Raw genomic sequence first — 57,671 nt, forward strand, 5'->3', positions numbered from 1 at the left:
GTTCCTGCCTTTTGGCATCCTGCAGGTTTCGTACAGATGCCGTGGCAGCCCGCGCCTGTTCCAGTAAAAGTTGTATAGACATGTTTGTTGTTTCGGGAGGCGCTACAGCAGTACGATATCGTCTGCATGGGCAATCTCCAGGTTTTGCACTGTACGGTCTACCGCATCGGAGGCCACTTTGGCCCTGCCTACTGCTACCACCGCGTTTTCTTCGTTCACAATTTCAATTACTTCACCGCATTCAAATTTCTCTAATACGGCTTTTACTCCCACTGCCAGCAGGCTATGCCTTCTTTCCAGTGCCTTTTGCGCACCGCTGTCGATCTGGATTTTCCCGGTTACCAGGCTACCGCTGGCCAGCCATTTACGGCGGGCAGGCATGCTACAGGGTTGCGGCAGACAAAGCGTACCGGTTTTACCTGCTATGGCTTCAAGAATACCGTCGGGCGTACTGATCCCGAAAATCACCACTTTAATACCCATATTAGTAGCCAGGCGTGCAAAGGTGAGTTTAGACACCATGCCGCCCAGTCCCAGGGTCGATTTCTTTGTATCTGCCAGTGAAAGCGCGTCTTTATCAATTACATCGATCTGCGGAACGATCTTTCCTTCTTTATCCAACACGCCCGCTACGGATGTACTGAACAGCAGCAGCGAGGCGCCAAAACCCACAGCTATCAGCGTGGCCAGTTCATCGTTGTCCGAAAACTTAAGTTCGAGGCTGCTGACTACGTCGTTTTCGTTCGCAATGGGAATAATACCGCTGGCCCATAACTCTTCGTACGTTTTGTTAAGTTGCAGGAACTGGTCGCGGTTCGAAAAGTGCTGCCTCTCGCAAAGGCTTTGTGCTATGGAAATACCGTACGGTTCGAAGTATTTGGAGTATTTGTTCAGCAATATAGGATTACCCACGGAAGCTGCGGCCTTACGCTCGCTAATGGTGCCCCCGTAGTCTTTAATGTACCGCTTACCCGCAGCTACTGCCCCGGACGATACCAGCACCACATTGTACTCCGTATGAATAGCGGCCACCTGCCGGGCGACCTCCGCTATCACGGATTCGTCCAGCTCACCGTTACTCCTCGTAATAGAAGCGGTACCAAACTTGATTACTACTATTGGCTTGTTCAAAGTTCACATTCATTTTGAGCCGACAAAATATTGAAAAAGCATGGTTTTTCTTAGCCTTCCCTCATCTTTAAAAATTCCTTATCTTTCTTATCTGCTAAAATCCCCCAGTTATGGACCAGAACATCATCAATCTTTTCGACGAATATACACACAAGCCCCTGCGCCGCGACGAGTTCCTGCGCAGGCTCGCCCAGCTCACCGGAAGTGTGGCCGCAGCCATGACGGTACTGCCGCTGCTGGAATCCAATTACGCCAATGCCGCCACGGTGCCGGTGCATGTGGAAGGTATCAGCGCTGAGGATATTACCTATCCGGGCGACAATACCACCATGAAAGGGTATCTCGTAAAACCCGATAACATTAAAGCCGGCGAAAAACGCGGCGCTGTGATCGTGATCCACGAAAATCGCGGTCTTAATCCACACATCCGCGACGTAACGCGCCGTGTGGCCCAGGCAGGTTACATAGCACTGGCGCCCGATGCCTTGTCGGTAGCCGGTGGCACACCATCTAACGAAGATGAAGCACGCGCCCTGTTCGGAAAACTGGATGCGAAACAAAACCTCAACAACTTTTTAAAAGGCTTCGATTACCTGAAAAGTTTGCCGGAAAGCAATGGCAAAACCGCCGCAGTAGGCTTTTGCTGGGGAGGTGCGCTCACCAACCAGCTGGCAGTAAACGATCCTACACTGGATGCTGCCGTAGCGTTTTACGGTATGCAGGCCGCTGCCGCAGATGTTCCTAAAATCAAAGCCCGTGTATTACTGCATTATGGTGAAAAGGACGAACGTGTGAATGCCGGTATCCCTGCATACGAAGAGGCCTTAAAAGCGGCCGGTACCAAATATGAATTATTCGTGTACGAAGGCGCACAACACGCTTTTCATAACGACACGTCTGGCCCGCGGTACAATAAAGAAGCCGCTGAAAAAGCCTGGGCACGTACGCTACAGCTGTTTAAAGAAACGATCGCATAAAGATAGCAGGTGGCGGGAGGCAGATGTTTCCCGCTACTTGTCTTATATTCGCGTATCGTAAACCCCATTTGTTTATGTCACCGAAACGCTTATTACGTATCACCATATGGGTGATAGTACTTGGAATGATCGCCGAAACGGCTTTCTTCCTTATCCTGCAGAGCAGCGACAGGATTATTCCAAAAGCTATGTATGTAGCCGATTTCGCCAATAAAATCACCTGGACCTACATCGTTTGTGTGGCTATCAGTATGGCTAAATCACTCACTAAAGATAATGTACCCGCTACCGGGTTGGCAGGACTCCTATCCATACCACCCGGATTGTATTTCGCGGGTGTAGTCCAAAAGGCAGTAACAGAAGCGATGGGCATGGATGCTTCGCAGACAGGCATCGTGTTGTTCATCCCCCTTGTTATTAAAACCATAGAATACGGATTGCTGGCCATTGTGCTGGCTTCCATGGCTAAAAAGGTACGACCGGTAGGCGCATTCATCCGCATCGGTCTTTTATTCGGTGTACTCGCTGCCGTAGCCCAAAGCTGGTACAAGATCGCCACCGATCCGGACATCACTTTTATGGCCATTATCATATTAGTGGTAAATGAATTGATCATTCCTGCGGGTTGCGCCGCCATCATTTACACCAGCGATGTGATCGTGAAAAAGATAGAAAAATAGATCATATAAGAGCCGCTACCACAGCGTGTTTCCTTTAACAAAACTTTAAGAACACATTAACATTACCCCAATAAACTTTGAGTAACATTCAGGTATCTAAAGCGTTTGAAAAGAGGACCATGCTAAGGAACTTTTAAAAACGCCTGATATATGAAAAGAGTCATTATGTTTATGAGTGTGGCGGCAATGGCAACGGTGCTGCTGGGCAGTTGCAGAAAACAACCGCTCGACAATCTCACGGAAGAAGAATCAAGAATTTACGTTACCAACTACGATGATAAAGCAGCCTTTAACAGCTATGCAACGTTCAGCATCGTGGATTCGGTAGCCGTTATCAGCAACGGCGCCAGTGCGAGAGAATTAACCAGTTACGATCAGCAACTGATCGCTTCCATCAAAAGCTCACTGGAAGCAAGAGGGTACGTGGCCGTGGCTAAAGAAGCCAAACCCGATTTAGCGGTAAACGTTAGCCGCATCGACAATACTTCTTATTCTGCCGCTTATAACCCTGGCTACTGGAGCAGCTGGCCTGGTTACTGGGATACCGGCTACTGGGGCTATCCCGGATATGGCTACTACTGGCCATCTTCCTACACGGTGTTCCGCACCCGCGAACGTTCTGTAAGTATCGACCTGCTCGATCTTAAAAATCCATCTAAAGAAGGTAATAACCAGCTTACCGCTGTGTGGAACGCAGTGTTGCGCGGCAGTGGCGTATGGAGCAGTAACAACATCGGCAGTATGGTAAAAGCAGTGTTCGACCAGAGCACTTACCTGACGACGAACAAATAATGTGTTTAACTAAACCGGATTGAAGATGAAAAGCATTAAAATATTAATTCTGTGTATACTGGCCGGCCTTGGCGCACACACTGCCTCCGCGCAGAGCAGGTCGCCCCTGTCCGTGAATTTTAACTATTCCGGCGCACAGCCCCTGGGCTCACTGAGCGACTATGCCTCTAAAGCCAGCTTCCGCGGTTGGAAAGCAGGCATCAATTATGGCATAAACGACCGCTGGTCGGTAGGTTTAGGCTTCGGCTTCAACGATTTCTATGAAAAAACCGACCGTATGGTGTATCCGGATAAGAATTCGGATATATCTGCCGTACAGCAGCGCACCCTCCAGGTATTACCTATACAGGCCGTGGCTAGCTACAATTTCGCCAAAGCCGATGCTAAGGTGATACCCTACGGAAGCCTGGGCATTGGTACTGCCAACATGAACTACGAGAAGTACTGGGGTGAGTTCGTAGAGAAAGAAAACAAATGGGCCTTCCTGGTAAGCCCCGAACTGGGTATTAATGTGCCTTTTGGCAAATACTCCCCGGTGATGTTTAATGCCAGCGTACAATACAACTATGCGCCCTACACCATGAACGAGATCAGCAGTTTCAATTCATTGCAGGGTAACATCGGTATAAAGTTTCATATCCATTAAAAACCAGGAGACTACATTTCAGTGGTGAAGTGTGAGAATGGCGGAAGGCCGTCCCTACCATGGGGCGGCCTCTTTTTTATCCCAGGGAAGGGGCAGGCAAAGGGCAGTTAGAGGGCAGGTAAAGGGCATGGTATAAGCGCAGCAAGGATTTCAGAGGATAAATTCTCCGAGATGCCTATTCCCACTGTGGTTTTCGGGTGGTTGAAAATACCGGTTGCCGATCCGGATTAGTTAACCTTTAGCGTGGATGCGCTGGTTAAAAGCGCCCATCCGGCAATAAATTACCCTACCTAGTATGGTTTGTAAAGAACCCCGGTGTATACACCTCCTTCGTTCGCCCCTTTTTATCGGTGTAGATGTAACAGGCTTCCAAATTATATTCAGGATGCTGTTTGATGAACTTCAGTCCCTTTTCCGGGCCCCAGAGGATAAGGGCATTATCGAAGGCATCGGCGGTAATGGTATCATCGGCGATAACGGTAACGCTGATCACCCGGCTGTGCAGTGCGATACCGGTTTTAGGGTTGATGGTATGGGCATAACGGGTTTTGCCTTCGTCAAAGAAGCGGCGGTAATTGCCGCTGGTGGCGATAGCCTTGTTCTTCAGGTATAAGAGCGATTGTTTTGGAAGATCAGCATTACCGGAGGGGCGCTCTATACCTACGCTCCAGGGTTGCCCCTTAGCGTTCACGCCGCTGGCGCGCAGTTCGCCCCCAACATCTACCAGGTAATTGCGGATGCCCCGGGCTTCCAGGAGGCGCGCCACACAATCGGTGGTGTAACCCTGGGCCACACCGTTACAGTCGATCTGTACACCAGGCTTCGCTTTTATCAGCGAATCGCCTTTTATCTCCAAAAGCCTATACCCTACCTGTTTTAAGGCGAGCTTAATACTGTCGGAAGTGGGTTTTACACTGTGCCTTACCACGCCAAAACCCCAGAGGTCGACCAGCGGCTTTACGGTAATATCGAATGCGCCGCGTGTGTAAACGCTTACCGCCCGCGACTTCTCCAGCACGTAACGCATATGTTCATCCATCTTTACCCCATCTTCCCCGTTATTAAACCGGTTGATGAGGGAGCCGGGCACCCATAACGACAGCGACTGGTCAATAGCTTCAAAAACTGCTTCTACCTGAGGTTGCAGTGAACTAGTATCGGCGGAGGTGTATTTAACGATGTAATAAGTGCCCTGGGTTTTACCCTGGAACGAAACAAGTTGTTGGCTGCTGGCAGTAATAACGTGGCAAAGCAGGATAACGGACAGTAAAAAACGCTGCATCTGGATTATTTAAAAGCATTGAGGCCGGTAATGTCCATACCGGTAATGAGTAAGTGGATTTCGTGCGTACCCTCGTAGGTGATGACGCTTTCGAGGTTCATCATATGGCGCATTACGGGATAATCGCCCGTGATGCCGATGGCACCGAGTATCTGGCGGGCATCGTGTATTATCTTAATAGCCGTTTCGCAGGCATTGCGTTTTGCCATGGAAATTTGTTCAGCCGTAGCACGGTCTTCATTTTTGAGTACCCCCAGGCGCCAGTTCATCAACTGTGCCTTGGTAATTTCGGTCACCATTTCGGCCAGCTTCTTCTGCACCAGCTGAAACCCGCCAATAGGACGATCGAACTGCACCCGCTCCTTCGAATAGCGCAGGGCTGCGTCGTAACAGTCCATAGCCGCTCCAATAGCGCCCCAGGCAATGCCATAACGGGCAGAGGAAAGGCAGGTAAGCGGCGCCTTTAACCCGACAGCATCGGGCAATATGTTCGATTTGGGAATACGTACGTTATCCAGTACCAGTTCACCGGTAGCACTGGCCCGCAGGCTCCATTTACCTTTGGTTTCAGGAGTAGAGAAGCCTTCCATGCCCCGTTCTACTATCACACCGCGTACTTTGCGGTCGGGATCGCGCGCCCATATGATGGCAATGTCGGCAAAGGGAGCATTAGATATCCACATTTTGGCACCGTTCAGGATGATATGGTCGCCATCGTCGTCGAAGTAGGTAAGCAGGCCGGCGGGATTTGAGCCAAAATCGGGCTCTGTAAGGCCGAAGCAGCCCATTAATTCGCCGGTAGCCAATTTGGGCAGGAAACGGCGTTTCTGCTCTTCGCTGCCAAAGCGGTAAATCGGGTACATCACGAGCGAACCTTGTACCGAGGCTGTGGAACGTATACCACTATCCCCCCGCTCCAGCTCCTGCATCATCAGGCCGTAGGAGATATAATCCAGGCCACCGCCGCCGTATTCAGCGGGAATGGTCGGGCCAAAACAGCCCAGGCTGCCCAGGCTTTTAATTACCTGCGTAGGGAATTCCGCCTTTTGACAGGCATCTTCAATTATCGGGCTCACGTCCTGCTTCACCCACTGCCTTACTGCTTCGCGCACCATTTTCTGTTCCTCCGTCAGCAAATCATCCAGTAAATAGTAATCGGGCGATTGAAACAGGTCTTGTCGCATACATTTAGTTTATTTATATATTCGGGCTATAAACGGCTACAGTAAATAATTACAGCATAAATGCCTAAGCAGCAATATACTAAATTATGCCGCAACCCTCCCCATATCCGGCTAACTTGTTTAACTTAGGCCCGCGGAACCAAAAGTCAATCTATGCTAAAACTGCTACCAGCACTTTTCTTATTTGCATTTATGGTACTGATCATGGCAATCGTACCCCCCCGTACCTCAGTAGCAATTCACGCTTCGGGCCACCCTAATAAGGCAGCCGCTGCGCAAAACCCCGGCGTTAAACAATACTGGATGGTTTTGCTGAAAGAAGGACCTAATCAGTCGCTCTCGCAGGAACAAACCGAAGGGATACTTGCCATTCATGCTCAGAATATTCAACACCTTACCGCCAGCGGTAAAATGCTCGTTGCAGGTCCCTTTAACGACCAAAGTGCCGGACTGAAAAGCGTTTATATCCTCGATTGCAAAGACAGCCTCGAAGCTACCCGGTTACTTCAGTCTGATACAGCTATTGCCAGCGGTCTTTTCAGCTACGAGCTGAAATCCTGGAAAACTACGAAGAGCGACCTCTTCAAATAACATGCTCTTTTTCGGTGTATACACCGTCCGTTTCTCCTGCTATTCTGTAATTACATCAACAAAAAGCACTCTTACGTGCCTTATGGATGCTGCTGCTAACTGGCAGCCGGAGTGCCGCGTATCGATGCCGGCAACACCCCATCGTCGTGTATACACCACCACACCTTACCCGGTGCGGGTACATAACAAAAAAAGCGCCCCCTTACGGAAGCGCTTCTCTCAAAAATATCCTTTATTCGGCTATACAACTGCCACAGCGAGGTACTCCGCCATTTCCGACTGGTATTGCTGCGCTGCCACACGTGCATCTTCAGCAAAACGCTCGTCATTACCAGCATAAATAATGGCGCGGCTGGCGTTTACAAGCAAACCAACATCCTTATTCAACCCCTTCTCTGAAATATCTTTTAAACTACCGCCCTGAGCCCCTACACCCGGCACCAGGAAAAAGTGATCGGGCAATAGCCGGCGGATAGCTGCTATCGATTCGGCCTGCGTAGCACCTACCACGAACATCATGTTGTCGGGAGTGCCCCAACTGGCGGTGGTTTTCATTACCCGCTCATACAAAAACTCATCGCCCACCTTCAGTTGCTGGAAGTCCTGGCTGCCCTCGTTGGAGGTAAGTCCCAGCACAATGGCCCATTTCTCTGAAAAACCCAGGAAAGGTGTTACACTGTCGCGGCCCATATAAGGCGCAACTGTCACGGAATCAAACTGGTAAGTATCAAAAAATGTTTTAGCGTAATAGGAAGAGGTATTGCCAATATCGCCACGTTTGGCATCAGCGATGGTAAAAATGCCTTTAGGAATGTACTCTACGGTACGCTGCAGACTCTCCCAGCCACGTATACCCTGGCACTCATAAAAGGCCGTATTGATCTTGTAAGACACGCACAGGTCCTTTGTAGCATCGATAATCGCCTTGTTAAAGGCAAACATCGGATCGGGATGGCTCAGTAAATGTTTGGGAATCTTCTGCATATCGGTATCAAGACCAACGCACAAATACGATTTCCGTTCCCGGATGAGGTTCACCAGTTCCTGTCTGTTCATAAATTTGATATTAGGGGCGCAAAGTTAATGAAATAGTATGATGGTATGGATTCGGTTGATAAATAACGTTCTTTTAAAGTTCTGCCATTTTTTTCAAACCTGGCATTTTGATTTACCGATTTAAGTTCTTAATTTTTGCTTTTCTACGTTATCTAAAACATTTCCTCTTCAAATGAAACAGCTATTCGGTCTACTACTCTTAATACTATTGTGCCACAGCGTGCAATCGAATGCACAAAAGCTGCCTGTCAAGATAGGTTTAAATACTTCTTACGATAACGATAGTCTCGGTTTCGCTAACGGGTACGATTATATTGAAGAAAACACCCGGAAACTGTTTTATGTGCCGGACAGTGTGTTCCAGAAACACCTGGCCAATTTGCGTAAAACCAAACTGCCTGTCAATACTACCAATGTATTTCTTCCCAATACCATCAAACTGATTGGTCCGGATGTAAACGTAAAATGGACAGTTGGGTATGTAGATACCATTTTCAAAAGAGCGCAGCAGGCCGGGGTGAACATCATTGTGCTGGGCAGTTCTGGCTCACGCAGACTACCAGAGGGTTACAGCCGCAACAAGGCCATATCGGAGTTCGTATACATCGGCCGTAAAATGGCAGAAGTGGCGAAAAAATATAAGATCACCATCGCGATGGAGAGCCTGAACCGCACCGAAGATAATTTCATTACCACGCTTGAATTTGCCAACGAGCTGGTAAACCTCATTAACCACCCGAACTTCAAGCTCACTGCGGATATTTACCATATGCTGATGGAGTACGAACCGGCAGATGTGATCATTAAAGCGGGTAAAAACCTGGTTCACTGCCATATTGCCGAACGCGAGAAACGTGCGGCACCGGGCACCTACAATGAGAACTTTCTTCCTTATTTCCAGGCACTGAAAAAGATCAATTATAAAGGCAGGATCAGCCTCGAATGCCGCTGGGACAATATGACCCAACAGGCTCCCTCGGCGCTGGCATACCTTAAAACACAATTAAACCAGGCTTACAATATAAAACCTTGATTCATATGACGCAATCGAATAAATCACGTCGTGCATTTCTGAAACAGTCGTTTATGGGCGGAGCAGGTGTTGCTATTACCGCAATGGGCCTCCCGGCCAGCAGTTACGCCAGGATTATGGGCGCCAATGATCGTGTAAACGTAGGGGTGGTAGGATTTTCCGACCGCTTCCGCGAAGCGCTGATGCCTACTTTCCTCGCCAACAACAAGGAACTTAATTTCGACATTATCGGTGTTTCCGACATCTGGAACCGCCGCCGCGAAGAAGGTAAACGCATTTTATCGGGCAAAGTTGGCCACGATGTTACGGCGTACGTGAACAATGACGAATTGTACCGCAATAAAGACATCGATGCGGTAATTATTGCCACTGCCGATTTCCAGCACGCTTTTCACACGGTAGAAGCTGTTACCAACAACTGCGATGTGTACTGCGAAAAACCTTTCGCCGAAACCATGGTGGATGCACGTAATGCGCTGAAAGCAGTGAAAGCATCTAAAAAGATATTCCAGGTAGGCACACAACGCCGTAGCGGCGAAAGCTACCACGCTGCTGCCAACTTCATTAAAGAAGGAAAGTTTGGAAATATTACGATGGTGGAAATGACCTGGAACGTAAACCAGCCAGGTCGTTGGAGACGCCCGGCGTTAACCAGCACGATCAAAGAATCGGATGTGGACTGGAAACGCTTCCTGGCAAACAGGCCTGCCGATAAGTGGGACCCGCGTAAATACCTGGAGTATCGCCTGTTCTGGCCTTATTCGTCTGGCATTTTCGGTCAGTGGATGACACACCAGATCGATACCGTACACTGGTTCAGCGGTCTTAAACACCCGCGCAGTGCAGTGGCAAATGGAGGTATTTACCAATGGAAAGATGGTCGTACAAACCCCGACACACTTACGGCGGTATTTGATTATGGCCCGGCCAACGATCCTACCAACGGCTTCCAGGTAATGTACAGCTCACGTTTCCATAACTCTGCAGGTGGTACTAAGGAATTGTATTACTCTAATGGTGGTATGATCGACATGAGTACGAACAAAATTACGCCAACAGGTGGCATGACCGAGAATGAAGGGAAAGCGATGGGATTGAAAGCCAATCTGCTGCCAACAATGACGCTGGCCGATGCAGGCGGTGGCGTTGCAACTTCTGCCAATACTGGTGGTGATCCTACCACCTTTGCCCATATGCGTAACTGGATGGAATGTGTACGGTCCCGCAAAGAGACGAATGCACCCATCGAAGCCGCTTATTCCCATTCTATTGCACTGATCATGGGTAATGCCGCGTACCGCACGGGTATGAAGGCTACGTTTGATGAAGCGAAGCAAGATGTAATGGTGGGCGGAAAAGTCTTTACTATGTAAAGCCACGATCCTTGTAAAACTGAAAAAAAGGGCTGCTCGTTACGATGCAGCCCTTTTCTATTATATGGACTTCGCCCGCCGCTTCTCCATCTCTTCCGCGATCTTACGCGAAGCATCGTCCCCCTTTTCTTTCAGGTGATGGATGACAGAAAAATAATCGGCGTCGTGGCGGTTCTGGCTTAGTTTAAAGGTGCTTTGTACTTCGTCCACCTTCATTTCAAAACCCACGATTCCTTTCATATTCTTATGTAATTCATCGGTTGTTATGTCTGAAATATGCACGGGGCAGCGCGATGCGGCTTCGTAAGTGTCCATCAGCCGACCCAGTGAGGCTTCCAACTGTTCATCAGTTTGGATTTGCAGTTGGCCGTAGATATGCACGGAGATGTAATTCCAGGTAGGTATCTTCTCTTCCACATACCACGATGATGAAATATAGCTGTGCGGGGCGGTAAATACGGCTAAAAACCGCTGGTTGCTGCCGAGGGTGAGCTTTTGCTTATTAGCGGCTGAAATATGCCCTTCCAGCACGAATTCGCCGGGTGCCTTTTCACGCAGTTCCAGGGGCAGGTGAGTACCAACGGGCTCACCGTCCTGCACACTGATGAGCAGACCAAAACTGTTTTCGCGTACAAAACCGGAAATGATGTTCCAGTCGGTTTCCTGGTATTTTTTCGGTGTGTGCATTTGTATGGCTTTTTGTTGCTGCTGAAGGGAGTGACACAACGGCGGCTGGGTTTTATTCCAAAGCTGGTACCTGCAAAATTAAAAAAGAAAAAGGTGTATACACCGCTGTTATCATCGAACGGTATATACACCTGTATAAAGTGTTGATATTATTAAACCAGCTTTAGCTCGCTGACCAGGGCCGCCGTTGTGTCACTCCCTTCAGCGGCAGTAAGGCTGTTACACCATGATCTCTACGATCTTCGTAGGGGCCATGTTAGCATTACGCATGGCTATACCACGGGCGGTAGCGCCTGCCAGATCGATAAATGCCTTCTTGGTAATCTCGTCGTCGCCCGTCATTACCGGCTGGCCGTAGTCGCCACCCTCACGGATGCCCTGTACCAGCGGAATCTGGCCGAGGAAAGGAATATCCATTTCGCTGGCCAGGCGTTTGCCGCCTTCTTTACCAAAAATATAATACTTGTTATCTGGCAGTTCCTTCGGGGTAAAGTAGGCCATGTTCTCCACGAGGCCAATAATAGGCACATTGATCTGCGGACTGCTGAACATCGCGATACCTTTCTTCGCATCCAGCAACGCTACGTCCTGCGGAGTGGTGACCATTACAGCACCGGTTACTGGTACGGTTTGTACGAGTGTTAACTGCACGTCGCCTGTACCTGGAGGCATATCGATGATCAGGTAATCGAGGTCGCCCCAGTACACATCGGTTACAAACTGGCGCAAAGCACTGCTCACCATGGGGCCGCGCCATACGATGGCCTGCTTCTCATCTACCAGCAAACCGATAGACATGAATTTAATACCGAACTTTTCCAGGGGAGAAATCATCGCTTTACCGTCTACCGACACCATCATCGGGCGTTCGCCACGGGCACCGAACATAATGGGAACAGAAGGACCGTATACGTCGGCGTCCATCAATCCTACCGCTGCCCCACCCTGTCCCAGGGAAATGGCCAGGTTGGCTGCTACGGTGCTTTTGCCCACACCACCTTTACCGGAGGCTACCATGATCACGTTCCTTACGCCAGGTAAGGCGCCCTTATTGTCTTTACGGTTTGAATTAACATTTGCGGTCATATTAACCGTTACCACCGCTTCCTTATTCACAAAGTGTTTTACTGCATTGATACAGGCGTTACGGATCAGGTCCTTTAACGGACAGGCAGGCGTGGTGAGCACTACCGTGAAACTTACTTTATTTTCGCCATCTATCTCTATGTCCTTCACCATGTTAAGCGTCACCAGGTCCTTACCCAGATCAGGCTCCTCAACATGGCTAAGGGCGTGAATTATCTGCTCTTTCGTCATCATAAATTGTTGTTAAAAATGAGTTCCGTGCTGCAAAGTTAACCTAATTGATCTTTAATTTGATTCTGTTTATCTTCGTCGGACGCATGAATAAAAAAATCTACATACTTGTCGCACTGCTATGCCTGCCATTTTTTCTGAAAGCTCAGCTAACTGCGTTCAAAGACAGTGTCATTCAATTCTCTGGTATCACCATGACGGCCGATAGCCTTCGTGCCATTCCGGCAGTTAGTATTTTGGTAAAAGGCCAGAACAGGGGTACCATTTCCAACAGTCAGGGTATATTTTCCATTGTGGCATTTAAAGGCGATACCCTTAGTTTCAGTGCCGTAGGTTTCCGTAAAAAAGAATACCGCATTCCACCGACCCTGCAGGGAAATAACTTTTCCATGATCCAGTTGCTGGTAGAAGACACCACCTACCTGCCGGTTACGATCATCAAACCTTATCCTACAAGAGAGGAGTTTGAGAAGATGTTCGTAAGCATGGATATTCCCAACGACCAATACGAAATTGCCCGTAAGAATACTGAAAAAGACCATATGCGCGCCCTGCAGCGTGTAACACCAACGGATGCCGGTGAGGCCTATAACTCTTACATGCGTAAGCAACAACAATCCTTGTACTACGCCGGGCAGGTACCTCCGCAAAACATTTTCAACCCGCTGGCCTGGGCCCAATTCATTCAATCCTGGAAACGGGGCGACTTCAAGAATAAAGATTAGGGCTTGTTTCGCATATTTCTTTAAATTGCCTGATCCACCCCTGCGAGGGCGGTTCACCAAAAACAACCACGAAATATGCAACAAGTAGCCATCATTGGCGCCGGCACCATGGGTAACGGCATTGCCCACGTTTTTGCCCAGAGCGGCTTTAAAGTAAACCTCATCGACATTTCGGGCCCGGCGCTGGAAAAAGCGCTGGCCACTATCACCAAAAACCTCGACAGGCAACTGGCTAAAGAAAGCATTACCGCCGACGTCAAAGCACAAACACTGGCCAACCTCAGTACCCATACCGATATGGCCGAAGGGGTAAAGAACGCAGGTTTGATAATAGAGGCCGCAACTGAAAACATCCAACTGAAACTCAAAATATTCGCAGAACTGGATAAACTCGCACCCGCAGAAGCTATCCTGGCCACCAACACTTCTTCCATCTCCATCACACAAATAGCGGCGGCCACCAAAAGGCCCACCCAGGTAATAGGTATGCACTTCATGAACCCGGTGCCCGTCATGAAACTGGTAGAAATTATCAATGGTTACGCCACCGGCAAGGCCGTTACGGAACAAATCACTGCTTTATCGCGCCAGCTGGGCAAAGTACCCTGCGTGGTGAACGACTATCCCGGCTTTATTGCCAACCGTATACTGATGCCGATGATCAACGAAGCGATCATCAGCCTGTACGAAGGGGTTGCCGGCGTGGAAGAAATAGATACGGTAATGAAACTTGGTATGGCACACCCTATGGGGCCGTTACAGCTGGCCGATTTCATCGGACTGGACGTATGCCTGTACATCATGCGCGTGCTGCACGAAGGACTCGGCAATCCTAAATACGCGCCTTGTCCGTTGCTAGTGAACATGGTGAATGCAGGCTTCCTCGGTGCTAAGAGTGGCGAAGGGTTTTATAAGTATGAGGCGGGGAGTAAGGATTTGAAAGTGAGTACACGTTTTAAGGTGTAACGGAAAGGCATATAAAAGAAACGGGCATTGTGACGACGTGTTACATCACCGTTTCAGACAACGGCTTCAACACAAAAAGAAGAATCCCGGCTGCCGAGGCAACCGGGATTCTTCTTTTTGACAATTAATGCCTGTTTCCACTAATATTTGATATTAGGAAAATCGGTTTTAGCCTTTACCAGCTGAGGCCCCCACGCTGCTCCGTTCCTGTCATTAGGACCAAACGCAGTTGTTGCCAATTCAGCCAGGTCATGCTTTGCAGCTCCGCTCCAGAAGTGAATAAATTCACCCATATTCATTCGCCTTGTATATTCCAGTCCGTAGGCGTGCGCCTTCGTGGGAAAATGTTCGGCGAGCAAAGTAAAGAAGCTGTTCAGTACTGCGGTTTCACCATACTGGCTATAAATAGGGTAAAACCAATCCTTGAACCAGCGCGTACCTGGCCTTGGGAAGTTATCGGAAGCAGTTTCCATGTCTTTCATAACACGTTCTGCTTCTTTATCCCATCCGAGCTTTTTGTAAACGTCGTAGTTATAAATCTCCATCCATTTACTGTCGCCCCAGATCAGGAACGCGGGCGATTCTTTAACACCTTTGAAGCCACCTTCTACAATATGTCCGATTTCGTGTGTCAGTACATCCAGGTTCCAGTTTGAGCTGTCTCTCCAGGAGTTGTTTGACCCGATGTCGATACCGGTACGATTATCATGACCATCGTCGAAATACGTATAAGGATGTCCTCCTCCATATTTACCATAGTGTAGCACTACATACAACCGTTTATCGGTTCCCTTAAAAGGGGCGTATGCTACTTTGGTATACTTCCAGATTTCCTCCGCTTTTCTAAGTGGCCAGGTAATATCACGCGGCATATCATCATCATAGTACAGCGCCACTTCTTTCGTGTATGCTACGTTTTTTACTACCTGAACATGTTCGAACCAATGTTCCCGCCATGTGGCAGCGGGAGCATTTGGATCGGTTTCTGGCACATTCAGTCGGATCTTTTCAGTTCCCTTTTTGCAACCAGCGCTTAGCAATAACAGCAGCGCAAAATTTGCGAATATTGTTCTCATCGGATAGTATCGGGTTTGGTGAATATTACCAATTCGGGTTCTGCACCAGGTTGGTGTTCAACAGCGTTTCGTTCTGCGGAATTGGCATCAGGTAATCGCGTTCTTTTCTGAACACTCTTACGCCTACCTGCGTTTTATCGTAGAAACCGTTACCGTTTACGAACATGTTCATACCATAGATAGGCCCGTTGTTGGTAGTTTCAGCGATTTTCCAGCGGCGGGTATCGAAGAACCTCCAGTTTTCGAATGCCAGTTCAACCCTTCTTTCTGCACGGATTGCCTCACGCATTGCCTCCTGGCTAGCAGGGATAGCAATTTGTCCTGCACCAGCGCCATAAGTCGGGATACCAGCCCTGGTACGGATCAGGTTCAGGTAAACAAGTACATCAGCATTGCCATAGTCACCTTCATTCAGTGCTTCAGCATAATCGAGATAAATGTTTGCTACACGAATGAAAAGAGATCCACGGGTGTTTTCAACTCTTGGAATAGCTTTCCTTACGATATAACCGGTTGAAGAAACATCGGAAGTACTTTGCGTTCTTCCTGAGTTACCGCTAAATTCCATGTTGGTGATGATCGTGCTACCACTCTCCTGGAACAGCCAGTAGCTGTTGTTATAAGTGATGTCCGCATAGAACCTTGGTTCACGGTTAATCCATTGATTATACGTGTTTCTGCCCGCAGCGACATCGTAAGGAGCCCTGAACAGAGAGAAACCTGTAGTCTGATAACCAGAGGCTGGATCAGTAATTGGCAACCCGTTTCTCATGAAGTATGCATCAACCTGTGTTTGCGTAGCACCAAGCGCACCAGCGCCCTGTTGGCTGGCAGGTAGTCCTACGTGCTTAGGCGTTCTATCGTAGCGCAGATAACTGCCGGATTTTGAACGGGCATAAATCCATTCAGCATTCCATTCAACTGTTTGTACGTTACGAACAGAAAGGTATGCGGCCATGAAAGGATCAGCATTGGTTTCTGTATACAGCCTGTAACGGCCGGTTGTTACAAATTGATCGATGAAAGACTTAGCAGCGGCCGCAGCTCTTTGCCATTTAGTGATATCGAAAGTTTGATTGGTAAGCGCAGAACCATCCTTATTAACGAAGGTTGCATAGTCAGGATTACCATTCCACAGCGGGCTGGCCGCCAGCATAAGGGCCTGTATTTTAAACGCCTGCGCAGCACCTCTTGTTACGCGGCCAATTTCATTGGCGAAAGGCGCATTTTCCTCATCAAGATCTGCAGTAGCAATATCCAATTCCCTTACGATATAGTTAACACAGCTGTCGATCGAATGCCTTGGAAACTGTAAATCAGAAAGTGGAGCGTTCAGGTCAAGCGGCTGCTCGCCCAGAATCATCACCGGACCGTATTGACGAACCAGGAAGTAGTAGAATATAGCACGTAATGCACGGGCTTCTGCTTTATAAGCCTTTTTTACACCAGCGTTAACCTCGATAGCATTAGCTTCATCGATATGCTGTATAAAGTAAGAGGCATCGCGAATCCCTCTGTAGTATCCCTGCCAGTAAGCATTAATGGTACCATCGGTATTACTCCATGTGCTGGCGTTTACTACCGTACTGTATGGGAAATCCCATGTATAACGAGCTTCATCGGATGCACCAGTGAAAAATCCTGAACGGTTCGTATTGGTATAACGCTCCTGAATTTCATTTGGCAGATTCGAGTATACGTTAGCCAAATACTTATCTGTATTAGCTCTTGACTTAAAGATATCCTCGATAACGATTACGTCATCCGGTACCTGGTCCAGGTACTTTGAGCAGGATGATAAACCCAGGGACAAAGCAGCTGTGAATATTAAAGCAATTTTTTTCATTTTCTTTTGTTTAACAGTTCTTAGAACAACACACTTTCATGCAAATCAGGACTTCATTAGAAGTTAGCCTGAACACCAAGGCTGAAAGTTCTTACGTTCGGATAAGCAGTACCGTTGCCTGTGTTCAGCTCAGGATCCCACAGTTTGAACTTGCTCCAGTAGAATAAGTTAACGCCCTGGAAGTAAACCCTTGCGTTCTTCATCTTCAGTGTTTTAGCTATAGTTTTAGGCAGATTATAACCTAAGTCAACTGTTTTCAAACGAAGGAAGCTGATGTCTTTAACCCACCATGTTGATGCTACAGCGTTGTTCTTGTTAGGAGCATTACCGTAAGCTAAACGTGGATAGAACGCATTGGGGTTAGGATTTTCTTCTGTCCACCTGTCTTCAGCGGCCCAGAACAGGTTACTCCTTTCAGGACCAGTGCTGTTGTTGAAAGGGATGATACCATCACCACCCAACAGGCGCTCTGCGCCATAAACACCCTGGAAGAATGCACCAGCGTAGAACTGTTTCCAGGTTACGTTGAAACCAAAGCCGTATACTGTAGTAGGAACGTCGCCATTACCGATACGGGTAACATCCAGTGCGTCGATCTTACCGTCGTCGTTCAGATCTTTATATTTGATGTCGCCAGGACGAACATCACCAAGTGCTGTCTGAGTTGGGCTTCTGTTAATTTCAGCCTGATCGTCGAACAGTTTCTCCGCTACATAACCAAATGATGAAAGATAGTTTTTACCTCTTCTTTCCATGTACTTATATGGCTGTTTCGGCATATCGTTCTCAATTACTTTATCTCTGTTGAAAGAGAACGTACCGCGGAAGTCGATAGTAGTATTTTTAGCGATCTCGATCGGGTTCAGTGTGATAGTACCATCTACACCTCTGTTTTCGATGATACCCAGGTTACCCCAAGGTGAACTGTTCAGACCCACGTAAGCAGGAAGCGATGCCCTTTGCAGGAATACGCCTTCACGCCTTTCTTTAAATACGTCTGCCACAACAGTCAGTTTATCACGCAGCAGGTTAAATTCCAAACCTAAGTCCTGCTTGTGAGATTTAGACCAGATAACGTCTGTACCATAGCTGGAGATGTTAGTACCACCGTAGCCAAAGTTATCAGTACCAGAACCGAATGTATAACCGGTTGCACCAGTGTTAACGATCGTAAGGAACCCGAAACGACGGCCACCTACGCTTGCATCACCCACCCAACCATCAGAGTAGCGGATTTTCAGGAACGATACGATGTCTTTTGCGGGAGCAAAGAACTCTTCGTTAGACACTACCCAGCCTGCGCCGAATGATGGGAAGAAACCGTATTTCTTACCAGGAACGAAGTTTTCAGAACCGTTATAACCAAAGTTCACCTCAGCAAAATAACGGTCTTTGAAAGAGTACGTAGCCCTACCAGCCACACCTCTGTTACGGGATGGGATAGAAGCATTCAGGTTATCAGCAAACGAGTTTGACACTTCGCGCTGGTTGAACAACACCATTGCCGTGAGGTCGTGATGCTGACCAAAATTTTTAGTATAGTTCAGGGCACCTTCGAAGTAGATAGACCTGTTACCACCATTAGATCTGCTGTAAGCCAGGTCGTCGCTGCCATTAGCGATCAGCCTCAGGTTCAGTGAACCGTCGTCCAGGTAAGGAATGATCCTGTTCAGCAGGTAAGTGCTACGTGTACGGGTACGGTTGATGGTGTTAGAGTTGAACGCATCAAAAGAGTACATTACAGTTGCAGATAAACCTGGCACCCAGAATTTCAGGTCCTGCGTCAAACGCGCGTTAGAATATATCTGGTTAGCAAAACGGTTACGGTAACCGCTCTGTGTTAAGTCTGCATATGGGTTAGACTGTGCACGCGCAGAGCTTACACCTGGTACATAACCGCCTGGGTACATAATTGGGTACAACACAGGGTTGGTTTGCATTACGCTTTGGAAAGCCGCATTAGGATCAACACCTGGCAAGTTGGTGTTAGTTACATAACCCTGAACACCCAAATCGAATTTGGTGGTAGATGTCCAGTTCATGCTAACGTTATTCGTGAAGTTTATACGCTTGAATTTGGTGCTTGCATCATATGCAACATTATCACCGGTTTTCAGCAAACTTTCTTCTTCGTAGTAGCTTACTGCAGTGTAGTAAGTAGCGAAATCAGAACCGCCTCTTGCGCTAAAGTTAGCGCGCCTGTTCATAGCGGTCTTGTTAAACAAGGCATCCATCCAGTTAACATCCGGGAACAGATAGGGATCTTCTTTCAGGATCGTAGAGTTGATCGTGTTATTACTATACTCTGGTGTTAAACCTGAGGCACGCTGTGCCTCGTTACGCAGCATCATATAAGTAACACCATCTACTAATTCAGGCCTTTGTGTAAAGGCAGTGATACCCTGGTTGTAATTAAACATCAGGTTAGGTTTACCGGATACACCTTTTTTGGTAGTGATCAGGATTACACCGTTCGCACCAGCCACGCCGTATACTGCGGTAGCAGATGCATCTTTCAGAATAGTGAAGGAAGAAATGTCTTCAGGATCAAATGCGTTAATGTCACGACCCTGTACACCGTCCACTACGATGAGTGGGCTGGCGCTGTTGCCGGAACCATTAAATGTAGAGATACCCCTGATCCACACGTCGGCAGAGTTAGAGCCAGGCAAGCCTGAACGCTGAACACCTACCAGACCAGCGATCCTACCTGCCAACGCGGCGGAAAGGTTTGCTACGGGTGTTTTCAGGTCTTCAACTTTAACAGAAGACTGTGCACCGATCAATGAAATTTTCTTCTGCTCACCGAAACCTACAACTACCACCTCATTGAGGCTATTGTTGGTTGCTTTCAGGGTGATTTCGAAGTTAATAGTATTGGTCACCATTACATTAAAGTAATCATAACCGATCATCCTTGCAGAAAGGCTATCACCCCTGCGGGCGTTTATTTCGAATGCGCCTTTTTCGTCAGTAACCGTACCCGCTTTCGTGGTCAGGTTAATGATTGTAACGCCGGGCATCGGAGCTTTTAATTCGTCCTTTATGTTACCCGTGATCTTGATTACCCCCGTTTCCTGGGCCTGAGCGTTCATCGTTATCAACAGCCCTACTAAAAGAAGGGCGTTCATAACAAAAACCTGTCTTAGTATTGTTCTAAGCATAGTTAATGTTGTTGTGAGATTAATGTTGCAAACGCAATCGTAAAAATTGCTTAACAAATAAATTTGCCGGAAATGCGGATCCGACCTTGCAAACGTCGAAATTACGGAAGAGGCTTACGTATAATTCGCCACTCCGACATCTGGAACAGCGAGTTCCCGGCGTTCGCAGTGATATACAAGCGATAATACTTGTATTCAGTCGCGTTAGTAAAATCATAACGTTTAGTCAGCTTCCTGGTTGGAAACACCTGGTCTACCTGCGTGTCGAGGTCCACCCAGGTAACGCGGTCTTTTGATCCACGTAATACCCAGTTTTTGGGATCCCTTGCCGGCGTATCATCACCAGAACTCATCGTGTAGGCATCAATCCTTTGAGATGCTAAAAGATTCAATTCCATCCAGAGCGTATCTCTATATGGATTGATCAGAAACTTCGTATCAACTGATTTGTCCACTAGCTTCGGAGAACCCTCACCACCGGTTGGTCCGCTGCCGTTTTCAACATTCACTGATAACGTGCCTACTTCTGTCATGTCTAGTTCCTCCTCCGCATTTGGTGGAAGTAGTTCATAAGTCCGCTCGTTCTTATCGTCGTCGCAGCTTGCCAGCGAGAACAGCAGCATGCCGAGTACGAGCAGAGCTCTAACTTTGGTTGATTTGATCATCATATGACGTTGTTTTTGTCTACGGGATTTATGTAAAAGCAATACCACACTGAACCTTGCAAGAAATCAATTCATTTTTTGTAAAATCGATTTAGCGCGGAATCATTGCAGGATAATAATATGTACTTTGGTATAGTAAAGCATTAATAATTTGGTTATCGCGTACTACTTAGAATCTCGGTATAGGCTTACTGCCTTATGAAGGCTAAATCGATTTTGCTTTGTCGCATAAAAAAAAGATTTAACACTTCTCTGATTTGAAATTGGTAATTATATTAAAGTTGTATTTCGCAGACACTATTGAAGTTTTTTCCTCGCTTGCTAATAAAATTTCACTGTTTCAGACCGTGTGAATAAATGCGCTATCCCTCTGACTTCGGACTTAAAGATCGATAATTATTTGTTAAATCTCATAACAATCACTCATTTTTTTTAAAATTACCATATTGTTCCTGACAATTGCCCAATTGTGATAAAAAAACATAAGTGTATTACTGAGGGTGTATATATAATAATATATCACCGATAAAAATACAAATCACCAAAACTGCGTCGTAATAAAAGAGGTGCTATCTATGTTTTAAATGAATCATAAGCCAGAAACGTTTACCATTGTAAGTTCGCAAATGCCGGATTATTCATTTTATTTTCGACAATGAAGGCTTCGCAGTCGAACCTGGACGCCTGCGATTTATATTACTATGTAAAGAATAATCACGAGAATCGGCAAGGCCATTTGCAGACATTACTGCCGCGAATCATCGATAATGCAGTGATCGAACGTCCAGCGTTTCCCAATCTTATGCTATTATTAGTATCTTTTTGTCATTAGTTACATAAAATCCTGCGTGGTTATTCATCATTAAAATTGGATGAAGTGGTATCTGCTTATGTAAATGAATTGATAGCCGTTTTCTACGCACTATAATTTAAATTTACATCTACTGTGATTAAAGCAGGACACATCTGCAAGGAAAAAATTGGCCGTATCATGATTTTTGAACATTAAAAAACTTATCTTTTTTTATTGAAAAACCTGATATCATACACGCTACTGCTCTTATTTTCTACGCTGCTGGCATGCAACAGCGACACCAGGCACCGTGCCCACCGCCATCTTACGCGGCACAATAACGACAGCCTCCACCTGTTTACCGACTACGTGAAACTGCTTAGCCAGCAAACAACCGTTACCATACTCAAAGACAGTACCGGCAAAGCCGCTATAGCTATTACTCCCGCCTGGCGAGGCCAGGTAATTGGCAGCACTTTCGATTCGGAAAAGGGCCTGAATATGGGCTGGATCGACAGGAATGGGGAAACAGGCGGCGAGGATTGGTTGGCTGGCGATAGTACTGCGTTTACGATAGTGCAACAACAAAAACAAAGTGTGTTACTGGAGAAAAAAGTCGGCGAACTGCTGTTGCAACGGCGTATTACACTCATCTCCCGCCGCGATATCGCGAACTATCTCAATGGCACCAGCCTTCATAAAAGCGTGGAAGGCGTGGCATTCGAATCGGAGAACATTGTAACTAATAAAAGTGAACAGCCGGTAGATTCGGTCGTGATTTCAAACGGCGGATACTTTCGCTCCGAGCAGGATATCCGGTTGTTGCTGCCGGACAAACCCAGGCAGCGATTTAACATCGTGGTCCCCGGAAAGGCGGGCCACATAACAGTGCCGGAAGCCTGCAACTATTTCGGGTATTATGATGGGCAACAGGATGTATTAACGATCATACAGTTTACTATGCCAGAGGGGAAAGCGATATATACAGATAACCTGGTGATCAGAACGGCGTATTCCTCTTTTTTGATGCTCAGCGCCTCTTCGCCCCTTACGAAGCTTAAGCCGGGCAGCAGTTTACAACACTACCATCGTACCATCCACCTTTCCGGAGCACCTAAACGCCTGGAACCAGTGCTGAAGAAAGTATTCGGTATAACGATGAAAGAACTGGAGGCTACTTTTTAACTTTTGCTACTTCCAAACCATAAATATCTTTCAGGCGCAGCAGGCAAAGTTCCTCATTGCCGCGTGGTATACCGATGCGCATGGTGCAAAACAACTGTAACTCCTGTGATACAACCGAGCAGTTTTGCTGCTTTACAACAATCATTACTTCGTTGAGAATGGTGTAATCGAAAGTAAGGTCGTAATAAGACTCGATGTTCTTTTGTACGGCAGGCACGAGCTGTAACACCAATGCTGCGGCCATTTTGTAAGCATTGATCAAACCGGGAACGCCCAGTAACGTGCCTCCGAAATAACGCACTACTACCACCGCCGTATCTGTAAGCTGTTTGCTGTCTATTTGCCCCAGTATAGGTTTACCGGCCGAACCGGAAGGTTCACCATCATCTACTGCGCGAAACTGTGTGCCTTCGGTACCTAAGCGGTAAGCGTAACAGTGGTGTGTGGCTTTGGGGTGCTCTTTCTTCACTTCTGCCAGGCATTCCTTCACCTCATCGGCCGACTTAACAGGGTAGGCATAAGCGAGAAACTTGCTTCCCCTGTCTTTGAACTCTGCCGTGCCAGGCTTTTCTATCGTGTAAAATACGTCCATGTTTATTGTTGATGCTTACTATAGGTGGCAACCGTATCGCCATCCAGTGTAATGGTTTCGTGCAGAATGGCATGTTTAAGCTGTGGGGCCTGTAAGCCCTCACCCAATACTGCCTGTCCTGTAATAATGCGTGCTTCGTCCCAATAACCGCCGTCGATGAACTGCTGCAACAGGTTGGCGCCGCCTTCTACCAGCACGCTCTGCACCTGGCGACCATGTAAGGCTTCCATCAGCTGCGGCAGAAATGGCGCGGAAAAGTCGAGGCTCACTGCCTGCATACTTTCGGGCACCGGGGTTTGTTTATCGGTAATGAAGAAAGACAATGCATTGTAATCGTATACGAAGTGGTCGCGCGGTACTTTCAGTTGCGGGTCCAGCACCAGTCGGATGGGATGTAAGCCGCCCCAGAGGCGGTTACTAAGCCTCGGATTATCAACGATGGCGGTGCGTGTGCCCACCATGATGCTCATTTCCTCGCTTCGCCAGCGGTGTACCAGGCGGTCGCTTACTTCGCCCGATATCCTTACGGGGCCTGTGTGCGAGGCGATGAAGCCGTCGGCTGTCTGCGCCCACTTCAATATGATATAAGGACGTTTCTTTTCATGAAACGTGAAAAAACGCTTGTTGAGTTCGCGGCATTCTTTTTCCAACACGCCTGTAATCACCTTTACACCCGCGGCTTTCAGCTTCTCTATACCTTTACCGGATACGGCCGAAAAGGTATCTACACAGCCGATTACCACCTGCGGTATTTGCTCGCGAACGATCAGATCGGCGCAGGGCGGCGTTTTACCGTGATGCGCACATGGCTCGAGGCTTACGTACATAGTAGACTGCGGGATGAGCTGGCGGTCGCTGGCGGCTACGCTGTTTACACAGTTTACCTCTGCATGCGCCTGCCCATATATCTGGTGGAACCCCTCTCCTATAACCCTGCCATTATGTACTAAAACCGCACCCACCATTGGGTTGGGCGCTGTAAAACCACTGGCCAGCCTGGCCAGCTGCAGGCAGCGATGCATAAATATTTCGTGAGTGCCGTCCATGAAGCGTTTGAAAATGATATGTTTGCAAAAATATTGTTTCAGCGCCGATTTTCCTTTCATCTTCCATAAAGCCATGAATATTCAAGCTGCTTTTACCCATCTTACCCAATCGATACAACCGCTTTACGATGAGCGTGAAGCCGTGAACATAGCGCATATGCTCATGGAACACATCACCGGCCTGGGTAAAATGGACCGTATCATTTATAAAGAAAAAAAACTGGATGAGGAGCAGTTTTCGGCCTTACAAAGTGCTATTGAAGCACTTTTGCGCAACCGTCCGGTACAATACATCATCGGTAAAAGCTGGTTTTACGGGATGGAACTGGTGGTAAACGAACATGTGCTGATACCCCGCCCCGAAACGGAGGAATTGGTGGAATGGATACTTTCTGACAACAATAATCCGCATGCCCGCATCCTGGATATTGGTACGGGCAGCGGTTGCATCCCCATTGCTCTCTCTCAAAACCTGCCCAAAGCCACGGTTTGGGCGATAGATATCAGTGAAGATGCGCTGGCTGTAGCGCAAAATAACGCTACACGTCAGAAAACACCCGTACAGTTTGCGGTGATGAGCGCACTGGACGCCACAGCCACAGCAGAACTGCCCGATTTTGACATCATCGTCAGCAACCCGCCCTATATCAAACAAAGTGAAAAAACGGGCATGCAGCAGCAGGTAATCGATTACGAACCTTCGTTAGCCCTGTTTGTACCCGATACCGACCCGCTGCTGTTTTACCGCCACATAGGCCTGCTGGCTATCAATAAATTGCCTGCACAGGGCAAACTCTATTTCGAGATTAACGAAGCATTGGGTAAAGAAGTGGTGGAACTGCTGCAAAATCAGGGCTTTACAAACGTAACCCTGCGCACCGACCTGTTTGGGAAGGACAGGATGGTGAGCGCTACCAAAGGATAAGCGGTAACAACCCATATCTGCACTTTCACTATTTTTACAGTCATCAATAACCAATCAAAAACAACCAGGTGAAAAAACTCATTATCGGCAGCCTCGCGCTGCTTCCCCTCTGCGCTGTTGCACAAGACAGCATCAACGTTACCATTAAAGGCAGTGTAAAAGGTGCCCCCGCAAATTCTTACTTCTACATACTGGAGCAAAGCAGGGCTACTATTAAAATTGACTCTGTACTGATTACTAAAGGAAATTTTTCTTTAAATACAAAATTTGCTGAACCTAAACCCGTAATCGCTTACATAAAAACGCCCGGTTCCGCTCCCACTGTCAGCAAAGGTGTTAACAACCTTCAATTATTTGTAGAACCAGGTACAATCGCCCTTACGGTTAAAGATTCTATCTCTAATGCAGTAGTTAAAGGCACTGCCCACAACGAGTGGCTCGCAGCGGAAAAAACGTTTGCGGACGACAGCAAAAAAGTAAATGAGATCATGGCCCAGGCGAATGAGCTGGCCAAGGCTAAAAAGATGGACGAAATGAACGCGCTCAGGCCTGCTTACGAAGCTGCCTACAAAGCCGTGGAAGAAAAACAAACTGCTTTCGTTAAATCTCACCCGGATTCTTACGTGAGCATGGTTTACCTGCCCAGACTGGCTGGTTCTGCCATTGATTTCGAGCAGATCAATCCTTTGTATACCGCATTAACGCCCCGTATAAAAGCAACTGCCTCCGGCAAACGGCTGGGCACAGCCATCGCTGTTGCGGAAAAAACAAGTATTGGTAAAGATGCCATTCCTTTCTCTCAGAAAGATGCAGACGGTAACGATGTAACGCTGGCTTCTTTTAAAGGCAAGTATGTACTGGTTGACTTCTGGGCTAGCTGGTGTGGTCCTTGCCGCGCTGAAAACCCTAACGTGGTAAAGGCTTACAACGATTTCAAAGATAAAGGTTTCACTATCCTCGGCGTTTCCCTGGATAAATCCAAAGACCTCTGGCTGAAAGCAATTGAAGCGGATGGCCTTACCTGGAGCCATGTTTCTGACCTGAAATTCTGGGATAACGAAGTAGCGGCCCTTTACGGCGTACGCTCCATCCCACAGAATTTCCTGATCGATCCACAAGGAAAGATCATCGGTAAAAACCTGCGTGGCGAGGAGTTAGCTAAGAAGCTGGCGGAGCTGATCAAAGGATAATATTACTCTTTACTTAATACATGATTGAAGAAGGCCGCTTTATTGCAAAGCGGCCTTTTTTTTGTTTGAGATGGCCTGTTTAACCAATCATCGCAACCTTTGCCTCCTTTACGGAATCCCCCTTTTGTAGGCCCCTAAAACGTACCTTTGTATCACTTAATTACAGAATCATGGATACAAGAGAAACGATTCCCACCGGCGGGAGCTTTTACGACCTGCTGCTCGACCTGTACAAACAGCAGAAGAATACTTCGGTGTTGTACGATGATAATGGCATTACAAGGGCCAACGGGCTTATTACAGAGATGTTTGAGAAAGAAGGGAAGCAGTGGGTACGTTTAAGTGATGGTGCTGAAATAAGGATAGATACCCTGCAGGCGGTAAACGGCATTTTTTCCGCCGGTTACTCAGAGTGCTGATAAACAAAAATGCCGGACTTTACAGTCCGGCATTTTTTATTGACATAAAGTAAAAACTATCTGATACCTGCGGGTTTAGCCGTACCTAATACCACTTTGGCATTCAGCTCACGGGCTATTTCCATTACCGATACAATATCTTCGATGGGCACGCTCTTTTCTGCATTGATCACGATCGTTTTATCTACATCCGCATTCGCCAGTTTCGGAATAAGTGCCTCCCTCAGCTGTGCAAAATCTACTTTGCCAGTACCGATATAGAACTGGCGCGACTGATCGATGCTCACCACCACGGTTTGTTTAGCTTTGGTGTTGCTGGCGGCCTTTGGTAATGTGAGTTTGATCACATTTGGGTTGGCCAGTGTAGACACGATGAGGAAGAACAACAGCAGAATGAACAAGATATCGTTCAGTGCCCCGTTGTGCATCTCCACATGCCTTTTATTTCGCCTCCTTAAATTCATTCAAATATGATTAAGTGCTGATTGTAATTGTTAGCGTGTAGGTTCCTGCAGGATGTCGATAAACTCTGCGGAAGAAGCTTCCATTTTGTTCACCACCTTATCGATCTGCGCGTTCAGGTAGCTGTAACCGATGTAAGCTGCCAAACCGATGATCAACCCTGTAGCCGATGTCACCATTTTCACGTAAATACCGCTGGCAATAGCGCTAAGGGTAATGTCGGAAGTGATAGAGATGTTAAAGAAGGTCTGGATCATACCGGCGATGGTACCGAGGAAACCGAACATCGGGGCGATGCCTGCAATGATCGAGAGTACTACCAGGTTCTTTTCCAGTTTGTATACTTCCAGTTTACCTACGTTTTCCATTGACTTCTCAATGCTGTCGATAGGTTTGCCTATACGTTGAATACCTTTATCGATCACACGGGCGATAGGATTGTTGGTGTTCTTTGACTGTGAGCGGGCTGCCGCAATATTACCACTGGTAATGTGGTCGCGGATCATAGGCATGAAGTTGTCTTCAATTTTGCCTGCTTTTGAAATAGTAATAAAACGCTCTACAAAGAAATAAACTGCGATCAGCGAGAGGATGCCCAGCGGGATCATCAACACACCACCTTTCATCAGCATATCCAGCAGGTGAATCTGCTGGTCTGGAGGAACAGCGCCTGCTGCGCTTCCTGCTATAAGCGTATCCGGCTTAGGGCTGAGCAATGAATCCTGTAAAAACGTAACAAGTCCTAATAGCATGTAGAAAATTTTAACCTTGCAAATGTATTGATTTCAACTGCAACAAGGGATTAAAGTAATAATAAAATGCTAAACTAAAAACGGCGATCGCCCTAAAATATTATGAACGGCTCTTTTCTTCCCATATCATCACCAGGTGTACAATGGTCTCCACGGCCTTTTGCATATCCTGGATACTCACATATTCCAGCTTGCTGTGGAAAGCCATTTCGCCCGTAAATATATTAGGACAAGGCAGGCCCATGAACGATAAGCGGGAACCATCGGTACCACCACGAATGCTCATTTTAAGCGGCGTTACACCTGTGCGTTTGATGGCTTCGGCGGCATATTCGCTTACCTGCGGGTAGTTATCCAACACTTCTTTCATGTTGCGGTACTGCTCCGTTACCTGCAAAGTGCCTTTCGCACCGGGGTACTTACTCACAGCGGCATCCATCAGTTTTTGCAGGAAGGCCTCGTGTTCCAGGAGCTTTTCGGTGGTAAAGTCGCGAACAATGAAGTCTATTTCTGCCTTTTCCACTACGCCCGACATACGTACAGGGTGTACAAAACCCTGCCGGTCTCCGGTTGTTTCGGGCGACAGTGCGTTCTTAGGCAAACTGTCGATAATCTCGGAAGCGATCTTAATGGCGCTTACCAGCTTATCTTTTGCCATACCCGGATGGGTAGAAATTCCTTCCACAATGATTTTGGCGGCATCTGCAGAAAAGGTTTCGTCTTCCAGGGAACCCAGTTCGCCACCATCCATCGTATAACCGAAAGCAGCGCCCAGCTTCTTCATATCTACATGTTTAACACCCTGACCAATTTCCTCGTCGGGTGTAAACAGGATGCGGATAGCGCCATGTTTGATTTCGGGATGGGTAATGAGGTATTGCGCAGCGTCCATGATCTCCGCCACACCGGCCTTGTTATCGGCCCCCAGCAGCGTTGTTCCGCTGGCGGTAATAATATCGTCGCCAATTTTTTCTTTGAGATAAGGGTGATCTGATGCGCGTAATACCTGCGTTTGATCGTCGGGTAACACGATGTCGCTGCCGTCGTATTTGTGGTGTACGATCGGTTTAACGCCTTTACCACTGCAATCGCTGGAAGTGTCCATATGCGAGCAGAGGCATATAACCGGTACGTTGTGCGTAGTGTTGGAAGGGATGGTAGCGTATACATAACCATATTGGTCCATATGCGCATCGGTAATGCCTAAATCCTGCAATTCCGCTACCAGTATGCCTGCGAGGTTCTTTTGTTTCTCCGTGGAAGGGAAGCTGTTGCTCAATGGGTCCGACTCTGTATCTACCTGCACATATTCTGTAAAGCGTTTGGCTACCGAAAAAGAATAATTTGAGAACATATCTTGATTTGCTGTTAAAAAAAAGACCAGGCTTTATGCGGGCCTGATCTTCCTTTTATTTTTCTTTAAATGAGATCTGATTAGAAGTTGGTGATGATCTTAGACTCACCAGGCAGAATTTCTACCAGTTCAATGTCGAACACCAGGTCTTCGCCAGCCAGCGGGTGGTTAGCATCCAGTGTGATGAACTCAGTACCGATAGCAGCCACTTTCACCGGGAATACCTGGCCCTGTGGGTTGCTCATCTGCAGCTCCATACCTACCTGAGGGTTCAGGTCGGAAGGGATATTTGCGAGCGGAAATTCCATGATCATTTCATCGTTCTTAGGGCCGTATGCGTCTGTAACGGGAATATTCACGGTTTTTTTATCACCTACTTTCATTTCCATCACGCCATTATCAAAACCTTTGATAACCATGCCGGCGCCTACCTTGAACTGCAGTGGTTCGCGACCTTCAGATGAGTCAAACGTGGTACCGTTTGTCAGCTTGCCATGATAATGAACCCTTACGGTATCCCCGTTTTTAACTGCTTGCATAAAATCAATTTAATTGTTAATTAATACGCGCTAAGGTAAGTAAAAATAGTATTAAGGCCGCCTGTTGGGCCGGATTTGGGATTATAGCGAATATTTCCCATTTTTAGGAAATGAAGAGAACCATTGCTTTTGCCTTGCTGCTGTTATGCTTCGGCGCACAGGCCCAAACCACGTCTATTATCACAGGAGCAGCCAGAACAAAGGAATACCTGCCCCTGCTACAGGGGAAAAGAGTAGCCCTGCTGGTGAACCAAACGGCCACGATCGGCAATACGCACCTGGTAGATTCATTGCTGAAACTTAAAGTAAAGATCACAAAGATATTCAGCCCTGAGCACGGCTTTCGTGGCAATGCAGACGCTGGTGAAAAGATCGCTAACAGTAAAGATGCCGCCACCGGTCTCACCATCGTATCGCTGTATGGTAAACACCGTAAGGCAGATGCGAACGACCTGAAAGATGTGGACGTACTCATCTTCGACATCCAGGACGTTGGTGCACGCTTCTATACATACATATCTTCCCTACAGGAACTGATGGAATCGGCTGCTGCCAATAAAAAACTGCTCATCGTACTCGACAGGCCCAATCCCAACGGGCATTATGTGGATGGCCCCATACTGGATACGGCTTTCCGCTCGTTCGTTGGCATGCAGCAAATTCCCATTGTACATGGCATGACGGTAGGTGAATATGCGAAGATGCTGAATGGAGAAAAATGGCTGGAGAAAAAACGTAACTGTAACCTGAAAGTGATTACCTGCCTGGGTTACACGCACAACAGCCGCTACGAGCTGCCGGTTAAACCTTCGCCCAACCTGCCTAACATGGCATCGATCTACCTCTATCCCAGCACCTGTTTCTTCGAAGGCACACCGGTAAGCCTGGGTCGTGGTACAGATAAACCTTTCCAGGTATTTGGTCATCCCGATTTCCCTAAAAACCTTTACCAGTTTACACCCCGCAGCGTACCGGGCGCCAAAAACCCACCCCTGCTGGATAAACTGTGTTATGGCTATGATCTGTCCAACTCCGTACAGGAGATCGACAACAAACTGCAATTAAAATGGGTAATAAAAGCGTACGAGCTATTCCCTCAGAAAGATAAATTCTTCACTAACTTCTTTAATACGCTGGCCGGTAACAGCACCTTACAAGCGCAGATCAAAGCTGGCAAAAGCGAAGCAGAGATCCGCCAGAGCTGGGAGCCAGGGCTTTCGAAGTTTAAGAAAACAAGGAAGAAATACCTGCTGTACAAGGATTTTGAGTAATCGTGGTATATTTGGCGTCCAAGTAAAATAAGATGAGCAAAGATTTGAAGATCGTTTTCATGGGTACACCCGATTTCGCTGTAGCATCGCTGGATGCACTGGTGCAGGAAGGTTATAACATCGTTGGTGTAATTACAGCACCCGATAAACCGGCCGGTCGTGGCCTGCAACTGCAGCAAAGCGCGGTAAAACAATATGCGGTATCAAAAGGCCTGCATGTGTTACAACCCGAGAAGCTGAAGAACCCCGAATTCCTGGAAGCCCTGGCCGCACTGAAAGCGGATTTACAGGTGGTTGTTGCGTTCCGTATGCTGCCGGTAGCGGTTTGGGACATGCCCCCACTGGGCACTATCAACGTACACGCCTCATTGCTGCCTAATTACCGCGGCGCCGCGCCTATTAACTGGGCTATCATTAATGGCGAAAAGGAATCGGGCGTAAGCACCTTCAAACTGCAGCATGCCATCGATACGGGCAATATCTTATTTTCAGCTACTGTGCCTATCCGCGAGGATGAAACAGCAGGTGAACTGCACGATGCGCTCATGACCACTGGTGCAGATTTGCTGGTTAAAACCGTTGCAGGACTGGTAGCCGGCAACATACAGGAAACGCCGCAGGCGCACCTCGACGAAAGTACGCTCAAACACGCACCCAAGATATTTAAAGACGATTGTAAGATCGACTGGAACAAACCAGTAACGGATATCTATAACCTTATCCGTGGCCTCAGTCCCTACCCTGCTGCCTGGACTGTACTCAATGGCAAAACACTGAAGATATTTAAGGCGACGAAAGAATTATCGGCACATTCCGCTACGCCGGGGTTGGTAAGCACCGACCATAAAACCTTCCTGAAATTCGCCGCCAGTGGTGGTTACATTGCAGTAGAGGAAATTCAGCTCGAGGGTAAAAAGCGCATGAAAATACAGGAGTTCTTACGGGGCTTCAGGTTACAATAAACTGCTTTTAGGTAGATAAAAAAAAGTCCCGCTGCATAGCGGGACTTTTTCATGTATAGTTGTTGACTATTGTTCTTCGTAATGCAGTTCACAGAAGAAGCGGGCCTCGTTAATACCCAGGGCATCCTGTGCGCCGTTGCTCAGTTTAATGATCAGTCCTGCATTGCCTTTCGACTGCGGGATAGCGTCCAGCACTTTTGCGTACACAGATTTACCGTTCAGCGGATTGGTCACTTTCACGATGGTGCCACGTGGTGCGGTTTTATGCAGCGCGTAGTACTTGTTAGGTGTATTTGTTTTAAACCAGCCGCCAGGGCCTTTTTCAGAATTCACATCTCTGCCGCCGTCTGTTTGTTGATCGTACGTTCTTTCAAACGATTCGTCGGGAGCCGAGGGAGTGATAGAAGTATTGGTAGCGGGGAAACTTTCTACTGTTGTTGCCGCAGGTTTTGTAACAGGTGTTTCTTCTTTCACGATCACCTTGGCTGGCGTTGTTTTCGCCGGCTCCACATCGCCTACAATAGGCACCGGCGGTAGGCCTTCTGAAGTGGAAGCAGTGGTAGTGGTAGTAGCAGGTGGTGGTGTTACAGGTGCTGGTGTTGTTTCAACGGGTGCTGCCACCGGTTCTGTTTTTGGAGCAACCGGCGTAGCTTTCGCTATTACAGGACTTCCGCCTGCGCCTTTGATCCAGCCCACTACCAGATAAGCATCCTTTTTAACACCGTCGCCGGAAAAGCTATTCCATTGGCGGATATTATCGATCGCTACTTTATTATAGTTGGTGCTGATGCGGTATAACGTTTCTTTTTCGGTTACGATGTGATAAACCGGGCGATAACCAGTAGCGGCAACATCTTTTGCCTGGTTAAAGTTTGTTTTATTCAGCGGTATGCTTACCCGTTGCCCCAACTGCAAACCCTGCTCCATGGAGAGGTTGTTTTTTGCGGCAATCTCTTTTGGTGGCAGGCCATACGCTCTTGACAGACTGTAAAAGTTCTCTCCCTTCTTTACCGTATGCACTAAATGAAGATCAGGCGCACTCCCCTGCACCACCAGCGTATCCTGTGCGGACAGCTTTAAAGTGCAGGTTACCAAAACACCAAACATGACTGACTTTAACATAATCTCTAATACTTTAAGGGACGAATATATGTGATATAAATGAATTTTTATTTTACTCTTCTTCAGTGGAAGCCGCCTGGCTACCAGGTGCTTTTAGTATCCGCAACTCCTTTGGATAATAATTATTCATGCGGTTCGGCAACACTTTCGCCCAGCCCAGGTTCATGCCCTTATAACGCATCAACGTCCATCCTTTACCGGCATCATCCAGTTTTACATCTTCCTTCCTGAGGTATTTGATTGCCTGATCATAATCCAGCTCAACACCTGGCAATGATTTGTTCACCGCAATACTTAAGGCCAACTGGTGATCGGGGATCAGTTCTTTCGGCGTCAGTTGTCCGAGTGCTACACCTGCTTTACGGATATAGAGTGCTTTTTGCAGCACCGGTAAATCTTCCGCCAGCATAGGTGTAAGCTGTAATACGGTGCCCTGGTGATCGGTGTATACATAGTTCTCCGCCGCTTCTACCCACGACGCCAGTCTATCCGTGTCCTTTTTTGCCAGCCGGGGCAGGCTTTCCTTTTGCTTGCGAACAAACTCATTGTTGCTCTTTTGACGGAAGCAGGTAATGAAAAAGCCTTCGCCTTTTAGCTGATCAGGGTAAAACCTGTACCCTTCCGCTTCGCCAACTTTCGTTGTAACAATGTTCCAGGCTGGATCTATGGGCAGTGGCACGCCCTCCACTTCAAAATTATCCAGCAGCCATTGCATGATCTCTTCATCTTCCTGTGGAGAGTAAGAGCAGGTGGAATAAATAAGCAGACCGTTCTCCTTTAACGCTGGTATGGCCTCGGCCAGTATGCGTTGCTGGCGCTGGCAGCAAAGTTCCACGTTCTCAGGGCTCCACTCTGTCACCAAGTGCGGATCGCGGCGAAATAAACCAGAACCGGAGCAGGGCGCATCTACTACCATCAGGTCGAAAAAGCCCTCCAGTCTTGCGAAATCGCGGGGATCGTTGTTGCTCACCACTACATTGGCAGCTCCCCATTTAGTCATATTATCAGCCAGCAGCGCAGCTCTTGCACGGATCGTTTCGTTGGCTACGAGTATACTTTCTGCGGAAATAAGCGATTGTAGCAAGGTGCTTTTACCACCCGGCGCAGCGCATAAATCCAGTACCCGCAACGACTGTTGCAAATTACATACCGATCTCACCGCATGCTCCAGGAACATCGATGAGGCTTCCTGCACGTAATACGCACCGGCATGAAAAAGGGGGTCAAAAGTAAAGGAAGGACGTTCGGACAGATAGTAGCCGGTACTGTTCCAGGGCACGCGTTCGGCAGTAATGGGCGCGAGTGCAGCCAGCACTTCCTGCTGTTGTGCCGGCGAAAGCCGCTGTGGGTGAAGGCGTAAAGACGTTAGTTTATTCGCTTCCTCATGTACCCCCGCAAACGCCTCGCGGTTAAACCCGGGCGCCTGTTGCAGGGAATCCAGTAATGTAGATGGTAATCCGGGCAAAGCTGTTTTTCCGGCAAAAATAAGGCCCGGGAGTTGTTTTTCCAGATTTGAGCGCCGGAAATCAGGCTTGTTTTATTTCAGTAACGAGTTCATGCAATACTTTCTTTGCATCGCCGAACAGCATAGAGGTTTTAGGCTGAAAAAAGAGATCGTTCTCAATACCCGCGTAACCGGGCTTCATACTGCGTTTGTTCACGATCACATGTTTCGCTAACTCCACTTCCAGTATAGGCATTCCATATATCGGGCTGGAGGGATCATTCTTAGCCGCAGGGTTTACCACATCGTTCGCACCGAGAATCAGCACGGCATCTGTGGTGGCGAACTGGCTGTTGGCCTGTTCCATTTCTTCGAGTTTATCATACGGCACATCTGCTTCGGCCAGCAATACGTTCATATGCCCCGGCATACGGCCGGCAACCGGATGAATGGCATATTTAACTTCCACGCCTTTCTCTTCTAACAATGATTCCAGCTCGTGGCATACGTGCTGTGCCTGCGCTACCGCCAGTCCATAACCGGGAACAATGATTACACGATTGGCGTAAGACAGCACTACCGCTGCATCAGCCAGTGATATCTCTTTAAAATGCCCCTGGTCTTTATCGCCAGTGCCTGCCACTGCATTGCTACCACCAAATGAACCTATCAATACGTTTTTCAACGAACGGTTCATCGCTTTACACATCAGTATAGTGAGGATGGTACCCGCAGAACCTACGAGAATACCGCCGGTAAGCATTACAGGGTTATCGTATAAGAAACCGCCACAGGCTGCTGCTACGCCAGTAAAAGAGTTTAAGAGGGATATTACTACCGGCATATCAGCGCCACCGATAGGCATGACGAATAGTACGCCGTATACAAGGGAAAGCAGGAAAACAACATAGAACAACACCGGCAACTCCAGGAAAAACCAGGCACCGGGATCTGCATCAGGAGTAACATTATTGGCCACAACAACCATATAGCCCGAAATGAGTACTACAATGCTCAGCAACGAAAGATTAACGATATGCTGGTTTTTGAAAGACCTGTCCTTTATTTTGCCGTTTAGTTTACCCCAGGCGATAATACTGCCGGCAAAAGAAACGGAACCTATAATAAGGCCGAGCAGGATGATCAGCAGTTTGCCTCTCAGATCAACATCCCCGCTTATTGCGTAAGTTTCCCTGAAACCGGCTGCCCCCATAAGCGACTGAAGCGCCTGACGGGCGCCTGAAAGATGATTAAACTCAATAATCGATATCAGCATCGCACACGCACCACCCATCCCGTTAAACATACTCACCATCTCCGGCATCGCCGTCATCTTCACCTTTTTCGCTGTCATCACTCCCACAATGCCGCCAATAGCGAGACCGGCGAATATCCAGCCGTAATTATGCAGCTTCTGGCCACCCTCTTCATACAGAAATATAGTACCGAATATCGCTATAGCCATACCGCCTGCCGCGATAAGGTTACCCTTACGCGCACTGGCAGGGTGACTTAACATTTTAAGCCCGATGATGAATGTAACAGAGCCGATTAAATAAGCCAGACTGAGCAAACTGATAGACATACCTTACGTATAAATGAGAAAATCTACTTCCGTTCCTTTTTTCCTTTAAACATTTCCAGCATCCTGTCGGTTACCACAAAGCCCCCTACCACGTTTAACGTGCCCAATATCACTGCCAGGAAACCCAGTATCAGCGCCAGATAATTATCACCTTCGGCTTTACCCATTACGATAATAGCGCCGATGATCACTACCCCGTGAATAGCATTAGCGCCGCTCATTAAAGGCGTGTGTAATACAGATGGCACGCGGCCAATTACCTCAATACCCAGGAAAACAGACAGCACTACGATATACACGATCTGTATATGCTGATGTAAGAATGTAAGCATCGTTTCCATATGATCTATTGCTGTTTTACACGTTCGTTCACAATTTCGCCGTTATGCGTAATACAGGCGCCTTTTACAATATCGTCTTCGAAGTTCAGGTGTACACTGCCTTCTTTATCGATGATCAGCTTCAGGAAGTTAAGTACGTTTTTGGCGTACAACTTACTGGCATCCGAAGGCATGGCAGATGGTAACGCGGAATTACCGATTACTGTCACGCCCTTATAAGTAACCGTTTCATCGTTTTTGGTAATAGCGGTGTTACCGCCGGTAGATGCCGCCAGGTCTATGATCACGGCACCGTTCTTCATCTTTCCGAGGGTTTGTTCCGGTATCAGTACAGGTGCCTTTTTACCGGGGATTTGCGCGGTCGTGATCACGATATCGGCCTTAGCAGCACTCTCTTCTATTTTAGCGGCCTGCTTCTGTTTGTATTCTTCTGTTTGTTCTACTGCATAACCACCGGCCTTTGATGCGTCTGCAGCACCATCTACTTCCACGAAGCGGGCACCAAGACTCATCACCTCTTCTTTAACGGCCGGTCTTGTATCGAACACTTCTACCACCGCTCCAAGCCTGCGCGCTGTTGCCACCGCCTGCAAGCCTGCTACGCCGGCCCCTAATATCAATACCTTGGCCGGTGGAATACTACCGGCTGCCGTGGTAAACATCGGAAAATAACGGCTATAACTATACGCGGCCAGCAATACTGCCTTATAACCGGCAATGTTGGCCTGCGAACTAAGCACATCCATACCCTGGGCACGGGTGGTGCGTGGCACTGTATCTAAACTAAAAGTGGTAAACTGTTTTGCCGCCCATTCCTGCATCAGCGGAATATTAAACAGGGGCTGAAATATACCGGCCCAGATCTTACCTGCGCCTGCCTGCTGCCAGGTGTCGGCAGCGGGTGGATGTATACTTAAAAGAATATCGGCCTGCCCGATCAGCACCTCCCGTGCCACTATTTCCGCACCGGCATCTACATAAGCACTGTCGGCGAAAAACGCCCGCGCACCCGCATCCGGCTCTACCAGTACCCGGACTTTCAACTGTAAAAACTGTTTTACTACTTCCGGAACCAGTGACACCCTGTTTTCGCCTGATTGCTCTTTTAGGACACCCAAAATCATCTTATGGAGATTTATAATGTGAATTTAACTGAAAAAGTGATACAAAGACGGGAAGCGGGGTATTATTTTTTAGGTGTAATACTATCAAAAAACTTATTCGCCCAATTCCCTGTAGCACCACTATTGCCGGGAAAAGGCTCATAACACCGTTTTCTAAAAGCCGGTCTATAGCCGGGCCTGGTAATATTACCGCGCCCGGCTTTTTGCATCCTTCGTGCATCCTTTAACGATCCTATATAGATGTCCCGTATATGTCCCGTATATGAGCCGTATATGACCCGTAGATGTTCCGTATCTTTTAAGATATGGGACATATATGACTTAACTATGGCTCAGATATGACTCATATATGGGACATCTATACACGATCCCTATAGGATATAGCTATCAGGTACGGAGGTATTTCGCATGAAAAAAGCACAGGCGGTATACCTGTGCTTCGCTATAAAAAGAAGATGAGACCTGTTTAAACGACCATTTCCGTTTGTCCGGCCATAATTTCGTTACCCCATTTGGTAATGGCGCTTACCCAGCCGGGGTGCGTGTTAAGGCAGGGGATCATGGTAAAGCTTTCGCCGCCGGCCTCCAGGAAGGAGTGTTTGCCTTCCACGCCAATTTCCTCCAGCGTTTCGAGGCAATCGCTCACGAAAGCGGGGCAGGCTACCAGGAGTTTCTTTTTGCCCTGTTTGGGTAGTTCTTCAAACTGCACGGCCGTATAAGGCTGGATCCACTCTTCTCGGCCAAGACGGCTTTGGAAAGAGATGCTCCATTTATCTTTCGGAATACCCAGCTTTTGCGCTACCAGCATAGAAGTGAAAGTAACCTGGTGGCGGTAACACTGCTTATGTGCTTCGCTTACCACATTACAGCAATCGTTCACTTTCAGGCAGTGACTGCCGGTAATATCGCCTTTACGGATATGCCTTACCGGCACACCATGATAGCTGAACAGCAGGTGGTCATAATCCTGCTCTATATACGGGCGCATGCTGTCGGCCAGTGCATTGATATAATCTTCGTCGTCGTAATAAGGTTTGATCACCGTGAGCTTGAAAGGGTATTTCTTTTTCTCATAGATATCCTTGGCATATTCCACTGCGGTTTCGTAGCTCGACATCGCATAGTGCGGATAAAGTGGAAGTAACACGACCTCTTTCAGGTTGGGATTTTCTTTCAACATTTTCCCAAACGCGTACATGGGCGAAGGATGACCGTAACGCATAGCGATTTCTACCGGCGCGTCGATTTGTGCTTTCACGGCTGCCTGTAGTTGTTTGGTCAGTACGATCAGTGGAGAGCCTTCTTCCCACCAGATAGACCGGTATGCTTCGGCTGATTTAGGCGAACGACGGGGCACGATGATACCATCGACCACTATCTTACGCACCAGCCATGGATAGTCGATCACTCTTTTGTCCATTAAAAATTCTGATAGATAACGCCGTACGTCCGGAACTGATGTGGAATCGGGAGATCCCAGGTTCATCAATATGATTCCTGTTTCTGATGTTGAGCTCATGACCTTATACTGACCTTTTAGATTTGATTGCAAAACTACTCTCATTTAACCGCACTTGCACTGAGATATGTCATTTAATTGTTGAATAATCCAGATTCTACACACCGTTTACACCCATTTTTGCAAAGATGATGAAAGTCATTTTTTCGTAAGATCGGCCACCATTGTAGAAATGACACACTAATGACTTCGTGGTGAAGTCTTTTGGGGTGTATGCAAGTATTTTTGCACCCGGAAGCTTAGAAAAAATAAAATGCAGGTCAACTACCCTAGAGACATATCACATTTTCATATTGTTGGACTCAACTATAAGAAAACAGACGCTGCGATCAGAGGATTATTTGCCGTTAACCAGGAACAATATCACAGCGTTCTTGAAGAGGCAAAGTGTGCCCGGTTGAATGACCTGTTCATACTTTCTACCTGTAACAGGACGGAAGTTTACGGTTTTGCAACGGACCCGCAGGATCTGATGGCGCTGCTCTGCACCCAGACTACCGGTTCACTTGAATCATTCAAAGAACTGGCTTATGTGAAATCGGGCGAAGAAGCCATACGGCATCTTTACCAGGTAGGCACGGGCCTGGACTCCCAGATTCTTGGTGACTACGAAATAGTTGGGCAGATAAGGACTGCGGCGAAGTTTGCGAAAGCGAATGGCTGTATCGGCACTTTCTTAGAGAGATTGGTAAACAGTGTGTTGCAGGTTTCAAAATTAATTAAGAACGAAACGGGTCTTAGTTCAGGCACCGTATCTGTTGCATTTGCCGCAGTACGATTACTGGAGCGTAAGATCACGGACATTAAGGATAAGAAGATCGTGTTATTGGGTGTGGGCAAAATAGGCCGTAACACCGCGAAGAACATGATGGATTACCTCGGTACGCGTAACATTATGCTGGTTAACCGCACCATTGCGGCCGCAGAAGAATTTGCCACCACCCACGGCCTGCAGTATGTTCCGTTTGATGGCCTCGGTGGTGCATTAAAAGATGCGGACGTGATACTGGTAGCCACCAATGCCACACAGCCCACGATCGTGAAGTCGCAGTTGGAAAACACTTCTCCCAAACTGGTGATCGATCTTTCCATTCCCTTTAACGTAGCACCGGAAGTAAATGAGCTGTCGCATGTAGAGGTAGTAAACGTGGATGAATTGTCGAAAGTGCAGGACGAAACCCTGCATAACAGGCTGGGTGAAGTACCAAAAGCCATGTCAATTATCGACGAACATATGCAGGAGTTCCTCTACTGGCATAAAATGCGTAAACACGCTGTAGTGTTGAAGGCAGTGAAAGAAAAGTTGCAGGAGATACACACCCGCGAAATACAGCAACAAAAGAACGGCAATGCCTATAAACTGGAAGATGTGGAAGAAGTGTCTTCACGTATCATCCAGAAGATGATCAACCTCATGGCTGGTAAAGTGAGAAAAGAAACTGATAAGAGCGACCAGTATATAGCCATGATCAATGATATTTTTGAGACTGGCGTTAATCAGGATTAAGCTCATGCAAAAAACGATACGGATAGGCACCAGGGAAAGCCAGCTTGCACTATGGCAGGCTAACCGGGTAAAAGACCTGCTCACGGAACAAGGATACGAAACAGTACTGGTGCCCATTAAAAGCGATGGCGATATCGACCTCGTAACCCCTTTGTACGAAATTGGTGTACAGGGTATCTTCACTAAAAGTCTTGACATCGCTTTGCTGGATGGCCGCATCGACATGGCGGTACATTCCCTCAAAGACGTTCCCACCCAACTGCCGAAAGGCATTATGCAGGCAGCCGTACTCGAACGCGGTCCTGTAAAAGATTTACTTGTATATAAAAACGACACTTCCTTCCTGGACAATCCCGAAGGAGTTGCTCATATAGCTACCAGCAGCATCCGCCGCAAAGCGCAGTGGCTGCGCCGCTTTCCCAATCACCAACTGCACAACCTGCGCGGGAATGTAAATACCCGCCTGCAAAAGCTGGCTTCCGAACAATGGAACGGGGCCATATTTGCCGCCGCCGGACTGGAAAGAATAGGCGTACGTCCGCCGGAATCTGTAGAACTTGACTGGATGCTGCCTGCACCCGCACAAGGTGCCGTAGTAGTAGTTTGCCGCGAAAGCGACGATTATTGCCGCGAAGCTACCGCCCCCCTTAACCATTACGCTACCTCCCTCTGCACGCAGATCGAAAGAGATTTCCTTCGTACGCTCATGGGCGGTTGCACCACTCCTATCAGCGCGCTTGCCCAACTGGAAGGTGATACGCTCTGGTTCGAAGGCAGCCTTTGCAGCCTGGACGGTACTGTAACCTACGCAGTGGAACGAACACTTCCCCTTGCTCAAACGGCCACACTGGGCCAGGAAGCCGCGCAGGAAATATTGCAGCAGGGAGGTGGACACATTGTTGCACAGATCAGGAATGCCGGTGTATAAATATCGTATACTCAGTACCAAAAGATTAGATACCGCTCTGCTGCAAACAGCGGCCGAGAGTGGTATACAAATCATTCCCCGCGCTTTTATCAACGTTAGTTACCTGCAAACGAACAAACTCCGCCAACAGATAAACAAGCTGATAACCAGGGAAATAAACGCCGTATTCACCAGCGCCAATGCCGTAAAAGCAGTAGCCGCACTCGCAGATACTTCGCAGGCAAAATGGGAAATGTACTGCCTGCCCGGCGCCACCATCGAAGCGGTAACGGAATTTTTCCCGAACAGCCAGGTGGTAGCCAATGCAGTAAGCAGCGCCGCACTCGCCATGATACTACTGCAAAGGCAGGCTACAGATATCGTCTTTTTCTGTGGAAATATCCGTCGCGACGAACTACCTGCCATGATGCAGCAGCACAACATTCCGCTGGAGGAAGTCACCGTTTACGAAACCACGGAATTAAAAAGCACCATCGTGGGTAAATACGATGGCATCCTGTTTTATAGTCCGAGTGGCATTAAAAGCTACTTCGCCAACAATACTCCCGCGCCAGGCGTAATTTGTTTCGCTATCGGCGAAACCACCGGAGGCGTATTACGGGAACATACACAAAACACTATCGTGGTAAGCAGCGCCGCCACCTCGGCAGCACTGGTTAACACAGCCATACATTATTTTAACAATCAATCGTAAAGAATGAGCGGATTACAGAATGATCTTATGCTGAGGGCCCTGAAGGGTGAAAAAACAGAACGTGTACCGGTATGGATGATGCGCCAGGCTGGCCGTTACCTCCCCGATTACATTAAACTGCGCGAAAAGTATTCGTTCTTCGAACGCTGCCAGAACCCGGAACTGGCTACCGAAATTACTGTAATGCCGGTAGACCAGGTAGGTGTTGACGCTGCGATCATCTTCTCCGACATCCTGGTGGTACCACAGGCCATGGGTATGGAAGTACAGCTGGTGGAGAAACTAGGCCCCCTCCTGCCAGAGCCGATCAAAACGGCCGCCGATGTAAAACGCATTCATGTACCCAATGTGAACGAATCACTGCAGTATGTATTCGACGCACTGGCACTCACTAAAAAGACCCTCGCAGGCCGTGTTCCGCTGATCGGTTTCGCCGGCGCTCCATGGACCTTGCTGTGTTACATGGTGCAGGGTAAAGGATCTAAAACCTTCGATGCTGCTAAAGAGTTCTGTTATACGCAACCGGAAACAGCGCACCAGGTGCTGCAAATGGTTACCGATACCACCATCGCTTACCTGAAAGAACAGGTAAAAGCCGGTGCCGACACTGTTCAGGTGTTCGACAGCTGGGGTGGTTTGTTAAGTCCTGAAGACTTCGAGAACTTCTCCCTGAAATATATCCGCCAGATCGTAGCAGCGTTGAAAGACGTTTGCCCGGTAATCGTATTTGCCAAAGGTGCATGGTTTGCACTGGAAGAAATGGCCGCCACCGGTGCCGCTGGTTTGGGTGTGGATTGGGCGATCAAACCGCAACTGGCCCGCCAGTTTGCAGGTAACAACATCACTTTGCAGGGTAACTTTGACCCGGCAAAACTGCTGGCGCCAATCCCGGAGATCAAAAAGTCGGTGAAAACGATGATCGACAATTTCGGTACCGACCGTTACATTGCTAACCTGGGCCATGGTATATTGCCGCATGTTCCGGTAGATCATGCCCGTGCATTTGTAGACGCAGTTAAAGAATACAGCATTTAATCATGCAGATAAAAGACCAGTTCATATCATTTATACACCGCCTGCAGGATGAAATTTGCGCAGGACTGGAAGCCATTGATGGCAAAGCCACTTTCCGCGAGGATAAGTGGGAACGTGCAGAAGGCGGTGGCGGTAAAACCCGCGTGATCAGCAACGGTCATGTGTTTGAGAAAGGTGGTGTAAACACGTCGGTGGTACATGGTCCGCTGGCCCCGGCCATGATCAAACATTTTGGTATAGAGGAGGATTGTAACTTCCTGGCAGCCGGTATATCGCTGGTTATTCACCCGGTAAACCCTTTTGTACCTACAGTTCACGCTAACTGGCGCTATTTCGAGCTGTACGATAAACAGGGCACCTTCATCGACAGCTGGTTTGGCGGTGGGGCCGATCTTACCCCCTATTACCTGTTTAAAGAAGACGGCAAACATTTCCATACTACCTTTAAGCAGGCCTGCGATCCGTTTGGAGCAGAACTGTACGATAAATACAAAAAGGTATGTGATGAGTACTTCATTAATAAACACCGTGGCGACGAAGCCCGTGGCATAGGTGGTATATTTTACGATTACCTGCGCCCCGATGCAACACGTACGGCAGACGACCTGCTGCAGTTCTCTATCTCCAACGGTGAATCGTTCCTGAAAGCTTATTTACCGATCGTGGAAAAGCGGAAAGATTTACCTTACACGCAACAACACATCGACTGGCAGGAATACCGTCGCGGGCGTTACGTGGAGTTCAACCTCATACACGACCGCGGTACGCTGTTCGGTTTAAAAACCAATGGCCGTATAGAATCCATCCTGATGAGCCTTCCTCCCCGCGCACGCTGGGAGTACGACTACCACCCGGCCCCGGGAAGTCCGGAGGAAGAACTGGCAGCACACCTGAAGCCGCAGGACTGGATAAACATGTAATTTTATAATCTTAAATAAAGGAGTGATGATGATCAGAAGAAACAGGATACTTAGAACATCGCCGGCCATTCGTGCTATGGTGGCAGAAACGATACTGCAGCCACAGCATTTTATTGCACCGCTTTTCGTGATCGAAGGCAGTGGGAAAAAAGAAGAAATATCTTCTATGCCCGGTTATTACAGGTATTCACTCGATCTGCTGAAGCAGGAAGTGAAAGAATTGTGGGACCTTGGAATTAAGAGCGTATTATTATTTATCAAGTGCGAAGACAACCTGAAGGACAATAAAGGCACCGAAGCCCTGAACCCTGACGGCCTGATGCAACGCGCCATTAAAACCGTGAAAGACGCACAGCCTGCCATGGTAGTAATGACCGATGTTGCACTCGATCCGTTCTCCATATACGGCCACGATGGTATTGTGGAAGGCGAAGAGATCGTAAACGATGCTACCGTGGAAGTGTTGCAGGGCATGAGCCTTAGCCATGCACAAGCCGGTGCCGACTTCGTAGCACCCAGCGACATGATGGACGGTCGTATACTGGCTATCAGGCAGGTGCTGGAAGAAAACAACTTTACTAAAACCGGCATCATGGCCTACAGCGCCAAATATGCCTCCTGCTTTTACGGCCCCTTCCGCGATGCACTGGACTCTGCTCCCGGCTTCGGCGATAAGAAAACGTACCAGATGGACTTTGCCAATTCCCGTGAAGCGATCAAAGAAACCATTATGGACGTGGAAGAAGGTGCAGATATCGTGATGGTAAAACCAGCGATGGCTTACCTCGATATCATCCGTATTATTAAGGACAGTGTAACCGTACCCGTAAGTGCTTATCATGTTAGCGGTGAATACGCCATGATCAAAGCAGCTGCTAAAATGGGCTGGCTCAACGAAGAAAAAGCTGTAATTGAGAGCCTTTCCAGCATCAGACGCGCGGGTGCAGATCTTATCGCTACTTACTTTGCGAAAGACGCTGCGAAACTGATCGGTTAATTATCCATTAGAAAAACTAAGCCTGTTATGTTCGACCAGAGCAAATCATTATTCGAAAAAGCGCAAACCGTAATGCCCGGCGGAGTTAACTCTCCCGTACGCGCATTCAGAAGCGTAGGCGGCACGCCTGTGTTTATGAAATCGGCCAAGGGCGCTTATATGTACGATGTAGACGGTAACAAGTACATCGATTACATCAACTCCTGGGGCCCCATGATCTTAGGTCACGCCTACGAACCCGTGGTAAAAGCCATCCAGGAATACGCCACCTACTCAACTTCCTTTGGTGCCCCTACCGAACTGGAAATTAAAGTAGCGGAACTGATCATCAGCATGGTGCCTAATATCGATATGGTGCGTATGGTGAATTCCGGCACAGAAGCCTGCATGACAGCCCTGAGGCTGGCGCGCGGTTATACCGGCAGGAACAAGTTCATCAAATTCGAAGGTAACTATCATGGTCATGCCGACCCGTTCCTCGTGAGCGCAGGTAGCGGTGTGGCTACTTTAGGTATCCAGTCGGTGCCCGGCGTAACTGCCGTGGTGGCCAACGATACGCTTACAGCACCTTACAACAACCTGCCTGCTGTTCAACAGCTCATCGCCGATAATCCGGACGAAATAGCAGCGATTATCATAGAACCTGTTGCCGGCAACATGGGCTGCATCCTACCCCAGCCGGGCTTCCTGGAAGGACTGCGTGCATTGTGCGATGAACACGGCATATTGCTGATCCTTGACGAAGTAATGACTGGTTTCCGGTTAGCGAAGGGCGGTGCGCAGGAACTCCTGAACATCAAAGCCGATATCGTAACCTTTGGTAAAATCATTGGCGGCGGTATGCCAGTAGGCGCTTTCGCCGGTCGCAGGGAAATTATGGAACACATCGCACCCGCCGGAAAGGTTTACCAGGCAGGTACTTTAAGTGGCAACCCCATCGCGATGATCGCTGGTTATACTTTACTGAACACACTGAAAGAAAATCCGCAGATCTACACCCAGTTGGAAGAAAAAACTACGCTGCTGGCAAATGGATTGCGAGAGGCATTTGGTGCGGCAGGTGTAGTGTACCAGATTAACCAGATCGGTTCTATGATCAGCGTACACTTTGCGGAGTACCCGATTATCGATTTTACAGCGGCTTCCGGTGCTAACAACGAATTGTTCAAACGTTTCTTCCATGCCATGCTGGAGCGCGGTGTATACTTACCACCATCTGCTTTTGAAACCTGGTTCGTGAGCAACGCGATCACCAAAGAAGATATCGAATTCACTGTAAATGCCGCTAAATCGGCGATGCAGGCGATTAAATAGTTAACGAACAGGAACTATATTCCGGTCCTGAGCTGCCTCGTTTTTACGGGGCAGCTTTTTTATGTAGGCAGCGGTGGGAATATTATTGGGCAGCCGTTGCGTCGCACACTTCAGCGGCATCGGGTTATTCTTCAGGGGTATCGTCGTCCAACAATATTTCGCCGCTTAACACACGTCGTATATCGTTTCTTAAACCTTCAAACTGTTCGGTAGCGCCCAAACGTAAAAGGGCGTCGCGTAGGGCAGGCGTCCATTCATCCTGCTCCCATATACTGAGCGTGCGTACGGCCATACTGCGGTTACGCAGGTTATCGCTCTGCAAGGCAGCTAACAACAACACCTCGCCCTTACCGGGATGTTTGTCCAGTGCACCTACCAGGAACTCTAACGACAGGCCGGCGTGAATGGTATCGCCCTCGTTCTCCTGTGGTTGTAAGGGCAGGTTATCCATTGCATAACGGATCGCATCATCTATATGAATGCCACCGCCATGATCTAATATATCGTACCAGTAATTACTATTGGAAGGTTCCAGTTGCAGCCGGTGCCATAAAACATCCTCTACGTTAATGTGCAGAATTTTAGCCGCTTCCTTCGCCTGCCAGTACACTACCGGGTCTTCACTTTGCAAAGCCAGTACAGCCCTGTTATGCCAGCCGGGCTGCTGTATAATACCCATAATATCTATCAGGATATTCGAGCGCAGGTCCTGCGTCCACCCATTTTCACGAAGCGTTTTCCAGTCGCGCGTTTCGAGGGAAATATAACTGCCTATTTCGTGCAGGATGTAGAAGTCGTGAACATTATCGGCCATCGTACGGGCATGGCGTACATAATGTTCAATAGCTGCGGCGGCATGTACATAATCATCTATATCCTCCGCCGGCCCGCCCATGATCATGGCTTCCAGTAAATCACCGGCAGCCACGAACAGTTGTTTATCGATTACGCGCGATTCGAGACGGTCGTGCAACTCGCCGTTCATGGCGCAGGTGTAAGCCAGGTATTCGAACATAATACTGTTCTTGTACCCCTCTCTTACCAGCCAGTCTTTGATCATTTCGTCCTGCACCAGCCCTGCCAGGCGGTCGACCACCTGTATCCGCCCCCAGCCTTCTACATGGCGGGCCAGGTTCCAGAGGTCTGTTTCCGGGTCGGGCGAAAGGTAAATAATAGCAATGGTACTGTAGATGGTGAATTCGTCGTGCAGCCCCAGCATACGTAACATGGGCAGTACTTCCTCCTTGCGGCAAAGGCCCAGTAAGGCCATACCGAACTTAACACCGTTGCGGTGCGCACATTCGAACGTAAGCAGTTTTGCGTACGGGTACAGGTAAGGTTCTATCTCGAAGTTCTGGTCCACGATCCTTTCCAGGGTCGGATCTATATATCCCATCAGGTCGCCGTTGGCTACCAGGAAGTCGAATAATTGGTTACCCGCTGCAACATCACCGCGCGCAGCTACTTTAGCAAGTAGCTTTATGATGGTGATCACTTTTTCTTCTATTACATCTTCGTCCTCATCTTCTACTGCAGCCAGTGCATCTTTTAAACCGGCGGTATATCTGAAATCGGTACCAGCAGGCAATGCCTCCTCGTCGGGTAATACGAGCGCTTTCTCATCCAGCTTGCCGGAGAGATCGATGTGATCACTAATAAACTGGAAAAGGGAGTTGGCCGTAACCCAGGAATATTTGGGGCTGGGATCGGTGCCAAGTATGCTTTTAATCCAGTGTAACATTTAAGAAAGCCGTTTTTATGAATGGCATAATACCAATGAAAATTTACATTTGATCTATACCCCAAAGTAGGTCTGGTACTGCAATAGATACCGGTCGTAATCCGGCGAACAAGATACCGGACTTTCGCCAATAACGTAAATGCTAGAACGAATATATGTTTATGTTATTTCTTCCTGCCGGTTGTAACCCAATGATACCCCTTATCCTCATTATAGGAAAGTACCATGCTGCTTGCCTTGTTTTCGATGTGGATGTCACCGAACACTTTCCTGTTACGCCAGGCAAAATATACTGCTCCTAATGTTGGCACTTCGTCCTGCGTATAGTCGAGATGTATTGCGCGGGGACTTCCAACTTTAAAACCACGGAAACGGCCTGCATAATATTCGGCCCTGTCCAGCACCTGGTTTCCCTGTTTATCAAATTTATAATAAAACTCCCCACCATACATCGCAATGTCGGCAGATTGTACCGAGGGCATTAACCAAAGGCTGATCGTGCTATCCTGGTTGCTGCGTATAAATTTATTGAACCTCACCTGTGAATGCCCCAATACCTGCGCCGCGTTGGCGTAGGCATTATCAATAGCCCGCGAGTAACTGTTGATCATTGATGTATCATGCTCACACACCTGGTCTATCCACGCGGTGTCAATTATTTTATAATGCGCTACTATGTCGTACTTATTAGCCGCGAACTTACCAAATACAGCTCTCCATTGGCCGTCGCCGGCCAGGTAACAGAACCAGTGCCTGCCTGTCCGTAAACGGTCTTCATAAGGCATAGTCATGGCAATATTAGAAATAAAGGTCGCTACACTGTCGTAGGTGCATAACCACTCTACGGTACTCAACTTTTCCTCAAAAGGCAGCCTTTCAGGTGTTTTTACATGTGGCCCCTGGGCATGCAACAGCTGCACAACCAGCAATGCGGCGATGGTAAATGCGGTTTTCATAGGTGCGGCCTCCCGGCCGTATTCGGTATATCAGTAAATAAGGATAAGCTGAAACGGGTATAAATATATAAATAATATTTAATCTAACCAGCAGATAAGTCCCCTTTCCACTGCTTTTTTATGCACATAAAGGCCCGTAACGTGGATGCTTGTCTACAATTTCCCGCAATAAAATACAGGATATGAAGGGTTTAAGGGCTTGGCATAATCTTTTCACCTCTATTGTGAAAAAAATGGAAAACCATGAAAACTCTTAAATTGAAGACACTCACCGGGATGGCATTAATCGGATCATTTGTAATGATCAATGCATGTAATTCCGGCACCACCAACAACAACTCGGACAGCGCAAACACCGAAATTCCTGATTCTGCGATCACTAAAGACGAGGCGATCGACATGAACAAGGATAAATTTGCTTCTGATTCGCTGGAAGATGATTCTAAACGCGTGGTAAAAGCTTATAACGACGGACTGTATGAAGTAAAAGTATCTGAAGCCGCTAAAGCAAAAGGTACCGATCCGGAAGTGAAAAAAATTGCGGCCATGATGGTTACAGCACACACCAAACTGAATGGTCAGCTGAAAACCCTCGCCGGTAAAAAATCTTTCACTTTGCCAGAGAGCATTGAACAGGGCGACCAGAACGATATCGATAAATTAGCTGAAAAATCAGGTCTTGATTTCGATAAAGCTTATGTAGACGACCTGGTGGATGAGCACGAAGATGCGATCAAGAATTTCGAGAAATGGGCGGATAAAGCAGAAGATCCTGATGTAAAGAAAGCGTTTGTTGATGCATTGCCAGAACTGCGTACGCACCTGGACCATGCTAAAGCGCTGAAAGACAAACTGGACGCTAAGAAGTAATTAATTAACGCTGGTAGCAGAGACCAGCTGGAGTCTTCCAAGACTTTAAGCTAACGCTGTTTCTATTAAAAGAACAGTTTAAGGGGTTGCTTTACTAAAGCGACCCCTTTTTATATTTTTAACAGCCTACTGAGTAGTTAACCCCCATCAGCTTAAGCAACTTCCCTGCCTCTGCAGGTTTAGACAAGTACAGGGTAGGCGCCATTACATTATAGTGATAAGACGTCTCCAGGATAAAATCCATCAGCCCATCGCCATCTATATCCCCTGCAAATAAAACGTTCATCAATTGATCATCCATATGCATGCTGGCGGCGAGCAGCTGGGTTGTAGTATTACCGTTGATGGTGGCGTTGAGATATAACTTGTAATTGAGGTAACTCAAAGTAGCGCCTTCCCCTGAGCTATCGGCTGTAGCGTAAATCGTATAAGTATTGCCTTTAAGTTCAAACTTACGGCTGGTGCCGGGTGCTACTCCATAATCCTCTGCTTTTCCAACATGCACAGCACTTACCGGCCCACCGGATATAAATTCATTTTTAGTGATGAAAAGGAACGCAGAGTCCGGGTTATCGCTGCTTATCTGTATCCCGGTCTTTTCCCCGTTTTCGTCCAGCACAACATCTTCCACCCTGGTAGTTTTTAGGTGTGCCGGGGCTGTGTAATATCCGGTTTCTCCAATGAAGAGGCCTATCCACTGCAGAGAAGTTGTGTTAGCGGGCACCTCATCACCATGGTAAGCACTTTGGCTGATTAGCTTTAGCGGCAACGTAGGGTCTTCGTATATGGGAATTTGCAGCGAGTCTGTTACAGGTTCTGCGGCGGCTTCAGCCAGCATGGGCGTATCAGCCGCAGCGGTTGCAATGACCGAATCACCATCAGCGGCTTTAGGCTTATTGTTACAGGCTAATAGCGCGTTGGCCGCGATCAGTAAAATGAGGAGATGAGCTTTCATATGCAAACAAAAACTGCCGGAACACCGGCAGCTGATTAATATTTTATCGTAAAGTGTTGCTTTATCTTAAAGTCTTTCCTGAAAAACACCAGGCCGATGAAGAACAGGTCGATGGTAAGCGTAACGCGTTCGTCGTCCTGTATTTCCTTCCAGGCTTCTTCCATACCGGGCGTCCAGTGGATATCATCGAATATGAATATGGAATGGTCCTGTACTTTGGCTGCACACTGATGGAAGTAGTCGAGGGTAGGCTCTTTGCGGTGGTTACCGTCGATGTATACAAAGTCGGGGGCCTGCATTTGCTCCAGCACCTTTGGTAACACCTCATCAAAATTGCCTGTGAACTGCTGCACATTCTGCAGGCCCAGCAAGGCGAAGTTGGTTCTGGCCAGTTCCGTAATATTCGGACAGCCTTCGATCGTATACACCTTTGCATCAGGTTTGGCAGAGGCCATATACGCGGTGCTCATGCCCAGCGAAGTACCCAGTTCCAATACGCTCCCAGGCTGAAAATACTGCACCAGCCTGTAAAAGAGCTGACCGAACTTCTCCGGTTTAGCGGCATGGCGGGCAATATCGCTTACTTTACGCTGCGTGCCCGCGCCCGTAAGCGAACCGGCACCCAGATCGGTTACATTTACCACGGCCTTACTTTGCAGCAGCTGGCCGCGCAGGTTTTCCATAGGCCTGTACGCCGGGCGGTCGGCCTTTTTATTCAAAACATCCTCAATCAACGAAAACACGAAGGGCGAATGCACATCGTGCCTGTTGCCGGCTTTGAAGTAATACTTCAGGTATTTCTTCGCCAGGTCTATCTGGTGTTGTATACTCACTGACTGTTTTTTAGTAAATCTTCACTTTCGCCAGCTTCCACATGTGCAGGCGGTGCTGCAATGATACCTTCAGTACGCCCAGTCCGTAAATAGCGCTGCGCTTGAAGTTAATGCTGGAAGCTTCGTCAAAGTACTTGGTAGGGCAGGTTACTTCAGCAATATCGTACCCTTTCATGAATATCTGCGATACCATTTCATTGTCGAATACGAAATCGTCGCTATCCGCCATGTAGTTGATATTCCGCAACACCTCGGCCGAAAAGGCGCGGTACCCGGTATGATATTCACTTAATTTCTGACCGATCAGTACATTTTGAGTAAAAGTCAGGAAGCGGTTAAAAAAGTATTTATAGAGCGGCATGCCTCCTTTAAGGGCACCTTTGCCCAAAATCCGTGAACCAAAGACCACGGGATAAACGTCGTTTGCGATAATGCTGGTCATAGCAATAATCAACTTGGGCGTATACTGGTAGTCGGGGTGCAGCATAATTACAATATCCCCGCCCAATTCCAGCGCTTTATTGTAGCAGGATTTCTGGTTACCACCATATCCCTTATTATTATCATGGCGGATGATGTGTTTGATTCCCAGCCGGCGACCTACGTCTACAGTATCGTCCTTACTGGCATCATCTACCAGCACGACTTCGTCAACAATCTCGAAAGGAATTTCACGATAGGTTTTTTCAAGGGTAAGGGCAGCATTGTAGGCAGGCAGTACTACGACTACCTTTTTGTTGTTGAGCATGCAGTGTTTTTTAATTTCGGCAACAAAAATAAGAAAAGGGGCCAAAGGACGAAGTAAAATATCCCCGCCCCCTTAAAACTTAATGATCCTCGCCCCCCTCACCGGCCGTCACAACGGAAAGCAGCTCAAAAGCCCCCTCCGTCACAATGCTGTCTTTTTCAGGATTTATACCCTCAGGCAGCTCAATTCCAGCCCATCCGTCCGTACGGGCCAGCAGGGTTACAGGCAGTAATTCGTAGGTAAACCTGTCCTTTTCGGCCCCTCTCTGCACGAAAACATAGTTTTTACCCTCCATGCTTACTACCGCCTTTTCCGGCAGGGTCCACTGGTCGGCAGGACTAATCTCCACAAAAGCCTTAATAAACATCCCTGGCAGCAGTTGTTCATCTTCCTGGTCGAGGTGACAATGCACCCTTACCGTTCTTTCCTTATCGATGATCTTACCGATGAGGTACACTTTGGCGGTACGCTCCTTCTGCTCGTTCGCCAACTGCACACGTACAGTTTGCCCCAGCTTCAGCGAATGCACATCCTTCTCAAATACCGTTAATTCCGCATGCAGATGTTCTGCATCCACGATTTTAAACAGCATATCGGTGGGGGTTACGTATTTACCTACGTTTACGTTTATTTCAGATACATACCCTGCAATGGGGCTGTAAATATTGATCGTGCTGGTTATCCCTTTTGTCCGGATAGCCGCCGGTGTAATACCGATCATCGCCAGTTTCTTTTCCAGCCCTTCCGTCCGCGCCCTTGCCCCGAGATACTGGGCTTTGGCCTGCTGCAACACCTTTGCCGCATTCACCTCCTGCTCGGCCAGTTTCTGCTGGCGATCGTATTCGGTTTGCAGGTAGTCGAGCTGACTGGCGTTCTCCAGGTAGTCCTGCTGTAACTGCACATAGTCCGGATTTTCCAGTACGGCCAGCAATTCGCCCTTCCTTACTTTCATCCCTTCCAGCAGCTCCGTACGACGCAAAAACCCGCCCATAGGGGCCGAAATGCTCACCAGGTTTTGCGGAGGCACGTCCAGCACGCCATTTACCTTTAACAGGTGACTAATGGCGCGTTGCTGCGGCAACGCGCTTTGAAGGCCGATGGTTTTACGCTGTACGTCGGTGATCACCGCCAGGTTTTGCTGCTTCTTTTCTGCTTCGTGTGCAGCCTCTTGTTGCTCCGTTGATTTGCCGGCGCATCCCATAAGGGCTACCGCAAAAATCATATTTGATAACGCTTTACGCATGTTTTTCTTTTTAGTTGATGATGGTGCCATTTAATTGCCGGAGGGCCAGTACGGCCTGGTTGTGTTGCAGCAGAGCGTCCAGGTAATTACGTTCGATAGTTACAGACTGCTGCAGGTGCTGCCAGAACTGCATATAACCTATTTCTCCCTCGCGGTAGGCCAGTTGGGCCTGTGCGATCATTAACCTCGCCTGGGGCAATGCGGCTTTATCGTAGTAACTAAGCTGCCGTTGTTGCTTAAGCAACGTTTCATAGTCCTGTTGCCATTGTACAGCGAGCTGCGTTTGTAATTGCACCGATCGCTGGACTTCTGCCTGTTGGTATATGGCTGCGGCTTTGCTACGGGCGGCGTAAGGCTTCCACCACAACGGAACGCTGAGGCCAAATTGTACACCCTGAAAACGGCGCCCGCCATCGTAGTATTGATCTACCCCATCGGTGTTCTGGTAACCGATAAGCGACTGGTTAAAGTAACCAAGTGTAATGTCTGGCAGCACTTTCGTTTTCTCCGCTCTCAGCCCTGCTGCTGCAATTTTTACCTGCTGTTGTTGCCATAACATTTGCGGATTATTTAAGAGACTATCATCGCTATTTTGCCAGTTAAGGGCAGTAAACGTGGTATCTGCGATCACAAATTTGTCCTTTTCCTGTAAAAGGCCGGCCAGTTGCCGGTACCATACCAGCTTCTCTGCTTCCAGGTTCTGCAGGGCATTACGGCTTTCCATACGCTGGGTTTCGGCAGTAAGTGATTCCAGTTTGGCCGATTCGCCTGTTTTTACTTTTAACGCGGCAATAGTTACGAACTGCTGGTAAAGGCTATCCTGGAAAAACAGCAGGCGTTGCTGTGCATGCAGGTATTGCAGTTGCAGGTAAGCCTTCTTTACCTCGTAGGCCAGTGCTGTTTTCGTGAGTTGCAGCGCGTCCTGCTCTCCCTTTATCCTTTCTTTATTATAGCGATTGTTTGCGCCAATAGTGGAGGGAAAAGGAATAGTTTGGGAGATAGAAAAAAGCTGATCTTGTTTGATACTGTTGTTCTGCCCTATCTGCGCGTTCAGTTCTGTTTTAGAGAAATCGGCCACTGCACCTTTCAGTACTTCTTCTCTCTTTACAGCCAGCTCGCGGGCTTTAACGCCGGGGTGTTGTTGCAGGGCCTTATCTACGGCCTGTTGCAGACTAACACGTTGCTGCGAGGCGGCAGGTAAAGCTGCGCCCAAAATAAGTAAGAGGATAAGTGTGGCCGCTGGTTTGAACTTCGGCGGTTTCATGCCCTTTTCGAAATAGATGTATAATACGGGCAACACGAGCAATGTGAGCATTGTGGCCGATACCAGACCGCCAATTACTACCGTGGCCAACGGCCGTTGCACTTCTGCACCGGAACCATTGGAAAGCGCCATCGGCAAAAAGCCCAGGGAGGCTACGGTTGCTGTCATGATCACGGGTCTTAAACGTACAGCGGTACCCAACAGTACGCGGGTATATACATCTTCCATCCCTTCCTTTTTTAACCGGTTAAACTCTGTGATCAGTACAATCCCGTTTAATACCGCCACACCGAATAAGGCAATGAAACCTACGCCGGCAGACACGCTGAAAGGCATATCCCGTAACCATAGCGCAATAATGCCGCCTATGGCCGAAAGCGGGATGGCCGTAAATATGAGAACACCATATTTCACGGAATGGAAAGTGAAATAGAGTAAGGCGAATATCATGAGCAGTGACAACGGAACGGCGATACCCAAACGGCTTTTCGCTGCTTCCAGGTTTTCGAAGGCACCACCGTAGGTAATGTTGTAACCCGGCGGCAACTTCATCTGCTTCCCTATTTTCTGCTGTAACTCTTCTACGATCGACGATACATCACGCCCGCGTACGTTAAATGCTACAATGATGCGGCGGCGCGCATTGTCGCGTTGTATCTGGTTAGGCCCTAAACGCACTTCCACGTTCGCCACTTCGGTAAGCGGCACCTGGAAACCGTTTTTGGTGGAGATCATTACGTTCTCCACATCGGTAATGTCCTGGCGGTTTTGTTGCTGAAAACGTAAGGCCAGATCGTATTTACGTTCGCCTTCATATACCCGGCCCGCTACTTCGCCCGCAAATGCCGTTCGTAAAGTCTGGTTTACATCTGCAATACTCAGCCCGTACTTTGCAATGGCAGCGCGGTTATAACGTACCATGATCTGCGGAAGTCCGGTTACTTTTTCTACGTAAATGTCCTTCGCGCCTTCTACTTTACCTGCAATGGCCGATAGCTTAGCGGCTTGTTCAGAAAGGGTTTCCAGGTCTTCTCCATATATCTTTAACACCACGTCCTGCTTAGCCCCCGTCATCAATTCGTTAAAACGCATCTGGATAGGCTGCTGAAAACCGAAGTCCACACCGGGGATAGCGGCCAGTTGCTGGCGCATCTTTTCTGCCAGTTCATCTTTATTATCAGCAGTTACCCATTCATCGCGGTGTTTGAGAATGATCATCAGGTCGCAGGCTTCTACTGGCATAGGGTCTGTAGGTATTTCAGAGGAACCTATCTTACCAACCACCTGTTCTACTTCCGGAAAATCGCGTAACAAGATATCAGCAGCCTGCTGTGTTACTTTCACGGTTTGTGTGAGTGAGGTACCTGTACGCAAACGTACTTCCACCGCAAAGTCGCCCTCATCCAGCGATGGTATGAACTCACCGCCCAGTCTTGTAAATAACATCAGGCTTAAAGCGAATAATGTTAATACCGTCCACAATACTGCTCTCCTGTAACGTAACACAAAATGCAGCATCGGATCGTACGCACGGCGGATGCCATGGATGATCTTATCTGAAATACCATGTCCCGCTTTGATCTTACGGTTCAGGAACCAGGCGCTCATCATGGGTACGTAGGTGAGCGACAGGATAAAAGCACCTAAGATGGCGAATACGACGGTTTGCGCCATGGGTTTAAACATCTTACCTTCTATACCAGTGAGGGCCAGCAGTGGCAGGTAAACGATCAGGATGATGATTTGCCCGAACGCGGCAGCGCTCATGATCCGCGAAGCCGACAGGCCGGCCACTTTGTCCATCTCCTTCTTATCCAGTGTTTGCCCCGCATGGTTTTCGGCCAGGTAGA

52 protein-coding genes and 1 pseudogene (2 of these 53 cut by a window edge) are annotated in these 57,671 nt (G+C 48.0%); 23 read left to right on the forward strand and 30 right to left on the reverse strand.

What is annotated here, in order from left to right; translation table 11 throughout:
* Both QZT80_RS03855 and proB read right to left on the reverse strand, forming a co-directional pair.
* Nucleotides 1–88, reverse strand: a pseudogene (locus tag QZT80_RS03855) (glutamate-5-semialdehyde dehydrogenase) (its annotated part extends 1,163 nt beyond the left edge of the window); the annotation flags it as partial.
* Between the two features lie 14 nt (nucleotides 89–102).
* Entirely contained in the window at nucleotides 103–1,131 is a 1,029-nt protein-coding gene (gene proB / locus QZT80_RS03860) for a glutamate 5-kinase (protein WP_295117929.1), read from the reverse strand.
* A 110-nt stretch (nucleotides 1,132–1,241) separates the two neighbouring features.
* On the opposite strand from proB, the gene QZT80_RS03865 reads away from it, so the two are divergent.
* The 4 genes from QZT80_RS03865 to QZT80_RS03880 all read left to right on the forward strand — a co-directional run bounded on the left by QZT80_RS03865 (nucleotide 1,242) and on the right by QZT80_RS03880 (nucleotide 4,226).
* Complete coding sequence (locus QZT80_RS03865) at nucleotides 1,242–2,108, forward strand: dienelactone hydrolase family protein (protein WP_295117931.1); 867 nt, start codon at nucleotides 1,242–1,244, stop codon at nucleotides 2,106–2,108.
* Between the two features lie 74 nt (nucleotides 2,109–2,182).
* On the forward strand, nucleotides 2,183–2,788 hold the full coding sequence (locus tag QZT80_RS03870) for a hypothetical protein (RefSeq protein WP_295117934.1): 606 nt from the start codon (nucleotides 2,183–2,185) through the stop codon (nucleotides 2,786–2,788).
* 150 nt (nucleotides 2,789–2,938) lie between these two features.
* A complete protein-coding gene (locus QZT80_RS03875; RefSeq protein ID WP_295117937.1) occupies nucleotides 2,939–3,580 on the forward strand; it encodes a DUF4136 domain-containing protein in 642 nt (213 codons plus the stop codon).
* A gap of 25 nt (nucleotides 3,581–3,605) precedes the next feature.
* Nucleotides 3,606–4,226, forward strand: a complete 621-nt coding sequence (locus QZT80_RS03880) for an outer membrane beta-barrel protein (RefSeq protein ID WP_295117939.1) — start codon at nucleotides 3,606–3,608, stop codon at nucleotides 4,224–4,226.
* 286 nt (nucleotides 4,227–4,512) lie between these two features.
* Here QZT80_RS03880 and QZT80_RS03885 read toward each other — a convergent pair whose 3' ends face one another.
* Together QZT80_RS03885 and QZT80_RS03890 are read right to left on the reverse strand one after the other, a co-directional pair.
* Nucleotides 4,513–5,508: an FAD:protein FMN transferase gene (locus QZT80_RS03885; protein WP_295117942.1), complete on the reverse strand. Its 996-nt coding sequence runs from the start codon at nucleotides 5,506–5,508 to the stop codon at nucleotides 4,513–4,515.
* Nucleotides 5,509–5,513: 5 nt separating this feature from the next.
* Complete coding sequence (locus QZT80_RS03890) at nucleotides 5,514–6,692, reverse strand: acyl-CoA dehydrogenase family protein (protein ID WP_295117945.1); 1,179 nt, start codon at nucleotides 6,690–6,692, stop codon at nucleotides 5,514–5,516.
* A 153-nt stretch (nucleotides 6,693–6,845) separates the two neighbouring features.
* On the opposite strand from QZT80_RS03890, the gene QZT80_RS03895 reads away from it, so the two are divergent.
* On the forward strand, nucleotides 6,846–7,283 hold the full coding sequence (locus QZT80_RS03895; RefSeq protein WP_295117947.1) for a YciI family protein: 438 nt from the start codon (nucleotides 6,846–6,848) through the stop codon (nucleotides 7,281–7,283).
* Between the two features lie 240 nt (nucleotides 7,284–7,523).
* On the opposite strand, the gene pyrF is transcribed toward QZT80_RS03895, so the two are convergent.
* Nucleotides 7,524–8,339: an orotidine-5'-phosphate decarboxylase gene (pyrF, locus tag QZT80_RS03900; RefSeq protein WP_295117950.1), complete on the reverse strand. Its 816-nt coding sequence runs from the start codon at nucleotides 8,337–8,339 to the stop codon at nucleotides 7,524–7,526.
* A gap of 172 nt (nucleotides 8,340–8,511) precedes the next feature.
* Here pyrF and QZT80_RS03905 point away from each other — a divergent pair, with 172 nt between their 5' ends.
* Nucleotides 8,512–9,372, forward strand: a complete 861-nt coding sequence (locus QZT80_RS03905; RefSeq protein WP_295117952.1) for a sugar phosphate isomerase/epimerase — start codon at nucleotides 8,512–8,514, stop codon at nucleotides 9,370–9,372.
* Between the two features lie 5 nt (nucleotides 9,373–9,377).
* The gene (locus QZT80_RS03910) at nucleotides 9,378–10,745 is read left to right on the forward strand and encodes a Gfo/Idh/MocA family oxidoreductase (protein WP_295117955.1); all 1,368 of its coding nucleotides are present in this window, start codon (nucleotides 9,378–9,380) and stop codon (nucleotides 10,743–10,745) included.
* Between the two features lie 60 nt (nucleotides 10,746–10,805).
* On the opposite strand, the gene QZT80_RS03915 is transcribed toward QZT80_RS03910, so the two are convergent.
* Together QZT80_RS03915 and QZT80_RS03920 are read right to left on the reverse strand one after the other, a co-directional pair.
* Nucleotides 10,806–11,432, reverse strand: coding sequence for an FMN-binding negative transcriptional regulator (locus QZT80_RS03915; protein WP_295117958.1), 627 nt, complete (start codon nucleotides 11,430–11,432; stop codon nucleotides 10,806–10,808).
* A gap of 219 nt (nucleotides 11,433–11,651) precedes the next feature.
* Nucleotides 11,652–12,752 (reverse strand): Mrp/NBP35 family ATP-binding protein, encoded by a 1,101-nt coding sequence (locus QZT80_RS03920; protein WP_295117961.1) that lies wholly within the window; start codon nucleotides 12,750–12,752, stop codon nucleotides 11,652–11,654.
* 83 nt (nucleotides 12,753–12,835) lie between these two features.
* Between QZT80_RS03920 and QZT80_RS03925 the strand changes: the two genes are divergently transcribed.
* The gene (locus tag QZT80_RS03925; protein ID WP_295117964.1) at nucleotides 12,836–13,474 is read left to right on the forward strand and encodes a carboxypeptidase-like regulatory domain-containing protein; all 639 of its coding nucleotides are present in this window, start codon (nucleotides 12,836–12,838) and stop codon (nucleotides 13,472–13,474) included.
* Nucleotides 13,475–13,549: 75 nt separating this feature from the next.
* Nucleotides 13,550–14,440, forward strand: coding sequence for a 3-hydroxybutyryl-CoA dehydrogenase (locus QZT80_RS03930; protein WP_295117967.1), 891 nt, complete (start codon nucleotides 13,550–13,552; stop codon nucleotides 14,438–14,440).
* Nucleotides 14,441–14,580: 140 nt separating this feature from the next.
* Here QZT80_RS03930 and QZT80_RS03935 read toward each other — a convergent pair whose 3' ends face one another.
* From QZT80_RS03935 to QZT80_RS03950, 4 genes are all read right to left on the reverse strand, one after another.
* Nucleotides 14,581–15,516: a hypothetical protein gene (locus QZT80_RS03935; RefSeq protein WP_295117970.1), complete on the reverse strand. Its 936-nt coding sequence runs from the start codon at nucleotides 15,514–15,516 to the stop codon at nucleotides 14,581–14,583.
* Nucleotides 15,517–15,541: 25 nt separating this feature from the next.
* Nucleotides 15,542–17,362: a RagB/SusD family nutrient uptake outer membrane protein gene (locus QZT80_RS03940; RefSeq protein WP_295117973.1), complete on the reverse strand. Its 1,821-nt coding sequence runs from the start codon at nucleotides 17,360–17,362 to the stop codon at nucleotides 15,542–15,544.
* A 56-nt stretch (nucleotides 17,363–17,418) separates the two neighbouring features.
* On the reverse strand, nucleotides 17,419–20,493 hold the full coding sequence (locus QZT80_RS03945; RefSeq protein ID WP_295117976.1) for a TonB-dependent receptor: 3,075 nt from the start codon (nucleotides 20,491–20,493) through the stop codon (nucleotides 17,419–17,421).
* 134 nt (nucleotides 20,494–20,627) lie between these two features.
* Complete coding sequence (locus tag QZT80_RS03950) at nucleotides 20,628–21,194, reverse strand: discoidin domain-containing protein (protein ID WP_295117978.1); 567 nt, start codon at nucleotides 21,192–21,194, stop codon at nucleotides 20,628–20,630.
* A 1,024-nt stretch (nucleotides 21,195–22,218) separates the two neighbouring features.
* On the opposite strand from QZT80_RS03950, the gene QZT80_RS03955 reads away from it, so the two are divergent.
* Nucleotides 22,219–23,169 (forward strand): DUF6786 family protein, encoded by a 951-nt coding sequence (locus QZT80_RS03955; protein ID WP_295117980.1) that lies wholly within the window; start codon nucleotides 22,219–22,221, stop codon nucleotides 23,167–23,169.
* On the opposite strand, the gene QZT80_RS03960 is transcribed toward QZT80_RS03955, so the two are convergent.
* Nucleotides 23,159–23,761 (reverse strand): YigZ family protein, encoded by a 603-nt coding sequence (locus QZT80_RS03960; protein ID WP_295117983.1) that lies wholly within the window; start codon nucleotides 23,759–23,761, stop codon nucleotides 23,159–23,161. The genes QZT80_RS03955 and QZT80_RS03960 overlap by 11 nt on opposite strands.
* A 2-nt stretch (nucleotides 23,762–23,763) precedes the next feature.
* Complete coding sequence (gene ribD / locus QZT80_RS03965) at nucleotides 23,764–24,882, reverse strand: bifunctional diaminohydroxyphosphoribosylaminopyrimidine deaminase/5-amino-6-(5-phosphoribosylamino)uracil reductase RibD (RefSeq protein ID WP_295117985.1); 1,119 nt, start codon at nucleotides 24,880–24,882, stop codon at nucleotides 23,764–23,766.
* Here ribD and prmC point away from each other — a divergent pair.
* The 3 genes from prmC to QZT80_RS03980 all read left to right on the forward strand — a co-directional run bounded on the left by prmC (nucleotide 24,881) and on the right by QZT80_RS03980 (nucleotide 27,341).
* The gene (prmC, locus tag QZT80_RS03970; protein WP_295117988.1) at nucleotides 24,881–25,732 is read left to right on the forward strand and encodes a peptide chain release factor N(5)-glutamine methyltransferase; all 852 of its coding nucleotides are present in this window, start codon (nucleotides 24,881–24,883) and stop codon (nucleotides 25,730–25,732) included. The genes ribD and prmC overlap by 2 nt on opposite strands.
* A 68-nt stretch (nucleotides 25,733–25,800) precedes the next feature.
* Nucleotides 25,801–26,922: a TlpA disulfide reductase family protein gene (locus QZT80_RS03975; RefSeq protein WP_295117991.1), complete on the forward strand. Its 1,122-nt coding sequence runs from the start codon at nucleotides 25,801–25,803 to the stop codon at nucleotides 26,920–26,922.
* Nucleotides 26,923–27,092: 170 nt separating this feature from the next.
* The gene (locus QZT80_RS03980) at nucleotides 27,093–27,341 is read left to right on the forward strand and encodes a hypothetical protein (protein WP_295117994.1); all 249 of its coding nucleotides are present in this window, start codon (nucleotides 27,093–27,095) and stop codon (nucleotides 27,339–27,341) included.
* Between the two features lie 56 nt (nucleotides 27,342–27,397).
* On the opposite strand, the gene QZT80_RS03985 is transcribed toward QZT80_RS03980, so the two are convergent.
* From QZT80_RS03985 to QZT80_RS04000, 4 genes are all read right to left on the reverse strand, one after another.
* Nucleotides 27,398–27,805, reverse strand: a complete 408-nt coding sequence (locus tag QZT80_RS03985) for a biopolymer transporter ExbD (RefSeq protein WP_295117997.1) — start codon at nucleotides 27,803–27,805, stop codon at nucleotides 27,398–27,400.
* 30 nt (nucleotides 27,806–27,835) lie between these two features.
* On the reverse strand, nucleotides 27,836–28,555 hold the full coding sequence (locus QZT80_RS03990) for a MotA/TolQ/ExbB proton channel family protein (RefSeq protein ID WP_295118000.1): 720 nt from the start codon (nucleotides 28,553–28,555) through the stop codon (nucleotides 27,836–27,838).
* A gap of 100 nt (nucleotides 28,556–28,655) precedes the next feature.
* Nucleotides 28,656–29,909: a peptidase T gene (pepT, locus tag QZT80_RS03995; protein ID WP_295118002.1), complete on the reverse strand. Its 1,254-nt coding sequence runs from the start codon at nucleotides 29,907–29,909 to the stop codon at nucleotides 28,656–28,658.
* An 80-nt stretch (nucleotides 29,910–29,989) separates the two neighbouring features.
* Nucleotides 29,990–30,448 (reverse strand): peptidylprolyl isomerase, encoded by a 459-nt coding sequence (locus QZT80_RS04000; protein ID WP_367112848.1) that lies wholly within the window; start codon nucleotides 30,446–30,448, stop codon nucleotides 29,990–29,992.
* A gap of 110 nt (nucleotides 30,449–30,558) precedes the next feature.
* On the opposite strand from QZT80_RS04000, the gene QZT80_RS04005 reads away from it, so the two are divergent.
* The gene (locus tag QZT80_RS04005; RefSeq protein ID WP_295118005.1) at nucleotides 30,559–31,719 is read left to right on the forward strand and encodes a DUF1343 domain-containing protein; all 1,161 of its coding nucleotides are present in this window, start codon (nucleotides 30,559–30,561) and stop codon (nucleotides 31,717–31,719) included.
* 32 nt (nucleotides 31,720–31,751) lie between these two features.
* Nucleotides 31,752–32,681, forward strand: a complete 930-nt coding sequence (gene fmt, locus QZT80_RS04010; RefSeq protein WP_295118008.1) for a methionyl-tRNA formyltransferase — start codon at nucleotides 31,752–31,754, stop codon at nucleotides 32,679–32,681.
* Between the two features lie 66 nt (nucleotides 32,682–32,747).
* On the opposite strand, the gene QZT80_RS04015 is transcribed toward fmt, so the two are convergent.
* The 6 genes from QZT80_RS04015 to hemH all read right to left on the reverse strand — a co-directional run bounded on the left by QZT80_RS04015 (nucleotide 32,748) and on the right by hemH (nucleotide 39,816).
* Nucleotides 32,748–33,803, reverse strand: a complete 1,056-nt coding sequence (locus QZT80_RS04015; protein WP_295118011.1) for a LysM peptidoglycan-binding domain-containing protein — start codon at nucleotides 33,801–33,803, stop codon at nucleotides 32,748–32,750.
* A 52-nt stretch (nucleotides 33,804–33,855) separates the two neighbouring features.
* Complete coding sequence (locus QZT80_RS04020; protein ID WP_295118014.1) at nucleotides 33,856–35,268, reverse strand: RNA methyltransferase; 1,413 nt, start codon at nucleotides 35,266–35,268, stop codon at nucleotides 33,856–33,858.
* A gap of 61 nt (nucleotides 35,269–35,329) precedes the next feature.
* Complete coding sequence (locus QZT80_RS04025) at nucleotides 35,330–36,832, reverse strand: NAD(P)(+) transhydrogenase (Re/Si-specific) subunit beta (RefSeq protein WP_295118017.1); 1,503 nt, start codon at nucleotides 36,830–36,832, stop codon at nucleotides 35,330–35,332.
* Between the two features lie 23 nt (nucleotides 36,833–36,855).
* Nucleotides 36,856–37,173, reverse strand: coding sequence for an NAD(P) transhydrogenase subunit alpha (locus QZT80_RS04030; protein WP_295118020.1), 318 nt, complete (start codon nucleotides 37,171–37,173; stop codon nucleotides 36,856–36,858).
* A gap of 5 nt (nucleotides 37,174–37,178) precedes the next feature.
* A complete protein-coding gene (locus QZT80_RS04035; RefSeq protein WP_295118023.1) occupies nucleotides 37,179–38,297 on the reverse strand; it encodes a Re/Si-specific NAD(P)(+) transhydrogenase subunit alpha in 1,119 nt (372 codons plus the stop codon).
* 466 nt (nucleotides 38,298–38,763) lie between these two features.
* Nucleotides 38,764–39,816 (reverse strand): ferrochelatase, encoded by a 1,053-nt coding sequence (hemH, locus tag QZT80_RS04040; RefSeq protein ID WP_295118026.1) that lies wholly within the window; start codon nucleotides 39,814–39,816, stop codon nucleotides 38,764–38,766.
* A 253-nt stretch (nucleotides 39,817–40,069) separates the two neighbouring features.
* Here hemH and hemA point away from each other — a divergent pair, with 253 nt between their 5' ends.
* Genes hemA through hemL form a run of 7 tightly spaced genes read left to right on the forward strand, consistent with a single transcriptional unit; the run spans nucleotide 40,070 to nucleotide 47,211 of the window.
* A complete protein-coding gene (gene hemA, locus QZT80_RS04045; protein ID WP_295118029.1) occupies nucleotides 40,070–41,323 on the forward strand; it encodes a glutamyl-tRNA reductase in 1,254 nt (417 codons plus the stop codon).
* 4 nt (nucleotides 41,324–41,327) lie between these two features.
* The gene (gene hemC, locus QZT80_RS04050; protein WP_295118032.1) at nucleotides 41,328–42,251 is read left to right on the forward strand and encodes a hydroxymethylbilane synthase; all 924 of its coding nucleotides are present in this window, start codon (nucleotides 41,328–41,330) and stop codon (nucleotides 42,249–42,251) included.
* On the forward strand, nucleotides 42,238–42,945 hold the full coding sequence (locus QZT80_RS04055) for a uroporphyrinogen-III synthase (protein ID WP_295118035.1): 708 nt from the start codon (nucleotides 42,238–42,240) through the stop codon (nucleotides 42,943–42,945). The genes hemC and QZT80_RS04055 overlap by 14 nt, the downstream gene beginning before the upstream one ends.
* Nucleotides 42,946–42,948: 3 nt before the next feature.
* Nucleotides 42,949–43,980 carry a uroporphyrinogen decarboxylase gene (gene hemE / locus QZT80_RS04060; protein WP_295118038.1) on the forward strand — a complete coding sequence of 344 codons (1,032 nt, stop codon included), beginning with the start codon at nucleotides 42,949–42,951 and terminating at the stop codon, nucleotides 43,978–43,980.
* 2 nt (nucleotides 43,981–43,982) lie between these two features.
* Nucleotides 43,983–44,900 carry an oxygen-dependent coproporphyrinogen oxidase gene (gene hemF / locus QZT80_RS04065; RefSeq protein WP_295118041.1) on the forward strand — a complete coding sequence of 306 codons (918 nt, stop codon included), beginning with the start codon at nucleotides 43,983–43,985 and terminating at the stop codon, nucleotides 44,898–44,900.
* A 22-nt stretch (nucleotides 44,901–44,922) separates the two neighbouring features.
* Nucleotides 44,923–45,897 carry a porphobilinogen synthase gene (gene hemB, locus QZT80_RS04070; protein ID WP_367112849.1) on the forward strand — a complete coding sequence of 325 codons (975 nt, stop codon included), beginning with the start codon at nucleotides 44,923–44,925 and terminating at the stop codon, nucleotides 45,895–45,897.
* 27 nt (nucleotides 45,898–45,924) lie between these two features.
* Nucleotides 45,925–47,211, forward strand: a complete 1,287-nt coding sequence (gene hemL / locus QZT80_RS04075; protein ID WP_295118045.1) for a glutamate-1-semialdehyde 2,1-aminomutase — start codon at nucleotides 45,925–45,927, stop codon at nucleotides 47,209–47,211.
* 124 nt (nucleotides 47,212–47,335) lie between these two features.
* Here the strand turns inward: hemL and QZT80_RS04080 are convergent, their stop codons facing one another.
* Both QZT80_RS04080 and QZT80_RS04085 read right to left on the reverse strand, forming a co-directional pair.
* Nucleotides 47,336–48,952 (reverse strand): hypothetical protein, encoded by a 1,617-nt coding sequence (locus tag QZT80_RS04080; protein ID WP_295118048.1) that lies wholly within the window; start codon nucleotides 48,950–48,952, stop codon nucleotides 47,336–47,338.
* Nucleotides 48,953–49,116: 164 nt separating this feature from the next.
* Nucleotides 49,117–49,908: a hypothetical protein gene (locus QZT80_RS04085; protein ID WP_295118050.1), complete on the reverse strand. Its 792-nt coding sequence runs from the start codon at nucleotides 49,906–49,908 to the stop codon at nucleotides 49,117–49,119.
* A gap of 243 nt (nucleotides 49,909–50,151) precedes the next feature.
* Between QZT80_RS04085 and QZT80_RS04090 the strand changes: the two genes are divergently transcribed.
* Nucleotides 50,152–50,778: a DUF4142 domain-containing protein gene (locus QZT80_RS04090; protein WP_295118053.1), complete on the forward strand. Its 627-nt coding sequence runs from the start codon at nucleotides 50,152–50,154 to the stop codon at nucleotides 50,776–50,778.
* Between the two features lie 118 nt (nucleotides 50,779–50,896).
* Here the strand turns inward: QZT80_RS04090 and QZT80_RS04095 are convergent, their stop codons facing one another.
* The 5 genes from QZT80_RS04095 to QZT80_RS04115 all read right to left on the reverse strand — a co-directional run.
* The gene (locus QZT80_RS04095; protein WP_295118056.1) at nucleotides 50,897–51,733 is read right to left on the reverse strand and encodes a hypothetical protein; all 837 of its coding nucleotides are present in this window, start codon (nucleotides 51,731–51,733) and stop codon (nucleotides 50,897–50,899) included.
* Nucleotides 51,734–51,768: 35 nt separating this feature from the next.
* Complete coding sequence (locus QZT80_RS04100) at nucleotides 51,769–52,566, reverse strand: O-methyltransferase (protein WP_295118059.1); 798 nt, start codon at nucleotides 52,564–52,566, stop codon at nucleotides 51,769–51,771.
* A gap of 10 nt (nucleotides 52,567–52,576) precedes the next feature.
* Entirely contained in the window at nucleotides 52,577–53,314 is a 738-nt protein-coding gene (locus tag QZT80_RS04105; protein ID WP_295118062.1) for a glycosyltransferase family 2 protein, read from the reverse strand.
* Nucleotides 53,315–53,393: 79 nt separating this feature from the next.
* Nucleotides 53,394–54,557 (reverse strand): efflux RND transporter periplasmic adaptor subunit, encoded by a 1,164-nt coding sequence (locus QZT80_RS04110; RefSeq protein WP_295118065.1) that lies wholly within the window; start codon nucleotides 54,555–54,557, stop codon nucleotides 53,394–53,396.
* A 10-nt stretch (nucleotides 54,558–54,567) separates the two neighbouring features.
* Nucleotides 54,568–57,671 carry the 3' portion of a CusA/CzcA family heavy metal efflux RND transporter gene (locus QZT80_RS04115; RefSeq protein ID WP_295118068.1) on the reverse strand. Its footprint extends 1,252 nt past the window's final position, so 3,104 of the gene's 4,356 nt are visible here — the last part of the coding sequence; the start codon falls outside the window, past its right edge — the gene reads right to left on this strand; it ends in the stop codon at nucleotides 54,568–54,570.

The organism is uncultured Chitinophaga sp. (assembly GCF_902168175.1).
Taxonomy (GTDB): Bacteria; Bacteroidota; Bacteroidia; order Chitinophagales; family Chitinophagaceae; genus Chitinophaga.

What these genes read in the sequence shown, in the direction of transcription:
- QZT80_RS03950 (WP_295117978.1), bottom strand. Translation starts at nt 21,194, where the DNA reads ATGATGATCAAATCAACCAAAGTTAGAGCTCTGCTCGTACTCGGCATG.
- QZT80_RS03920 (WP_295117961.1), bottom strand. Translation starts at nt 12,752, where the DNA reads ATGATGACGAAAGAGCAGATAATTCACGCCCTTAGCCATGTTGAGGAG.
- hemL (WP_295118045.1), top strand. Translation starts at nt 45,925, where the DNA reads ATGTTCGACCAGAGCAAATCATTATTCGAAAAAGCGCAAACCGTAATG.
- QZT80_RS04095 (WP_295118056.1), bottom strand. Translation starts at nt 51,733, where the DNA reads ATGAAAGCTCATCTCCTCATTTTACTGATCGCGGCCAACGCGCTATTA.
- QZT80_RS03930 (WP_295117967.1), top strand. Translation starts at nt 13,550, where the DNA reads ATGCAACAAGTAGCCATCATTGGCGCCGGCACCATGGGTAACGGCATT.
- QZT80_RS03885 (WP_295117942.1), bottom strand. Translation starts at nt 5,508, where the DNA reads ATGCAGCGTTTTTTACTGTCCGTTATCCTGCTTTGCCACGTTATTACT.
- QZT80_RS04005 (WP_295118005.1), top strand. Translation starts at nt 30,559, where the DNA reads ATGAAGAGAACCATTGCTTTTGCCTTGCTGCTGTTATGCTTCGGCGCA.
- QZT80_RS04025 (WP_295118017.1), bottom strand. Translation starts at nt 36,832, where the DNA reads ATGTCTATCAGTTTGCTCAGTCTGGCTTATTTAATCGGCTCTGTTACA.
- QZT80_RS03935 (WP_295117970.1), bottom strand. Translation starts at nt 15,516, where the DNA reads ATGAGAACAATATTCGCAAATTTTGCGCTGCTGTTATTGCTAAGCGCT.
- QZT80_RS03905 (WP_295117952.1), top strand. Translation starts at nt 8,512, where the DNA reads ATGAAACAGCTATTCGGTCTACTACTCTTAATACTATTGTGCCACAGC.
- QZT80_RS03980 (WP_295117994.1), top strand. Translation starts at nt 27,093, where the DNA reads ATGGATACAAGAGAAACGATTCCCACCGGCGGGAGCTTTTACGACCTG.
- QZT80_RS03945 (WP_295117976.1), bottom strand. Translation starts at nt 20,493, where the DNA reads ATGAACGCCCTTCTTTTAGTAGGGCTGTTGATAACGATGAACGCTCAG.
- fmt (WP_295118008.1), top strand. Translation starts at nt 31,752, where the DNA reads ATGAGCAAAGATTTGAAGATCGTTTTCATGGGTACACCCGATTTCGCT.
- pyrF (WP_295117950.1), bottom strand. Translation starts at nt 8,339, where the DNA reads ATGAACAGACAGGAACTGGTGAACCTCATCCGGGAACGGAAATCGTAT.
- hemA (WP_295118029.1), top strand. Translation starts at nt 40,070, where the DNA reads ATGCAGGTCAACTACCCTAGAGACATATCACATTTTCATATTGTTGGA.
- hemC (WP_295118032.1), top strand. Translation starts at nt 41,328, where the DNA reads ATGCAAAAAACGATACGGATAGGCACCAGGGAAAGCCAGCTTGCACTA.
- QZT80_RS03915 (WP_295117958.1), bottom strand. Translation starts at nt 11,432, where the DNA reads ATGCACACACCGAAAAAATACCAGGAAACCGACTGGAACATCATTTCC.
- QZT80_RS04090 (WP_295118053.1), top strand. Translation starts at nt 50,152, where the DNA reads ATGAAAACTCTTAAATTGAAGACACTCACCGGGATGGCATTAATCGGA.
- QZT80_RS03990 (WP_295118000.1), bottom strand. Translation starts at nt 28,555, where the DNA reads ATGCTATTAGGACTTGTTACGTTTTTACAGGATTCATTGCTCAGCCCT.
- pepT (WP_295118002.1), bottom strand. Translation starts at nt 29,909, where the DNA reads ATGTTCTCAAATTATTCTTTTTCGGTAGCCAAACGCTTTACAGAATAT.
- QZT80_RS04035 (WP_295118023.1), bottom strand. Translation starts at nt 38,297, where the DNA reads ATGATTTTGGGTGTCCTAAAAGAGCAATCAGGCGAAAACAGGGTGTCA.
- QZT80_RS03865 (WP_295117931.1), top strand. Translation starts at nt 1,242, where the DNA reads ATGGACCAGAACATCATCAATCTTTTCGACGAATATACACACAAGCCC.
- QZT80_RS03890 (WP_295117945.1), bottom strand. Translation starts at nt 6,692, where the DNA reads ATGCGACAAGACCTGTTTCAATCGCCCGATTACTATTTACTGGATGAT.
- QZT80_RS04080 (WP_295118048.1), bottom strand. Translation starts at nt 48,952, where the DNA reads ATGTTACACTGGATTAAAAGCATACTTGGCACCGATCCCAGCCCCAAA.
- QZT80_RS04015 (WP_295118011.1), bottom strand. Translation starts at nt 33,803, where the DNA reads ATGTTAAAGTCAGTCATGTTTGGTGTTTTGGTAACCTGCACTTTAAAG.
- QZT80_RS04000 (WP_367112848.1), bottom strand. Translation starts at nt 30,448, where the DNA reads ATGCAAGCAGTTAAAAACGGGGATACCGTAAGGGTTCATTATCATGGC.
- hemE (WP_295118038.1), top strand. Translation starts at nt 42,949, where the DNA reads ATGAGCGGATTACAGAATGATCTTATGCTGAGGGCCCTGAAGGGTGAA.
- hemH (WP_295118026.1), bottom strand. Translation starts at nt 39,816, where the DNA reads ATGAGCTCAACATCAGAAACAGGAATCATATTGATGAACCTGGGATCT.
- prmC (WP_295117988.1), top strand. Translation starts at nt 24,881, where the DNA reads ATGAATATTCAAGCTGCTTTTACCCATCTTACCCAATCGATACAACCG.
- QZT80_RS03895 (WP_295117947.1), top strand. Translation starts at nt 6,846, where the DNA reads ATGCTAAAACTGCTACCAGCACTTTTCTTATTTGCATTTATGGTACTG.
- QZT80_RS03985 (WP_295117997.1), bottom strand. Translation starts at nt 27,805, where the DNA reads ATGAATTTAAGGAGGCGAAATAAAAGGCATGTGGAGATGCACAACGGG.
- QZT80_RS03910 (WP_295117955.1), top strand. Translation starts at nt 9,378, where the DNA reads ATGACGCAATCGAATAAATCACGTCGTGCATTTCTGAAACAGTCGTTT.
- QZT80_RS04030 (WP_295118020.1), bottom strand. Translation starts at nt 37,173, where the DNA reads ATGGAAACGATGCTTACATTCTTACATCAGCATATACAGATCGTGTAT.
- ribD (WP_295117985.1), bottom strand. Translation starts at nt 24,882, where the DNA reads ATGGCTTTATGGAAGATGAAAGGAAAATCGGCGCTGAAACAATATTTT.
- QZT80_RS03960 (WP_295117983.1), bottom strand. Translation starts at nt 23,761, where the DNA reads ATGGACGTATTTTACACGATAGAAAAGCCTGGCACGGCAGAGTTCAAA.
- QZT80_RS03870 (WP_295117934.1), top strand. Translation starts at nt 2,183, where the DNA reads ATGTCACCGAAACGCTTATTACGTATCACCATATGGGTGATAGTACTT.
- QZT80_RS04105 (WP_295118062.1), bottom strand. Translation starts at nt 53,314, where the DNA reads ATGCTCAACAACAAAAAGGTAGTCGTAGTACTGCCTGCCTACAATGCT.
- QZT80_RS04110 (WP_295118065.1), bottom strand. Translation starts at nt 54,557, where the DNA reads ATGCGTAAAGCGTTATCAAATATGATTTTTGCGGTAGCCCTTATGGGA.
- QZT80_RS04085 (WP_295118050.1), bottom strand. Translation starts at nt 49,908, where the DNA reads ATGAAAACCGCATTTACCATCGCCGCATTGCTGGTTGTGCAGCTGTTG.
- QZT80_RS03880 (WP_295117939.1), top strand. Translation starts at nt 3,606, where the DNA reads ATGAAAAGCATTAAAATATTAATTCTGTGTATACTGGCCGGCCTTGGC.
- QZT80_RS03940 (WP_295117973.1), bottom strand. Translation starts at nt 17,362, where the DNA reads ATGAAAAAAATTGCTTTAATATTCACAGCTGCTTTGTCCCTGGGTTTA.
- QZT80_RS03875 (WP_295117937.1), top strand. Translation starts at nt 2,939, where the DNA reads ATGAAAAGAGTCATTATGTTTATGAGTGTGGCGGCAATGGCAACGGTG.
- hemF (WP_295118041.1), top strand. Translation starts at nt 43,983, where the DNA reads ATGCAGATAAAAGACCAGTTCATATCATTTATACACCGCCTGCAGGAT.
- QZT80_RS03925 (WP_295117964.1), top strand. Translation starts at nt 12,836, where the DNA reads ATGAATAAAAAAATCTACATACTTGTCGCACTGCTATGCCTGCCATTT.
- QZT80_RS04055 (WP_295118035.1), top strand. Translation starts at nt 42,238, where the DNA reads ATGCCGGTGTATAAATATCGTATACTCAGTACCAAAAGATTAGATACC.